The organism is Geminicoccus sp., from assembly GCF_036263595.1.
GTDB lineage: Bacteria > Pseudomonadota > Alphaproteobacteria > Geminicoccales > Geminicoccaceae > Geminicoccus.
Genome location: NZ_DATAGQ010000132.1, coordinates 1 through 57,671, shown reverse-complemented (window position 1 = coordinate 57,671; position 57,671 = coordinate 1). Strand labels below are relative to the sequence as shown.

Genomic DNA, 57,671 nt, shown 5'->3' with positions numbered 1-57,671 from the left:
TCGTTTCCTCGTGATCAGAAGGTGCTAACGGGCTCAGCGGGCAAGGCGAGGTCGGCGAACCGTGCGCAGAGCACGTCCAGCGTCTCGTCCATCGGCCGATGGTCCCAATCCAGGCCGGAGAAGATCTCGACCTCGATCATGCCGCGCCAGCCAGCTTCCAGCATGTCACGGTGCATGCGCTTCAGGTCGATGACGCCGTCGCCGATCATGCCGCGGTCCTGCAGCAGATCGCGGGTGACGGCCCGCCAGTCGCAGATCTGCCAGCCGAGCAACCTGTCCTGGCCGGCCCTTGCCAGTCCCGCCGCAAACTCCGGATCCCACCACAGGTGATAAGCGTCGATCATCACGCCGAGGTCCGGGCCGATCCGGTCGCAGATGTCGAGTGCCTGGGCGAGGGTCGAAATGCACGAGCGGTCGGCGGCGTACATCGGGTGCAGCGGCTCGACCGACAGGCGCACTTGGTGCGCCCGGGCATGCGGCACGAGCGCCGCCAGCTGCTCGGCCACCTGGTCCCGTGCCTGCGCCAGATCCCGAACACCTTCCGGCAGCCCACCGACCACCATGCACAGCGTCGGCGCGCCCATGGCCGCTGCTTCGTCGATTGCCCGGCGGTTGTCCTCCAGGATCGCGCGTCGCTGGTGATCGGAGGCGAAGGTCAGATAGGAGCCACGGCAGAGGCTGGTCACCTGCAGCCCGGCATCGGCAATGATCCGCCGGGCTTCCTTGACGGGCGTATCTTGGAATTCTCGCCGCCAGGGCGCGATACCTTGAACAGAGCGGCGTGCCAGCGCTTCGACCACGACAGGCAGAGGCTGCTTGAAGCCGAGGGTCGCCGTGTTCACCGAAAGGGGCGCCAACCGTCGGTGCATGGATGCCCCTTTCCTCTGGACCGTTTGGCCAAAGTAACGAACCGGTTCGTTCGCACAAGACCGATCCATCCGAAATTGCTAAGGTTGCCCCGTTCATTATCGAGGAACCAGGCCCATGACCCGTGCCACCGGGCCGGAGCCGAGCGCTGCCATCATGGCCAAGCCAGAACCGAAAACCGCGGTACGGACTCTGCGTGCCCGCGATCCCAAGGTGACCAGTGCGCGCATCCTGGCCGCCGCCAAAAGTGAGTTCGCCCGCAAGGGACTGGCAGGCGCCCGAGTCGACACGATTGCGCAACGCGCCAAGATCAACAAGCGGATGATCTACCACTACTTCAAGAGTAAGGAGGATCTCTATCTCGCCGTCCTTGAGGAGGCCTATGGCGATCTGCGGCGTGCCGAGCGCGAACTGGATTTCGAGGGGCGGGAGCCGGAGGACGCGATCGCTGCCCTGGTGGGGTTCACCTGGAACTACTATCGGGCCAACCCGGAACTGCTTCGCCTGATCGTCACGGAGAACATCCATCAGGCGAAGTATCTCAAGCGGAGCAAGCGGATCCGGGAGATGCACTCGCCGTTCGTGGCGCTGATCGGCGAGCTCCTGGACCGGGGCGTACGCAAAGGCGTGTTCCGCGAGGGGATCGACCCGAACCAGCTTTACATCTCGATCGCCGCGCTTGGATTCTATTACCTGAACAACCGCTGGACCCTGTCGGTCATCTACGGAACCGATCTCGGCTCCGAGACGGAGATGGAGAAGCGGCGCGTGGTCATGGTCGAGACCATCCTCAGCTACCTCCGGAAGACCTGATCCGCTGGACTAGATGACGGGTACGCCGCCCGGGTGCTTCGCCTTTTCCTCCGGCTCGACGTGGATCGTGACGACCGTGTCCTCGATGCCGTTGCGCAATGCTTCTTCCAGCCGGTCGCACAAGGCATGTGACTCCGATACCGTCATCGATCCAGGCACCACCAGATGGAAGTCGATGAAGGTCATCCTACCCGCATGCCGCGTTCGCAGGTCATGGGCTTCCAAAGCACCCTCGGCGTGCAGAGAGATCACCTCCCGGACACGGGCGACCGTGTCCTCGGGTGCCGTTTCATCCATCAGGCCACCGATGGATTCGCGCATGAGCTTCCAGCCGGACCAAAGGACGTTGACCGCGACCAGGGCGGCCAGGATCGGGTCGATCTGCAGCCAGCCCGTCAGCGGCACCAGCATCACGCCGACGATGACGGTGGCGGAAGAGATGACATCGGTCCGCAGGTGCCGGGCATCGGCGACCAGCGCCGGCGAGCGCCAGCGGCGTCCATAGCGGAACAGAACAAAGCACCAGGCGCCGTTGATCAGGCTGGCGACACCATTGATGACGAGGCCGGCGAATGGCGCTTCGAGCGGTCGAGGCGCGATGAACGCTCCATAGGCTTCCCGCAGGATCGAGACGGCGGCCAAGACGATCAGCGCACCCTCAAGGACGGCCGAAATGTACTCGGCCTTATGGTGCCCATAAGGATGATTGGCGTCGGGCGGGATCGAACTCAGCCGTATCGCGTAGAACGCCGCGACCGCCGTGGCGACGTTGATGATGCTCTCCAGAGCATCCGAGTAGAGCGCGATGCTGCCGGTGATATGATAAGCGAAGTACTTCAGACCAAGCACGATCGCGCCGACGACGATGCTGCCGAGCGCGAGCTTGAGGGTCCTGTCCATCCGATGGCAGCCTGACGGATCGCGAGGTGAGGGTCAGCCAGACCAGTCTGGCCGAAGAGGTCCGGGGGGCATAGCCAGACTGCATGGGCTGCGGCAACGGCAAGTTTCTTAGTTTTGGCTTTACTCGACCAAAGGCGAAAGGTGCGTCGGAGAGCGGATTCTGACGGCGCTACTGCACTGGCAACTCGATGCCGGTCCTGGTGGAGGTGCCGCCGGCAGCATTGGCCACCGAGAGGTCGATCAGGACGAGCTTGCCGGCGGCTGCCATGGGGACCTCAATGGTCTGGTCGATCAGGCCACTGTCGGACGTGGTACCGGACAGGTCGACGAGTTGTGCGTCCAAGGAAGCCTCGTTGCTTCGCAGGTTCAGCTCATAAGTGAATGGGGCAGGTCCTCCGGCCGCGACGGCAGTGAACTGCACGCTGCCGCCCGCCTGTGCAGGCAGCGGGCCGATCAAGGGTGTCCCGATCTGCGGATCTGTGGGGGCTTCCCGCGTCCCCTGCGAGCCGAAATAGAATCCGACGACCGTTCCCAGGATCGCGATCAGGGCAGTCAGGATCTCCTTGCTGTGGTCGAAGCGCTGGTCGAGCTTGGTGACATCGGCCAGGAACAGGGCGCAGATCATCAGGACCGCGATGCCGATCGTGCCGACGGTGAACAGGAAGGTGATCAGGCCGCGCGCTACCCCGACGTCCGCCAGCGCGGCAAGACGACCATCCTGGTCGAGGAACAAGTAGATGCCGAGAAGGAGGAGCAGGCCGATCGAGGTGATGACGACGCCACTCATCGAGATGTTGCTCTGCAGCCAGGACACGAAGCTGGCAGGCGCCGGGCTGGTGTCTAACGACATCGATGCGGCTGGACCCGGGACTACTGCCGGAGCAGGGCTGCCTTCACGGGCGTAACGTACGGTGCTGGCATCGAAGATCCGCAAGATCTCGTCGGCCGATCCAACCTGGATGCTCTGCTCCACGAGCCTCCTGCAGGCCGGCAGGTCCGGCGCCTGCCCCAACGTGCCCGCCGCTGCCGAGAGAATTCTCTTCAGTTCTTTTGCGCTATCGCCCTCGTTCGGATCGAGATGCTCGTTCAGCCAGCTGATAAAGTTCGCGGTGCTCACGCTTGTCCTCCACCAGCCGGAATGACCGGGTCCTTCCAGTCCAGCCACCGGAAGTCGCGTACCGCGCTGATCGTGAAGAGCCGCTCACACACCGCCTCGCGATCGGCTTGATCCCTCTGATTTCCTGCCAGAAGGGTCACGTCTCCTCCCTTGACGCCGGTCAGGAACCCGACATGCCCGCTCGATCCCGTGACGAGTGGGTGGGTCACGACCACTGCGCCGATGGCCGGGCGGCCGACTGCGAACCCCCAGTTCATCCAGTCGGCGGCGCGTGCCGATTGGAGATTGCCCGCGGCTACTCGTGGATCGCCACAATTTGCCATGCACCAGCTCACGAACGCCGCGCACCAAGGCGTGTCATCCCTGGCTGGACCGAAAATCGTCGCCCTGAAGTACTTCTCGATCTCCGGGTTGCTGGCGCCGGGCGCCTTGTCCTCCACGACGCCCTGGGCCAGCTGGCCACGCGCGGCTGCAAGCCAGGGAGGTTCCTCGCCGGGATCGCCGGGCAGCTTCTCCGGGGGCGGACCGAACTCCGCTGCCCGCAGTGCTGCCTCTTCGGTGCCCTTCTCGAAGCGGCGCATGACCGTCTGCAGGAGCTCGGCCGTCGTGCTGATCCGGCCACCCGGCATGAGCAGCGAGGCGTTCGCGTGGAGGATACGCTCGACAAATGCTTCGCCCTTTGCGGTACCACGGTAGAAGGCGCGAAGCGCCCGATCGACCGGCTGGGCTGCATGGGCGCGGAGGACAGCAGTCGCCGCTGCCAAACCGAAGAAATGTGCGAGATAGAGTTCTGCTCCCGTCGGCACCCGCCCAAGCAGCCCGGCAAGCTTGCGCTGCGCATCGGCCGTCGAGGCCGCCGCCAGAATTGCTTGGGCTCCGGGTTCGCGAATATCCTTCGCGCCGACCCCGGTCGATGCTCCGTGTCTGTCGACAAGATCGGCCCACGTGGCTGGCATGAATTGGAAGGGGCCAATGGCGGACGAGCTCTTCGACGCGACGTTACGGACGCCGCTCTCAACTACCGCAAGAGCATAGAGATACTGATTGTTGGTGCCGAACGCCCGGGCAGACAAGGTGAGCTGGTCGAAGAAGGCCTTCCGGTCGATCGACTCCGGTGGCAGCGCATCAGCGGCCTCAACGAGCAGTTCCTGTCGGATGAAGCCCTCGCGGGCGACGCTGCCGGTCGTGATCACCCGCATGTGCCACCAGCCGGGCACCGTTGCCTCGGCCAGCTTTTCCAGCAGATCGGTCATGACCACGCTGCCAGCTGTGTTCATCGAATCGTCACGCGGCTGGTCGCGCAGTTTCACGATCGCCCGGTTCACCTGGTACGGCATGTGGTGCCTCCTCAGATCGCGATCTTGTCGCTCAACGCCGGGGTGACTTCGTCGCCGGCCGGGAGGCCGAAGCGGCGGTTGAGGCTGGCGATGGCGGCACGGGTCTCGGCGTCGAACTGGCCGCTCTGACGGACGGTCCGATCGTCGAGGAGACGATCGAGCTCAACTTGCAGGGCACGAACGGACGGTCCGGTGCCGAATTGAAAGCGCTCCCAGGCATTCTTGTATCCCCGCTCGCCAGCGCATGGTCCCGCTGCGAGCAGGTCCGTGGCCTCCTTCAGCGTCAGCGGTGCATTCAGCTGCGGATCATCACCCTGCATTCCGAGATGCCGGCGGTAGAGCACGATGCCGCTGCGCGTATCCATCCCGAAGTCGCCGTCGGCCGGCACGCACAGGGCCGATTGGATGGTCTCTCCCTGGGGCCGGGAGAGCAGGCGTTCCAGATCGGAGCGGGCGCCATTGATCCGCTGCGGCCCTTGGGGCACAGGGGTTACCGGGATCGGCTGGTCGACCTGCAGCCTTTCGAGCACCAGGCTGGGCTTGGCGCCCGAGACTCCGACACGGCCGTCCTCGGTCGAACCGATCTCGACGCGCTCAACCGTCTCCGAGATCAACCCCTTCAGCGCAACCGGGGTGCAGAGCGTGACATAGCCGCCGAGCATGTCGGCAGCCTGGCCCGGCGACGAGATCTGCTCGATCGGTGGCTGCCGGTGCTGGCGGTAGGCTGAGGCGGCCTTCGCATGGAGATTGTACAACCGCGTGGGATCCACGGAGAACAGGGCCGCTTGCGAACCCGTGTCCATCAGGGCCTGAGTCACACCGAACAAGCTCGACACAATGGCGATGCCGCCTTGTGCAGCATCCAGCGCTGCCATCAATGTCGTGGTAGCGCTTCCGATGATTCCTGTTCCGTCGCGAATGCTCCTACGGTAGTCGGCAAAGTCGTCGAGGCGCCTGAAGTAGTTGGCGCAGACCGCGTCGATGTCCGACATGCCACGCGCCGTAATGCTGGGCCAGTTCAAGTCCGAGGGCAGGACTGGCCAGAGTTGCCCTGTCTGATCTGCAGGCTGCTTTCCGACTGGAAGGCCAGCCAGGGTCATGAAGTACAAGTTCTGGCGACTGATCCGCTCGATGGCTCCTGTCGGGTCCATATGCACGGGCACGCCGTAAAGAGCGACGTCCCTCGCATCGGCATAATCTTGCGAGATCCTGTCGACACCACAACCGGCCAAGGCCAGGAAGCAGATCAGGCCGAGAACTACACGCACCACATGCTTCTCCCTGCCGAACTCGACCGTGCGATGAGACGGTCGAGCTGAGGACAATGGAGAGTACTATCTCTATAGTAACGATGCGCTTTGGACGATCAACCGTCAAATTGATAAAGGTGAACCGATCTGCTACCCGGAGTGGATCTACTTGACGATTGGGATCTTCGCCCGATCGATGGTGATCCAGACCGCGGCGATCAGGACCACGCCCAGCACGATCTGCTGCGCGAACACGTCGACGCCCAGAAAGGTCATGCCTACGCGGACCACGGAAACGATGAGCGCTCCGATCAGGGTCCGCCAGACGCTCCCGACCCCTCCCGTGAGTGCTGTGCCGCCAACCACCACTGCCGCCACTGCAGGCAAAAGGAACTCGTTGGCGAGGGTGGCGGAGCCGGCCACAAGCCTGCCCCCGAGTACCAGACCCGAGAAGGCGGCGAACGTCGCCGACAGGATGCAGGCCAGTAGCTTCACCTTGCCGACAGGTACGCCGGACGCGATCGCGGCTGGTTCGCCGGCACCGACTGCCAGGCTCCAGCGCCCGAACAGCGTGTAGCGCTCGAGAAACAGGCAGATCGCCAGGACGATTCCACCCAACCAGATCTCGGCTGGGATGCCCAGCATGCGTCCGGTGATCCAGCCGAGATAGTCAGCCCTGAGATCTTCGCTGATCGGGATGGAGCGGGTTCCCGAGAAGGCGAGGGCGAGGGCGGTGGCGATGCCGCCAACCGCCAGGGAGCTGATGAAGGACGGCACTTTCAACTGCGTGAAGGCCAGCCCATTGATCAGGCCGAGGCACGCTCCGACCGCGATGGCAGCCGGGAATGCGGCAAAGCCCATGCTCGGCAGGAGGATCGCCATCACGACGCTGGTCATGCTGGCGACCGACTGCACCGACAGGTCGATGCCGCCGAGCAGGATCACGAAGGTGATCCCTGCCGCCATGATGAAGAGGGTCGACGTGTCGGCAGCGAGCACCAGCAGCGTCTCGGGCGTCAGGAAGCCCTTGCTGCCGATCCCGACGATCAGGATGACCAGGATCAATGTCAGGATCGGCGCGACGTCACGCAGCCTGGCGACGGTGGCGGGGTTCATCGTCGGTCCTCCGTCAGACCATGTGCCGGATCAGGTCGAGCTGGTCAGGCTTGCTGCCGGGCGTCGCGTCGAACCGCTCAGTGATCCGGCGGTCCTTCATGACGATGATCCGATGCGACAGGCCGATCGTCTCCTCCAGCGTATCGGAGGTCAGGAGGACCGCAACGCCTTCGCCAGTGATCTTACGCACGAGTTCGTAGACTTCCTCCTTTGCGCCCACGTCGAGGCCGCGGGTAGGGTGGTCGAGCACGATGATCTTGGCCCCCGCGTTGATCCACTTCGCCAGCACGACCTTCTGCTGGTTGCCGCCGGACAGGTTCATGGCGAGCGTCCGGATCGTGGGCGTCTTGATCGCTAGGCGCTTCACCCAGCTCTCCGCCGTCGCGCGCTCCTTGGCGTGGTCGATCAATCCCGCACGGGTGACAGCTTTCAGGTTGCCGAGCGTGATGTTGGCGACGACCGGCAGGAAACCGACGATGCCTTCCACCCGGCGCTCACGGGGAACATAGCCGATGCCGATCGAGACCGCTTCCCCGGGCGAGCCAAGCCGTGCCGCCTTGCCGAACACGGTAATCTCGCCCTTGCTCGTGGGCTCCAGCCCACCAAGCGTCCGTGCCAGTTCCTCGCGACCAGATCCGATCACGCCCGCGATGCCCAGCACCTCGCCCGCATGAAGCTGGAAACTGACATCCTCGTAGGCGCCGTCCACGCCCAGGCCCTTGACCTCCATGACCACCTCCGGCCGGTAGGCGACTTGGCGGTTCTCCTTGTAGTACTCGGCGTTGCGCGAACGGCCGACCATGAGCGCATGCAGCTTCTCGGTGTCGGCATCGGCCGCCGGCATCTCCGCCACGACCGCACCGTCCTTCATGACGTATACGCGGTCGGACAGGTCCAGGATCTCGTCGAGGCGGTGGCTCACGAACACGAAGGAGGCACGGTCGCGCAGGGCGCGCACCCGGGCGAACAGGACGTCGATCTCGGCCTGCTCCAGCACCGAGGTCGGCTCGTCGAGCATGATCACGAGGTGACCCTCGATCTCGTCCTCGAGGGTCAGCACCTTGGCGAGTTCCACCATCTGGCGCTGCGCAAAGGTGAGGCGCTCGGTCGGTGTATAAGGGTCGACGTCGATCTGGACCTTTGCGAGCTGCTTTCTAGCCGCGTCCGCCATGGCCTTGCGGTCGATCAGGCCGCCCTTGAGAAACGGCTTCTCCTTGCCGAGCCAGATGTTCTCCGCGACGGACAGGTTGGTCAGGAGCGATTGTTCCTGATGAACCATGCCGATGCCGGCAGCACCGGCATCGGTCGGGTTGCGCAGGACCACGTGCTTGCCGTCATGGCGGATCTCGCCCCCGTCCGGCTGGTAGACGCCGGACAGGATCTTCATGAGTGTCGACTTGCCGGCGCCGTTCTCGCCGATCAACCCCACTACCTCGCCGGGACGGACCTCCAGACTGACGGCCTTCAGCGCATGGACGCCGGGAAAGCGCTTGTCGACGCCGACCAGCTCCAGCGCCACGTTCGTCGGGTTGCTCATTTCACGATCCGTGCGCGGCTGCGGTCGATCGCCATGGTGACGGCAGCGATGATCAGGATGCCCTGGACACCTGTCTGGACATAGGGAGGCACACCCATCTGTACCATGCCGTTGTTCAGGCCGATCACGATCAGGACGCCGATGACCGTGTTCTGGACACCGCCAAGGCCACCCATCAGCGAAGTGCCGCCGACCACCACGGCCGTGATCGTGGTGAACAGCCGGCCCTGGCCCATCAGCGCGTGTCCTTGGCCCAGCTGGGCTGCTGCCAGGACGCCGCCCAGGCCGTAGAACATGCCCGCGAGCGTGAAGGCCAGGATGCGGACGCGCCCGACCGGTACCGAGGTCAGCCGCAGGATGTCCTCGCCGCCGCCGACCGCATAGATCCAGCGCCCGAGCCGTGTCCGGGTCTGAATGATGTAGGCGACGAGCGTCGCGAGAGCGGCGATCCAGATCCCGAGCGGAAGGCCCAGGAACCTGGCCAGTGCCAGCTCGCGGAACGCGGTGTCGAGGATCCGCACGCGCTCGCCGGCCAGCATCACCGTGGCGATCCCGATAGCGATGAAGCTCATCCCCAGCGTCACCATGAAGGAGGGAATCTGCAGCCGGACGTGGACAAAGCCGTTCACGAAGCCGAAGGCGGCACCCATCGCAAGGACGATCGGGATCGCTAGAAAGCTGAAATTGTTGGTGTTCGAGTCATTCGCGACGAGCAGCGCCGCGACCACCGCACCCATGGCCACGACGCCCTCGACCGACAGGTCGATTGACCCCATCAGGATAATGAACGTCGCGCCGAGCGCCAGGCAGAGGGGGATCGCCGACGCGTTCATGATGCGGACGAGATTGTCGATCGACAGGAACGACGGCGCTACCGCCCCGATCACTGCGAACACGACCACCAGCACGATGGCAGGTACGAACTGCCGGACCCGGGTGAGCAACGGGACAGGGGCAGGGGTGACGGCGGAAGCAGCCATCGCGCGTTTTGCCTGTAGCTAGATGAAAACGAAGAAGGCGGACGGAGGGAGCCAGTCCCTCCGCCCGAGGCCTCAGCTCTCGCGGATCTGACCGGAGACCCGACCCCACAGGTCGTTCCAGTCGATCGTCGGCGTGCTGTCGACATAGGTCTTGATGTACTCGTCGACGTTCTTGTAGGTCACCGGCACGCCCGTTCCGTAGAACTCGCGGTGCAGGTGCGGCTCCTTCGCGATATCGATCTTCTTGGTATGGGCGTGGTAGGCAATCGAGAGCCCCATGCCGCCGACCCAGATCGGATCCCAGTCGACCGTGCCGACCATCTCGCCGGACTTCACCGCGTCGACCGCCTGCTTGATGCCGTCGATGCCGGTCACGGGGATCGAGCCTGCCATGCCCTCAGCCCGGAGCGCCTCGATCGCTCCCAGCGCCATGCTGTCATTGGCTGCCCAGATCCCCTTGATCTCCGAGCCGAACCGGGTGAGCCAGGCCTGGGTGATCTCGAACGACTTGGTCTCGAGCCAGTCCGCCACCTGGAAGTCCAGGAGCTGCACGTTCGGGTTGGCCGCCAGTGCCTGGTCCAGGCCCTGCTTGCGCTCGATGGCCGGCGTGTTGTTGAAGATGCCGCCGAGTGCCACGATGCCGCCGGAGCCGCCCATCTTCTCGATCAGCGTGTCGGCCATCAGCTTGCCGTACGGGGCGCCGTCGAAGCTGATATGGGCGACGTAGCTGGGGTCGAAGTCCCAGGGATGAAGATCCGCCGGCTTGTTCCAGATGGTGACGACGGAAGCGCCGGCCTTGGCACAGGCCTCGACGATGATCCGGGTGTCCGGCGAATCGTTCGGGTCGATGCACAGCGCCAAGTTGCCGCCGGACTTGGCGAGGAGTGCGCGGACGTCCGCGATGCCCTTCTCGCTGTTGCCCTCGGTTACGAGCACTTCATAGGGAGCGCCCACCGACTGTGCGAACATCTCGCCGCCCTTGGCGAACGAGGCATGGTAGGGATTGGTCAGGGAGCGCAGCGAGTTGGCGAGCTGCGGCTGGTTTTGCGCGAAGGCGCGCTTGCCGCCGAGGCCGGTCAGGCTCGCAGCACCCAGGCCCGCAAGCGATGTGAGCAGGAGTTTGCGCCGCTCCATCTTGGCGCGTTCGAGAATCGTGCCCAGCGAGTCCATCCGATTTGCCTCCCTGATATCTTGTCGCGCAGCTGCGTGCGGTAAAGCTACATAACCGGTTGGTTACTTGCGGCGCAAGGCAGAACCGCCGTTTGCCGCCGCCGTTCATCGTCCCAGACAACAGGACGATGGTCATGATGGTGGTGAGGTTCTTGCGGGCGAGCAGTCTACAGCATGCTGCCCGGTGTGCAGCAGTGGTGTGCATGTTGGTGGTGGGCGGCGTCCATTTGGGTCAGGCGGAGGATCTTCCGAGTCTGCGCGAACAGGCGCTGGCTGCAGTCAACGCAGACCGCAAGACCCACGGCCTGGGCTCTCTGTCGCTCTCGGCCAACCTGAACGAAGCCGCCCAGCATCACGCCGATGATATGCTGGAGCGAAATTATTTCGAGCATGCCTCACCCGAGGGAGAGATGGTGGACGATCGCTACGCTGCCGCGGGCGGGCCAGCATGGCATCTCGTCGCAGAGAACCTGGCCCAGTGCTCGGGCTGCGCCGGCCCCGTCGACCAGTCGCGTATCCAGGAGTTGGAGACCGGCTGGATGAACAGCCCGGGCCACCGGGCGAACATCCTGAGACAGGGCCTGAACCAGTTCGGCTTCGGCCTCGCGACGAAGGACGACAAGCTCTACGCGGTGCAGACATTCGCTGGGCCGGGACGCCCGATCGGGCTCCAGCCGAACGAGCAGCCGGAAGCTGTCACGCCAGACGAAGCCGACCACTTGGCGCTCGAGCGGATTAACGCGGTCCGGAGCGGCCAAGGCGTTCCGCCACTGCAGGCCAGCGACGCCCTCACGCAGGTAGCCCTGAGTCTCCTTCCTGACGATCCCAGCGGGGACTTCACCTTCGTTCCCGACGACATGGCAAAGGCCCTGCCGGCCGACCAGCAGGAAGCCTGGGCAGCGTTCAGCGCGTCCACGGCAGGATGCGGGGGCTGCGGCGCGGTGCCCATGGACGTCGACATCCGCTACTTCACGAACCAGTGGCTGGAGAACCCGGAGAACGGCGGCGCGCTCCTCAGTCCTTCCATGACGCATCTTGGCTTCGCCATGGCTGCCAACGGCGACGGGCGGAAGCTTGCGATGGCGGTGCTGGGCCAGGAACGGTAGCGGATCGTGACCGTTGCGGCGTCACGCAGTGCGCAACGCTACCTGGCCATTGCCCTCGGTGGCATCGGTCACCCTGGCACCCAGCGCTGCGCCGATGCCGATGATCACCGGATCGGTATCGCCGACGGCTTCCACGGTGGCAGCGAGTGTGCCGAGCGTGCAGTGCCATAGGCGCTGGTTCGGCCGGCTGAGAGCGGCAGCCACGGCAACATGGGTCCCCGCACTCATGCCGTGTGCCAGCAGTTCGCTCACGACCTGCGCGGCAGTGCGGCCGGCCATGTAGAAGATCGTGGTGACGGAGGGATCGGCCAGCGTCTGCCAGTCCATGTCGTCGGGCAGCCCGCCCTTGCGGGAATGGCCGGTGACGAAGCGGACGGACCGGGCATGGTCCCGGTGGGTGAGCGAGACGCCGAGTGCCGAGGCAAGGGCGATGCCGGACGTGATGCCGGGAACAACCTCGAACGGAATGCCTGCCCGGTCGAGCTGTGCGATCTCCTCGCCTGCCCGGCCGAAGATCATCGGATCGCCTGATTTGAGCCGCACCACATGCTTGCCGGCATGTGCCAGCTTGAGCATCAGCGCGTTGATCTCCTCCTGCCTGCAGCTGGGCCGGCCGCCGCGCTTGCCGACCATGATGCGCTTGGCCTCCCGACGCGCCAGTTCCAGGACCTCGTCGGAGACGAGGTCGTCGAACAGGATCACGTCAGCTGATTGAAGGGCACGGACTGCCTTGAGCGTCAGGAGTTCAGCATCGCCCGGACCGGCGCCAACCAGCGTCACCCGTCCAATCCGCGGCTGGTCCGCGGCAGCGATCCTGTCGATGTCGCGCCCGAGGCTTGCCTCGTCCGCCTGCGTCGGTGTCGGCCCAAACGCACGGTCGACAAAGCCCTCCCAGAAGCTGCGGCGTTGCATGCCTGGTCGCAGACGCTCGTTCAGCCGGGCGCGGATCCGCTGCGCCAGCCCGGCCCATGCCTGCAGGGACGGCGGCAGCAGCGTCTCGATGCGCCGGCGGATCGCCTGGCCCAGGATCGGTGCGGCACCCCCGGTGGAGATGCCGACCACGACAGGCGAGCGGTTGACGATCGAGCCGAACATGAAGTCGCAGAACTCGGGCTTGTCGATCACGTTGACCGGCACGCCGGCGGCATGAGCGGTCCGGTGGATCGCCTGCGCCTCTTCCGCGGTCTCGACATCGGCCACGACCATGGCGGCATCGGCAAGGCAGGCATTGTCCCAGGGACCATCGCGATGCAGGAGCCTGCCTAGCGTGTCGGTGCTGGCGAGGATCCGCCGAAACTCGTCGCTCAGTTTCTTCGCATGGACTTCGACGACAGCACCGGCCGCCGCGAGCAGTTCTGCCTTCCATGCGGCGGCATCGCCGCCGCCCACGACCACGGCACGCTTGCCCTGAAGCTGCAGGAAGACCGGCAGGACGGAGAGAGGCGCCATGCGCGCCGGGGCATGATCACTCGGCCGCCTGGAGACGATATGCATCGATGATCCCCTTGATCTCGGCACGGCACGAGCCGCAGTTGGTCCCGGCCTGGAGCGCCATGCCTACCGCCGCGACGGTGTGGCAGCCGGCAAGCACAGCCTCGGCGATCTGGCTGGCGCCCACGCCAAAGCATGAGCAGACGGTGGCTCCGCGGTCAGCAACCCCTCGGTCAGGACGACCGATCGCACCGCCAGCTGCTCCACGACCACGACCACCCAAGGATGCTGCTAGCTGGTGCGCCGCCCAGCTTCGTACAATGGCTGCCGACTCAACCGCTGCTGACCTACGTCGGCATCCTGACAGGCGAGGATGTCGAAGTATCCAGTACATCCCGACATCTGCTCGGCAAGATCGAGCGCTGCCACCGCGCTCACAGGCCAATTCTGCCCGTCGCCTTCCATTGCAAGTAGCCGATGTCCGGTACTCGGCTTCAATTGTGGACGGCCGGTCGCGCAGGACCGTGAAGCCGTGTGGGGTGGCAACATTGTGTTCGGCCACCAAGCGACGTTCTTGGCTGCCGGTTGACCAGATATGGGATCGGCCACGTCATGCACCAGCGTCCGACGGGAACTTGGCTGCGAGCTGGTCGGACCGATGGATCGGCACGAGGATCGAGCCGTGTGCCTGCCGAGGTGGGATGGCCGGCACCGGTCCCTTTGCGCGAGCTCTTGTAGCTCTCGATCATGCCATGGTGTGAGGTGGCGGTCCTGGCCCCGCGCTCGACGATTTTGCAGGCGGCGTGAGCGACAACGGCCGGATCACCTTTCATGCCCACCATTGATGCAGTCGTTGGATACGGCCGCTATTCCGCCGAGCGCTCTCTCGCCTCCCAAGGCCGAACGGCATGCCATTCGGCCTTGGGGCGGTCGCATTTCGTGGTGGGCATTTAAGGCGCCAAGTGCCTCCTGGTTCGGAAGCCGAGGCGCCCATGCGCTACGCGACCAAGCCCGAACCCGAAGCGTTCACGAAGTCCAGCTGGACGACGAGGTCGTTGAAGTCGAAGTCCCCGCCGCCCTTAAGGTCCTCCCAGCCCCAGCTGTTCAGGCCGTAGTTCCAAAGATGGGTTACCGGCTGGCCGTCGACCTTCTCGTTCGCCTCGGCAAAAGCAAAGAAGTCGTTCGCGCCGCTCGAAAGCCACATCGCAACAAGGTCACCCGAATCCACGTCAAGGATGCTCGTCTCCAGGTACTCGCCATAGCCCGGCCCCTCGATCCAGCTATCGCCGGCCTCGCTCCGGTAAGCCGTCGTGAGCGCGGCGTCGGCATAGGCCTCATCGCCTGGGCGGATGCCATCCACGGTGCCAGTCAGGTCATCCACTTCGTAGAACAGGATTCGCAGATCCTTTTCCCCGTTCTGGCGCATGCGGACAATGGCATCCTGATCGTCGGCCCCGTCTGCAGTCTCCGCGACGGCGACTGCCTGCGAAACGTGGAGTGCCTGGTCCAGGTCTTGCGTGACGTAGTCGAGAAAGCCGAACTCCTCCGTCAGGTCGGCCCGGAATGTCCCAGTCGCGTCGTCGCCGATCTCGACCGATAGTTCCTCTCCTTTGCCGACGGTCAGCTGATAGGGGCGTGACTGGGCATAGTCGTCAAACAGCCTGACCAGCTCCGGATCGAAGTCGGCCTGCAACGCTTGCTGGGCAAACTGATCGGTCCAGCCATAGGCGGATCCACCCTCGCCGACCCAGGTAAGCGAGTTGCCCGACCTATCGATCTGGATCTCGACGTCGCCTTTCAGCATCGGCTGCAACAGGAGGCTCTGCGTGGCGGCGGAACTGCCCTTGTCGCTGACGAGGCCGGGGTCGTCAGAATGGAGCTGGCTCTGCGCGATGGTGGTGAGCGTCCGCGTCAGCAACTCGCCGTTGGGCGAGCCCAGGCCGGTGGTCAGGTCGTAGCCCTTTCCCGCCTCGTAGCCAAACCCGGTCGGGGTGATCGGCGCCGTTGAGCCGTCATCCTGCATTGCCTCGACTTCGCCGCCATGGATGAACGACGAAACGTTGTTGCCGAGGGCGATATCGTTGAACGAGCCAGGTGCGACCGCCGCTGCGATGTAGAGCAGGTCGTTCATGTAGCCAACGGCCGGCAGACCCTGATCAGCGAAGACGGCGTTGATCTGCGCCGTCAGTGCCGCCCAGAGTGGCGTTGCGGCGCTCGTTCCGCCGGACACGCCATCAAGTTCCATTGCCGACGTGGGAACGATGTAGAACAGGTTGCCACCGGCAAGTGCCGCCACGTCGGGCACGCCTCGGCCGGTTTCCGCAAGCGGATCGGCCGTCGTGGGCTCCAGGCCGAATGCCGTCTGGTACCAGGGCGTTGGCTGCGTCGTGTCCACGCCTCCGGACGTGGTCTGGTTCGACAGGTAGCTGCCGTTGAGCACGTTTGCGTTCAGCGTGTACTGGTTCCAGACCGTCTCGATTGAGATGGAGGACTCCGGTGCATTTCCCGGCAGGCTGTCCAATCCGCCCGCTACGAGCACCTGCAGCACCGCAGGATCGAGGGCCTCGGCCTTGGCTACGATGGCCGTCAGCGTTGCATCGGCGGCTGCCACATCGGGCATGCTGATCGACGTGCCGCCGACGGAAATCCCGTAGGGACTGGACGTGGCAGCATCAACGTTGGTCAGTCCGTTCGCGACCTCGTTGCTCGAGCCACCGTCGCCCACCGCCGAGAAGATGGACTGGTTGCGCAGGGCAGCGTCAACGAACAGTTCCCGATAGGCTGCGAGGAAGGGCGAGTCAGGCGAAGGCGCTGTTGGGTCGCTGAAGGAGGATGAGATGATCTTCGGGTCGAACTCCTGGTCCCAGATAGCCGTCTGGTAGGAGGTGAAGACGGTGCCGTCGTCACCTGAGCCGACATAGAGCCCGATCGTGCTGTTCGGTGCTGCGCCAGCAAGGACGCCCACATCCAGGGAGCGCTCACCACCATACAGCTCATTGTACTCCTGGTTCTCCCTGTTATCGACATAGTAGGTGCCGGGCGTGTCGATGCCGATGTCTGCGCGGTAGGCGTCCAGGCGCTCCTGGAAGCTTTCGGTCGCATCGTCGGGCAGGGCATCGCCAATTACGTTCTCGATCAGCCCGATCGTTCCGGTCTCCACAGCCTCGGCAACCGAGGGAAAATCGTACAACGCTGCGATCTGGACCGGCGTCGCCTCGTGCGAGAAGTCGTCATTGGCGCCGTTGCCGATGCTCTGCTCACCTTGAGGAAGGGTCACCTCACGGTCGGACAGAGGGGCTACGGCCGGTCCCACCGGCAGGTCCGGCCAGAGCGCGGCGAGCTTGCCCTCCAGAAGGGATGGCATGCCCAGTGCCCCTTCCCAGAAGGCCAGCCCAGCTTCTTCGCTGATGAGGAGTTGCGTGCCGAACATGGCCTCGAACTGGTCCGCCGTCACGTTCACCCATACCGTGCGGGATTCGGCAGAGGAGACGTAGCCATCATCCGGACCAAGTACGGTGATGCCTTCTGCCTCGAGCGATTGTACGACTTCGTTGAAGACGGCCGGATCCGTGCCATAGGTCGACCAGAGCTTGTCCTCTGCTTCGAGCTCGGCGATGGCGGTCTGCCGCTCACCCCAGCTCTTCGCCAGGAGTTCCGTCGGATCCTGCGCGCGATCCAGTACCAGGGCCACAGCCAGTGGGCCGTCCTCGGCATTCGCCGGTCGCACGGAGGCAGGATCGAGATCGTAGGCCTCGACCACCGTCTTTGCATCGGTGAGACGATGGGATGTCAGGTCCAGGAAGGTAGAGTTCTGGATCGTCGGCACGTCGGTGGTCCTCTAGATCGATGCTCGTCGCTTCATTTGCTTGAATCCGTTGAAGATCAGGCTTCCAGCAATTTGCAAATGATTTAGATATACTTCGCGAAATCAATAAAAAATTCGGAAATGGTAGCTTAGAAGTTGACTTGACGCATCGAAATATTCACCACTGCTGATGGTGTGTTGGCAGCGCATGTCCAGTGCCCGGCTAGCAGCGCGCTCGTTCCGCCCAGTCTTGACAGGACGTGCCGAGCGGTCACCACTTCCCTGGCCCCGGAACAGGAGGAACCATGCCGATCTCGCGTCGCAGCCTTGTCGCCTCGTCAGCCTTGCTGCCTGCCATCGGCCTGATCCGGCCAGCGTTGGGCCAGGAAAAGTTGAAGGTAGCGGGCATCCACACGGTACCGGTGGAGAACGCCTGGAACTCCAGGCTGCACCAGGCGATGGTATCGGCCGCCGAGGCAGGCAAGATCGAGTACGTGTTCAGCGAGTCGGTGGCCAACACCGACTATGTCCGTGCCATGCGGCAATATGCGGATGGCGGTGCCAGGCTGATCGTCGGCGAGGTCTATGGAGTCGAGCGCGAGTCGCGTCAGGTCGCGAAGGATTACCCGGAAACCGGGTTTCTCATGGGATCGTCGCTGAAGGAGCAGGAGCCGAACTTCGGCGTGTTCGGCACCTGGAACCATGAGGCGGCGTACCTGACCGGTATGCTCGCTGCCGCTGTGTCGAAGAAGAACGTGTATGGTGCTGTCGGCGGCTACCCGATCCCGGAGATCAACCGTCTGATCAACGCGTTCCGGGCCGGGGTGAAGGAAGTGAACCCGGACGCCAAGTTCCTCGTGCAGTTCATCGGCACGTTCTTCGATCCACCCAAGGCCAAGGAAGCAGGGCTCGCTCAGATCGACGCCGGCGCCGACATCCTGTTCGGCGAGCGGATCGGCACGGCGGACGCCGCAAAGGACCGAGGCATCCTTTCGATCGGATCGCTGCTCGACTATTCACCGCGTTATCCCGGCACAGTGTTCGCTAACGCCCTTTGGAACTTCGACCCGATCCTGGCTGCCGCCGTTGCAGACGTGCAGGCAGGCACGCCTACGGGCAAGGACTACAGCCAGTTCAGCTTCATGAGGTTCGGGGGCAACGATATCTCGTTCGATCCAAACCTCGTGCCTGCAGAAGCGGTGGCGCCCATGGAGGCCAAGCGTACCGCGATCAAGTCCGGCGCCTTCGAGGTCGTGATCGACGATTCCCAGCCGGCGTGACGCCAGCCCTCGAGCTGGCCGGCATCACCAAGCAGTTCGGCCAGCTCCTCGCCAACGACCGGATCAACTTGTCGCTCGGCCGAGGGGAGGTGCTGGCGCTGCTAGGCGAGAACGGTGCCGGCAAGACCACGCTGATGAACATCCTGTTCGGCCACTACGTCGCCGATGCCGGCAGCGTGAGGGTGTTCGGCCGTGAACTGCCCAAAGGTGACCCGGCGGCGGCGATCGCGGCGGGGATAGGGATGGTGCACCAGCACTTTACCCTGGCCGGCAATCTCTCGGTACTCGACAACATCACCATCGGCACCGAGCCCCTGTTCGCGCTCCGCTCGCGGCGCAGCCGGGCGCGCGCGCGCCTGCACGATCTCGCCCGGCGCTTCGGGCTCCAGGTCGATCTCGATGCCCGCGTGGCCGACCTCTCCGTGGGCGAGCAGCAGCGGGTCGAGATCCTGAAGTCGCTTTTCCGCGAGGCCAGGATTCTGATCCTTGACGAGCCGACGGCGGTGCTCACGCCGCAGGAATCGGAGCGGCTGTTCAGCACGCTGAGGAGCATGACGCAGGAAGGGCTCAGCATCGTCTTCATCAGCCACAAGCTGCACGAGGTCATCACCCACGCAGATCGCGTGGCCGTGCTCCGGCAGGGTCGGCTGGTGGCTGAGCGCCCAACGCAAGGTGCGTCGCGTGCCGAGTTGGCAGAGCTGATGGTCGGCCGCAGGGTGCTCCATCCGTCCCGCACGCCACTGCCGCCCGGTCGGACGCTCCTGCGCCTGCAGGGAGTATCGGCCGGAAGCACAGGCCAAGGCGGCCTCGCCGCGGTCGACCTCGATTTGCGCGAGCGTGAGGTGCTGGCGATCGTCGGTGTCGCCGGCAACGGCCAAGCAGCCCTGTCGCGCCTCCTGGCCGGCCTCTCCCTGCCGACGGCCGGCAGCATCGAGATCGACGGCCATCACCTGCGGCGGGTCGATCCGTCCGGTCTGCAACAGATGGGCCTCGCCCACATCCCGGAAGACCGGCACAAGGAGGGCGTGGTCAGCGACCTGCAGCTTTATGAGAATGCCATCCTGGAGCGGATCAGGGATCGCCGGTTTTCCGCCTTCGGGCTGTTGCGCCCACGGGCGGCGCGCGCCCATGCAGCGACGTTGATCGAGGCATTCGACATTCGGGGTGCCAAGCCCACTACACGAACGAGGCTCCTGTCCGGTGGGAACATGCAGAAGCTCATCCTCGGTCGAAACCTGATCGAGAAGCCGCGCATCATCGTGGCCAGCCAGCCCACCCGCGGGCTCGACGAAGGAGCCGTGGCGGAGATCCATCGTCGGCTGCTGGAAGCACGTTCGGATGACGCCGGGATCCTGCTGATCTCCGAGGATCTCGACGAGGTCTTCCGAATCGCTGACCGGGTGCAGGTCATCTTTCGTGGCCGCTTGTCGGCGCCACTGCCCATCGAGCAGACGAGCGAGGCGGGACTGGGCCTGATGATGGCAGGGGAGGAGCGCCATGAGGCTGGAACGGCGTGAGCGGGTGCCTGCACTCGCGCTCGTGGCCGCCCCGGTGGCAGCGATTCTTGCAGCACTCAGCCTCTGCAGTATTCTCATCGCACTGGCAGGCGCCTCGGTGTTGGCGGCCTATGGAACGCTCCTGAACGAATCGTTCGGCGGCAGGCTCGGCATCACCGAGACCCTGACCCGCGCCACGCCTCTGATCTTCACCGGCCTTGCTGCGGCTGTCGCTTTCCGCGCCCGGTTCTGGAACATCGGGGCAGAGGGGCAGTTCTACATGGGTGCCATCGCCGTGGCAGCGCTTGGCTCGATCAATTTCGGCCTCTCCCCCATGATGGAGATCCCCCTCCTCCTGGTCTGCGGGGCATTGGCCGGAGCCTGCTTCATCGCAGGACCAGCCATCCTGAAGGTGCAGTTCGGCGTCGACGAGGTCGTGACGACCCTTCTGCTGAACTTCGTGGCCATCCTGCTGGTCTCGCTGCTTGTGGAAGGGCCGATGCGAGACCCGCTCTCGTTCGGATGGCCGCAGTCCGAGCCGATCATCGATACAGCCGTCCTGCCGCATCTGGTGGAACGCAGCCGGCTGCACTGGGGCTTCGTGCTGGCGTTGCTGGCTGCCGCTGCGGTGGCGTTCCTGCATGCTCGCAGCGTGTTCGGCCTGTCCACCATCGCGGTTGGACTGAGCGCGCCAGCGGCTCGCCATGCCGGGATCAAGGTGGAGCGGGTGCTGATCATGGCCGCCCTGGGCAGCGGCATGCTGGCAGGGCTGGGGGGTGCCGTCGAGGTGATGGGGCTGAAGGGCTATGTCACCACGGACCTGTCGCCGGGCTATGGCGCTGCTGGCGTGATCGTCGCGATGCTGGCCAGCCTGAACCCCTTGGGCATTGTGCCCGCGGCGGTCTTCGTCGCCGCCATGTTCGTCGGGGCCGACGCCATGGCGCGGGCGCACGGCGTCCCGTCGTTCATCGCCGACGTGATCGTCGCGACGTCGCTCCTGTCGATGCTGGTGGCCCTGTTCCTCGCCGAGTATCGGGTGCGCCGTTGACCGAATTTCTGGACATCGTGCTGGCCGCCTCGTTCTGGGCTGCAGCATTGCGGATTGCGACGCCGTTGATCTTTGGGACCCTCGGCGCCCTTCTGGGAGAGCGCTCGGGTGTGCTCAACCTGGGCATCGAAGGCATCATGACCGCTGGTGCCATGACGGGATGGCTCGCGGTCTATCTGGGCGCACCTCTATGGATGGGCCTGTTGGCGGCCGCCTGTGTCGGTGCACTGGTGGGCCTGCTGCATGCCGGACTGACGGTACAACTCGGTCTCTCCCAGCATGTCGCTGGCCTGGGCATCACGCTCTTCGCGTCGAGCCTGTCATGGTACATCTACCGGCTGAGCGTGCCTTCTTCCGGCTCGCCGCCGAAGATCACGCCGTTTGCGCCAGTGCACTTTCCAGTGCTGAGCGACCTGTCCTGGATCGGCGAGGCCCTTTTCCGCCATACGGCGCCCACCTGGCTGGCTCTTGTTCTGGTTGCAGGCGTTGCGTGGGGCCTTTGGCGCACGCCGCTCGGCCTGGCGTTGCGAATGGCCGGCGAAAGTCCGCAGGCCTGCGAGGCGCAAGGTGTCAGCGTGTTCGGCCTCAGGACAGGTGCGCTGATGGCCGGCAGTGCGCTCATGGCGGTCGGCGGCGCGTTCTTGACCACGGCCGCGTTCGACAGCTTCTACTTCACCATGATCCAGGGGCGCGGTTGGATCTGCATCGCGCTCGTGGTGTTCGCCTCCTGGCAGCCGGGCAAGGCCCTGCTCGGCGCCATCCTCTACGGCATGTTCGACGCGTTCCAGCTGCGTCTTCAACCGCTGGTACCAGAAATCCCGTACCAACTGTTCCTCATGATGCCCTATCTTCTCTCTATCGCTGCGTTAGTTCTCGTGTCGAGACGTGCCAGCGTGCCCCAGGCGCTGATGGTCCCGTACCGGAAGGGAGAGCGATGAAAAAAGAAGAGGGGCCGTGCTTACGCACGGCCCCAAGAGTGGGAGGAAACGCCTCAAGTCGGATATCACTGGGTCGAAACCCTGCGACGCACACAGATATATCGCCATTGCCGAACCCACGCAATAGTAGAAAATGATGTTTCGTCGATCAATTCGCAATTCAGCTGCCGGCTCACCAGGCGGTTGAGGTCCTGAGGTTCTCGAGCGGATAGCTCACGACCTCCCGGATCAGCGCCGCAAGGCCCGTGGCCGCATGGTCGAGGACCGCGCTGCCCGCTTTTGCCGAAGCGGTCGTGGCGTCGCCGGCCGCGCCCGAGTGATGGAGATCCTGCGCCATCCAGCCGAATCCCGCAGCGCCAGCCGCTGCCAGGGCTGGAAACCGCTGCGCCATCTGGCTGCGCATCACTGGAACGAAGTCGTCCGCCAGCTCCATGCGCACGAGGCTTGGCTCGATCGCCTGCATCATGGAGGTCTCGATGGCGCCGGCATGGATGCCGAACTGGCGTTCCTCGGTGGAGAACAGGCCGGCCGGGTAGCCGAACTGCCACCAGTTGCAGGCGACCGCGAACATGCCGGCGCCGACGCGCAGGTCGCGCGCCACCATCTGCATGGGCTGGATCTGCCCTCCGTGCCCGTTGACCATCACGAGCTTGCGGACGCCGGCGCGTGCCACGCTCTCGCCCACCTCACGCCACATGCGCAGCACGGTTTCGCCCGAGAAGGTGAGGGTGCCAGGAAACCAGACATGCTCGCTCGACTTGCCGATGGGGATCGTCGGGAGGCGCAGGACAGGCAGGTTGTCGGCCAGTCGCGCCAGTGCTCGGTCCGTGATCTCGTCGACGAGTCGGGCATCCACCATCACCGGCAAGTGCGGCCCATGCTGCTCGATGGCGCCCAGCGGCATGACCGCTACGGTCGAGGCAGGATCGAGTGTGCGGAACTCGGGGCTGCGGAGTTCCTCCCAACGTCTCGCCACCGCCTGTCTCTCCCGCTAGCGTTCCGGCACGGATAAGGAGCATCGCGGGAGAGCCGGGGCATGCGCAAGCCGATCAAGGGTGAGGGCGGCGTGTTTCCACCCTATGGCCGCTATCACCACGGCATCGTCGTGACCGGTGCCGAACGCCTCCTGTTCCTGTCCGGGCAGCTCGCGGTGTCGCCGGATGGAACGGTTCCTGTCGGCGTCCTGGCGCAGACCGAACTCATCTTCGGCAATATCGATCTGCTGCTCGCCGAAGCGGGCATGCGCCGATCGAATATCGTCCGCCTGACCACCTATCTCTTGGACCCCGCTCATCGCGTCGCCTACATGGGCGTGCGGGACCATTGGGTGGAAGCGCCCGCGCCTGCCTCCACCCTCCTGTTCATCAATGCGTTGGCGCATCCCGATGCGCTGATCGAGATCGAGGCCATCGCCGCTTCATGAGGATCTTCTGGCTGTATGCCCATCCCTGCCCGGAGAGCTTCCATGGCTCCATCCGGGCGCGGGCGGTCGCGGCGGCCGAGCGGGCAGGTCATGTCGTGGACATGTGCGATCTGGTGGCCGAGGGCTTCGATCCGGTGATGCGTGCCGAGGAGCGGCGTCGCTATCATGATCTGTCCCGGAACCAGCAGGGTCTCGAGGGCTGGATCGAACGCATCAACCTCGCCGAATGGCTGGTCTGCCAGTTTCCCGTCTGGTGCTTCGGTCCGCCTGCCCTCCTCAAGGGGTTTTTCGACCGCATCTTTTTGCCTGGCGTCGCGTTCGATCTTTCCAAGCCGGCCGACGTCACCAGCAAATTCAACCGGCTGAACCGGGTGACGGGCATCGCCAGCTATGGCCAGGATCGCCTGAAGGCGTTCTGGATGGGCGACCCGCCGCGCAAGCTGATCACGCGTTATCTGGCCTGGTATGCGGGACGGGGAGCGCGGGTGCGCTACCTGCCGGTCTACCGGATGAATACGATCGACCAGGACCAACGCGAACGTTTCATCCGGCAGGTCGAGCGGCACTTCGAGCGCTGACTGGGTAGGTGGCGTTTATTGTCGATGACGGCTCGGCTGAGCCGATTGGCGAAGCGGTCAGAGGAGGCAGGCAGTCCGGTGCGCATTCTCGTGGTGCATGCTCATCCCGATCCGGGAAGCTTCAACACGGCGCTCTTCCGCGTCACCTGCCGGGTACTGGCGGCACGAGGTGCCCAGATCGATGCGCTGGACTTGTATGCCGAGGGCTTCCAGCCGGTCATGGAGCACCACGAGCGACGGCGCTATCACGACAAGGGGGATAACGAGCTAGGTGTCGAAGATCTTCTCGAGCGCCTGATGAACGCCGACGGCCTCGTCTTCGTCTATCCCACCTGGTGGTACGGGTTGCCCGCCATGCTCAAGGGCTGGCTCGATCGCGTCTGGCTTCCGCACCGGAGCTTCATCATCCCGGAGCCTGGCTCCCGTGGGCCGATCCGGCCGGGCATGACACGCATCCGGCTCCTGGGCGGGATCTCCACCTATGGCGCGCCGTGGTTGTGGACCAAGTGGGTAGGAGATCCTGGTCGCCGCACCGTGCTCCGCGGTATCGGACCCTTGTGCGCTCCCCGCAGGGAGACGTTCTGGGAGGGTCACTACCTGATGGACCAGTCCACCCCGGCCACCCGTGCCGCCTTCCTGGCCCGGGTCGAGCAGCGGCTCAACCGCCTGAAATCGCTGCGCTGAGCACACTTAATATACAGTCGCTGCCTCGAACATGAGCGGGCTTGCCCGTGAGCCTGATCTACAGCACCTTGGCCATCGAACGGCATTCCGCTTGCTACACGCTCGGCAATTACCGTGGCGACGATGTTCAGGGGAAGATCGACATGATTGCTCGGCGGTCGGTAGCTGGTCTGGTCCTGGGTTACGGGCTCCTGGCAGCCTTGCCCGCACTCGCCCAGGACGAGGTCACGTTCGGCACCAACTGGAAGGCCCAGGCCGAACATGGCGGCTACTACCAGGCGGTCGCTACCGGCCTCTACGAGCAAGCCGGACTCAAGGTGACGATCCGGCCGGGCGGTCCGCAGGTCAACCACGCCCAGCTCCTGGCAGCCGGCAAGATCGACTTCAACATGGGCGGCTCGATGTTCGAGGCGTTCAACTTCGTCCAGAACGACGTCCCGATGGTGACGGTCGCGGCGATCTTCCAAAAGGATCCCCAGGTCCTGATCGCCCACCCCGGAGCCGGGAACGACAGCCTGGAAGCGATCAAAGGCAAGCCGGTGATGATTTCGGCGGATGCCCGCACGACCTACTGGCAGTTCCTCAAGGTGAAGTTCGGCTACACGGACGACCAGATCCGTCCCTATACCTACAGCCTGGCTCCGTTCCTTGCCGACAAGAGTGCCGTGCAGCAGGGCTACCTGACCTCGGAGCCCTTTGCCGTCGAAAAGGAGGGTGGCTTCAAGCCAGTCGTCCACCTGCTGGCCGATGCCGGCTACGGGACCTATTCGACGACCATCCAGACCTCCTGGAAGCTCGTGAACGAGAATCCCGAGCTGGTGCAGCGCTTTGTCGATGCAAGCCTCCGTGGCTGGTACTCCTACATGTATGGCGATCCGTCGCCGGCGAATGAACTCATCAAGCGCGATAACCCCGACATGACGGACGAGCAGATCGCGTTCTCTCGGGCCAAGATGCTGGAGTACGGAATCGTCGATTCCGGCGACTCGCTTGAACTCGGCATTGGCGCCATGACCGACGAGCGCATCAAGTCGTTCTTCGGCCTGACCGTGCAGGCCGGCTTGTTCCCCGCCGACCTCGACCTTGCAAAGTCGTACACGCTGGCTTTCGTGAACAAGAAGTACGGCATGGAGATCAAGTCGAAGTGACGGTGGCGTCCGATCTCCTGGAGCGGCCAAGCCAGGTGTCGTCACCGCTGGTGCGGTTCGAGGGGGTCGGCAAGACCTTCAGGAACGGAACCAAAGCACTGGTGGGCCTGGACGTCGGCATCGGTGCCGGCGAGTTCGTATCTCTCCTCGGGCCGTCCGGCTGCGGGAAGAGTACGGCCCTTCGGCTGCTCGCCGGCCTCGGCAGGCCATCGTCGGGGCGAATCGCTTGGTCCGAACCACCTGACCGACATGACATCGGCTTCGTGTTCCAGGAGCCGACGCTCATGCCTTGGGCTTCGGTGGCCCGGAACGTCCATCTACCCTTGAAGCTGCAAGGCCTGCGCTACCGGGCTTCCATGCCAAGGGTCGAAGAAGCGCTGGAGATGGTGGGGCTGGAGGGCTTCGCGGCGAGCTATCCGCGCGAGCTCTCTGGCGGCATGAAGATGCGCGTCAGCATCGCGCGCGCCCTGGTGACCCAACCGCGCATCCTGCTGATGGACGAGCCCTTCGCGGCCCTGGACGAGATCACCCGGAGCCGCCTCAACGGCGATCTGCTGCATCTTTGGACGGAGCGGCGTTTCACCACCGTGTTCGTGACGCACAGCGTCTACGAATCGGTCTTCCTCAGTTCGCGGATCCTGGTGATGGCGGCAAGGCCCGGCCGCATCGTCGCCGACCTTCCGGTCGATGCACCTTTTCCACGCGATGAGGCATTCCGGATGTCGGAGAGCTACAACCGCCATTGTCGCGCGGTGTCCGCCGCCCTTCGCCGCGCGATGGAGCAGTGATGCGTGCGGACGTCGACGATGCGCCGGAGGACCCTGGCAGTGGCCGCCTGCTGAAGATCATCCTGCCACTCGCAGTGGCTGCCGTCCTGCTCGGCTCGTGCGAGGCTGCGGTGCGGATTTATGAGATCCCGCATTACCTCATGCCGTCGCCGTCCCGGGTGTTCGACTCCCTGTGGACGGACTTCCCGTCCCTGGTCCCCTCCTGGCTGGTCACCATCCAGATCACGGGGCTGGCGCTGCTGTTCTCAGTGCTGGGCGGCGGGGCGCTCGCGATCCTGTTCGCGCAGAGTCCCTGGATCGAGCGTGCCTTTCTTCCCTACGCAGTGGTGCTGCAGGTGACGCCCGTTGTGGCGATCGCGCCCTTGATCATCATCTACGTTCCCAGCACCTACGCGGCACTCCTGCTGTGCGCCTGGATCGTCGCGTTCTTCCCGATCCTGTCCAATACCACGATCGGCCTTCATTCCGCCGATCACAACCTGGTGGATCTGTTCCAGCTCTATGGCGCCTCGCGCTGGCAGACCCTGACGCAGCTCCGCCTGCCATCCGCGCTGCCCTACTTCCTGGCTGGCCTGAAGGTGTCGGGCGGCCTGTCGCTGATCGCGGCAGTCGTGGCGGAGTACGTCGCCGGCACTGCCGGGACCGGGACTGGACTAGCCTACCGTGTCCTGGAGAACAGCTATCGGATGAACATCCCTGGCATGTTCGCCTGCCTGCTGCTCCTGGCCTTCACGGGCGTCGCGATCTTTGGCCTGACGTCGTTCGTTTCCTGGCTCCTTCTCCACCGCTGGCATGACAGCGCACTGGCTCGCGAACGATGAAGCTCGTCAACCTCACATTGCCCGGCCGCTCCGGCCGCTATGATCTGCTGGTGGAAGGAGGCAGGATCGCCTCGCTCGGGCCTCATTCGCCCGATGGATCTGGCCGCGACCTGGCGGGGCGGATGGTCTGGCCCTGTCCCATCGACCTCCATACCCATCTCGACAAGGGCCACATCACGCCGCGCCGCCCGAACCCGGATGGCAGTTTCCCGGGTGCACTGGAGGCCGTCCATGCCGATCACGAGCGGTGGACCGCCGCCGATGTCACGGCACGGATGACGTTCTCCCTGCAATGCGCCTATGCCCATGGGACACGGGCCATCCGGACCCACCTGGATTCGCTGGGCGATCTTCCCCGCAGCACCTGGCCGGCCTTCACCAGGGTCGCGGAAGAGTGGGCGGGCCGCATTGACCTGCAGGCGGTCTGTCTGGTGCCGACCGAGCTTTATGACGGGACTGCCGGCATGGATCTGGTCCGGCTCGTCGCGGAGCATGGCGGGCTCCTGGGCGGCTTTCCCTTGATGACACCGGATGTTGAGCGACAACTCGCCTGTCTGTTCGATCTGGCGGGGCGGCATGGGCTGGATGTCGACCTGCACGTCGATGAAAGCATGGACCCGTCCGCACGAGTACTCGACCTGATCGCGGACGCCGTTCGCTCGACCGGCTTCGACCGCCCGGTCGTCTGTGGCCATTGCTGCTCCCTCGCGGTGCAGGACGAGGCCACAGCGCTGCGCACGCTCGACAAGGTGGCCGATGCCGGCTTGGCCATCGTCTCGCTTCCGATGTGCAACATGTACCTCCAGGACAGGACGCCCGGCCGCACGCCTCGCCTGCGCGGGGTCACGCTGGTGCACGAAGCCCGTGCTCGCGGCATCCCGGTGGCGTTCGGCTCGGACAACACCCGGGACCCGTTCTATGCCTACGGCGACCTCGACCCCGTGGAAGTGTTCCGGGAAGCTGTCCGCATCGCGCAGCTGGATCATCCGTTCGACGGCTGGCTCGATACGGTCACCACGACGCCGGCGCGACTGATGGGCACGACCAGCCAGATCGTGACGGGTGGTCCAGCCGACTTCATCATCCTGGAAGGGCGCAGCTTCAGCGAAGTCCTGAGCCGGCCCCAGGTCCGGCGGCAGGTGGTGCGTCAAGGGCAGTTCATCGAAGCCCAGCCTCCGCTTTACGAACTGCTCGATCCGATCGTCGGAGTGCCCGTGTGACTGCTATCAACCGCCTCCTGGACGCGATCGCCGGGCTCGACGTCGAGACGCAGCCGCAGAAGGTGCGGCGGCGCTCGCGGGACTTCTACTGGTACTCGCCGGTCCTCAAGCGACAGCTCGATCATTGCCAAGCGGACGCGGTGGTGAGCCCGCGCGACGAGGCCGAGGTCGTTCGGGTTCTTCGCCAAGCCTATCGGCACGACGTCCCGGTGACCGTACGAGGTGCCGGGACCGGCAACTATGGGCAGGCGATGCCGCTGCATGGCGGGATCGTTCTCGACCTGTCGAAGCTGAACCGCGTCCTTGCGATCGAGAGCGGCACCGTGTCCGTCCAGGCAGGCGCGCGCATGATGGACATCGACCTTGCCGCTCATGCGACGGGCCAAGAACTGCGCTTCCACCCGAGCACGCACAAGTCGGCGACGATCGGCGGCTATATAGCCGGCGGCAGCTCCGGAATCGGCTCGATCACTCACGGCCTGCTGCGTGACCGTGGTAACATCCTTTCCTGCCGCATCGTCACCATGGAAGAGGAGCCGCGTATCCTCACCTTGCGCGGCGACGAGATCCAGAAGGTCAATCATGCCTATGGCACCAATGCGGTCATCACCGAACTCGTCCTGCCGCTGGCCAGCGCGATTCCCTGGCTCGAACTGGTGGTCGCCGCCGACGACTTCATGCGTGCCGTCCGCTTGGCGGACGCCGTGGCGTCGGAGCCCGGGATCCTGAAGAAGCTGGTAACGGCCATCGCCGCACCGATAGGTGCTCGGTACCTGTTCCAGCATGATGTCCAGGCCGACGAATCGGTTGTGCTGCTCATGGTGGCGCCATTTGCCATCGACGCCCTACGCGACGTGGTTGCCGAGCATGGCGGCAGGATCGTCATCGAGCGGCCCTATGTGCTGGACGAGCGGGGTGTCCCGCTGTTCGAATACTCCTGGAACCATACGACCCTGCATGCACTGAAGTACGAGCGCGATCTCACCTACCTGCAGGTGCTGTTCCCACCACCGGATCATGTGCGCCTGGTCGAGCAGATGACGGACCGCTACGGCGACGAAGTGCCGATGCATCTGGAGTTCGTCCGGTTCGGCGGGCAGACCACCTGCTTCGGCCTGCCCCTGGTGCGCTACTCGACCGAGCAGCGGCTGAACGAGATCATCGAGGACTTCAACCGGTCGGGCTGCCCCATCTTCAACCCGCACGTCTTCACGCTCGAGGAAGGCGGGATGAAGCGGGTCGATCCTGTGCAGCTGGCCTTCAAGCGGGAGACCGACCCGAAGGGTCTCCTGAATCCGGGCAAGATGATCGGCTGGCACCAGCCGGACTATGACGGAAACGTGAAAGCTCAGGCGCTCTACGAACGGTAGGAGGCCGAACGACTGTCCAGTTTCGGATCGTCAGTCCGGATATCTGCAGGTTGAACGGGCATCGGAGACGTCTGACCTGTGGCATCTTCTAGGTGCAGAAGGTTTCATGCTGCTCCGGCTCGTTCAGTGTGGTGCTCCGGATAGCATCGTAACGGGCATCCCATGGCGCTTCCTCCCTTCGATCTTTGCCGGAACTGCCACTTCCTCCGGGTAGAGGACGTTCGGGCCTCTGGGGGAGCAGGTGCAGGCGCTGCTCGATGCGGTCTGCGACGCTGCTGCCAGGGCACCCGTACCGGTGGCTGTACTGCTGAGGGGCTCGATGGCGAGGCGGGAACCGTCGGTACACTTCGATCAGGGTCAGCCGGTCGGCCTGCTACGGCACTGGCTTGGTCGTGTGGACGCCCCTACGCTTTCTGGCGAGCCACACCGAGCGGCGGCGGCCCAGGCTGCACTGGGCGCCGACGAGCACGCCATCTTCTCCGGCCGCTTCAAGGAGTGGATGCCGCGCCTGTTCCAGATCGTCCAGCTGGAAACGATCCGGCGATCGGTGGGCGGTTAGGCCTGCAGCCGAGCGTCCACCGCGGTCATGGTGGCGTTGGCGGCCAAGCGAAACTCGCGTGTGCGGGCATGGTGCCCGGCATGCAGCGCCAGCCCGACGACCACCCGAGTGAGCGTGCCGTACCGCAGACCTGCTGGGCCCATGTTGAGCATGAAGGCAAACAGGTAGCCTGCAGGCAGCGCGATCAGCCATAGGGCGATCAACCCGTTCCACATCGCGAACCTCGTGTCATGAAACGGGCGGAGAACCGCCGCCAGCATGTTGCGCTGGGAATCGACCACCAGGGATGCTGCCGTCACGGCAAAGAACATGGGCGCGAGCCGGCTGATCTCGGCGGCGTGCAGATCGCCCTGCTGGACGAAGGGCAGGACCAGACAGTAGGCGGCAGCCACGACTGCCGCAAACGCTGCGCTGATGCCTTCGCCGCAGTGCCGAGCTCGTTCCCGGTGAAATTCATCAGCACCTCAGGTGCACGCGGCACTCAATGTAGACACCCATCAACATAACTCGTTCAAAGGCTAACTGCCCTCAGTTCTTGGGCGCTTCTACGCTCCTGCCAAGCAGAGGTCAGCGACAACCGGGTTCATGATCATCGCGCTCCGGTCAATGGCAGGACCTTCGTCTGGAGCCTGGCCGGAAATGCTCGCCACGGAAGCCTCCGCGGCGAAGGCACGGAGCTGCGCGGGCGCAGCCACGCCTGCTGGATCATCGCGCGTCATCCGGCAGAGCCGCCATCGCGCGAGCCGTCCATTCCGCTTCGTGCCGGCGCAGGAGGTGGGTGGCGAGCACGACGAGGAGCAGGGCACTGGCCAGCACGACGAGGCCGACCGGGCCTGCGACCCGGTGGATCTCCTGGCCAAACAGATAGGCGCCAACCCCAAACAAGGTGGACCAGCAGAGGCCGCCCAGGCCGTTGGCGACCAGGAAGTGCGGCCAGGGCATCCGGTTGGTGCCGGCGAGCACGGCGGCAAACGCGCGCAGGAAGGCGACGAAGCGACCAAGGAACACGATCTTGCCGCCGTGGCGCAAGAACAGATACTGGCCGAGCTTGAGACGGCCCTTGTCGAAGCCGACGTGGCGTCCGTAGCGCTCCAGCATCGGCAGGCCGATCCGGCGGCCGATCAGGAAGCCGAGATTGTCCCCGGCGATCGCGCCAGCGGCGGCGATCCCGATGACTGCGGCGATGGGCAGCCCGTGGGTTGTGCCGGCGTACACGGCGGCGCTGATGAGTGCGGTCTCGCCGGGCAACGGCAAACCCATGCTCTCCAGGGCCACCACCACGAACAGCGCCCATAGGCCATAGGCTTGGATCGCGTGGTGCAGCCAGGGAGCGGACAGGATCTCGAACATGGTGGCCTGCTGATCGGGATCAGGACGTGCGGACCAGCCAGAGCGAGGTTTCGGGTACGCCCGGGCGCAGGGGCAGGGTGCTAAGTGGGCCGGCCGCGATCCGGGCCGCGTGACGCGTCGCCAGCCAGTGGCTCGACCAGAGAAGCCGCCAGCCGCCCGCGTGCAGGAGGACCGCGATCAGGCTCTGCTCCGCATAGCCACGCCAGGTCCAGGCATCCGGGTAAGGATCAGGCAGGAAGATGTCATGGACGTGCAAGAGCACGCCGCTAGGCAGGCGGGGCAGCAGATCGTTGACGATCCGGTCGACGTCGCCACCGGGCACCAGTAGGTGGCTGGAATCGACGAACAGGATGTCGCCCGGCCCAAGCAGGGCCGCCAGGGCCTGTGCATCGAGTTCCTCGAGGCGGCGCGCATGGTGGGAGAGCGGGAGCGCCTGGATATCAGCCCTCGGCTCGGGATCAATGCAGTGCAGCTCGGTCGGGCTGCCGGCATCCGCGATCGCCTGGGCAAGGAAGCGGGTCGAATGCCCGCTGCCGATCTCGACGATCCGGCCGGGGTGCTGCGCGCGGACCAGGGAATAGGCCTGGGCCGCGTCCAGGCGCGGGAACCATTCCTGATCGAACCGGGGGCGAGGCGGCGGACCACTGCGGGCATGGAGCTGTGCGGCATGGCGCTCGGTTCTCGCGAGGCTGCTTAGCATCTCGGGCTCGGCAGCGAGGAAAATCGGTTCCAGCGCCGGGTACGCACAAGGGCGGACAGAGGCAGCATGGCGGTAGGGGATGAAGAACCCCGGGCGCTCTGATGCGACAGTCATGCTCACAGCTCGATGACCAGCCCTTCGCGGGCCACCACCGAGCCCGGCATCGTCTTGTCCAACTGGGCGGCGATCTGGTCCAGGAACTCGTCGTCGTGGTCCGGTTCATGGTGGAACGTCACCAGCCGCTTCGCACCCGCGGCCTTGCACAGGCGCACTCCTTCCTGCCAAGTTGAGTGGCCCCAGCCCCGATAGTTTACATATTCCTCTTCGGTGAACGTCGCGTCGTAGATGACGAGGTCGGCACCGTCGATGAGGCGCAGCACGTCCTCGTCGAGGCGCCCTTCCGCATGTTCGATGTCGGTCACATAGCAGGCGGCGCGATCCCCAAATTCGACGCGGTAGCCGGTGGCGCCGCCGGGGTGCGGCAGGAAGTGCGTGCGCATGCGGATCCCGGCAACCGGCTGCAGCGTGTCACCTGCCTCGAAGTCCTCGAAGGAGATATCCGCGTGCATGATGTCGAAGGGGACTGGGAAGAACGGGCGCTGCATCATGGTATCAACTACCTGCTGCAGCCTGCGTCCCTGTCGCAGCAGGTGGCCGTTCCAAAGCTTGAGGCGATTGCCGGCATGATAGGCAGGCTTGAAGAAGGCGAAGCCGTTGACGTGATCGACATGGGTATGGCTGAGGAAGACGTGCGCACCGCATTGCTGGCAGTCCAGGACCATCTTCCGTCCTAGTGCTCGAAGGCCGGTCCCGGCGTCGAAGATCAATTGCTGCCCGCCACAGCGCATCTCCACGCACGGCGTGTTGCCTCCGTAGCGAAGCGTGGCAGGTCCAGGAACCGGGACGGTGCCGCGCACACCCCAGAATCGTATGGAAAAGCTCGACGGCTGACCCATGTTCCCGCCGTTTCACACCGACACGAGCATTAGACCGCACTCCAGGCGACGCTCAAGTGCTCGCATCGACCATGATGTGTGCGGCCGTAGATCTTGTCACGCGATATAGATGATAACGTCCAGGCTCGATGCCGTCGGGGATCGGCAATGGCTTGTACACCTCGCGCGGCAATGCCTGATCACTTGCGACCAGACAGCCCTCGGGCAGGAAGCCCTCCAGCCCCTGGGCAACGACATCTGCCAGCCGCGCGTTGCGTTGGTCATCACCAGTGCCCATGTCCGCATGCACGAGCACGAGGTCGGCAGGGAGGAGCTCCGCCGCGCGTGGCAGGATCTCCTCGAAGGTGCCGACAACGAGATCGGGGCATGGCGGCATGCAGGCCGGATGGGGCTTGGGGTCGCGCTCGATGACCACGATCCGGCGTCCCGGCAGCCTTGCGCGCAGGTGATCGAAGCTCCGTCCGTTGCCTAGCCCCATCTCCAGCACCGAACCGCCGCGCCCTTCTAGAAGGTCGACCGCAGCGTCAAGGACCGCACGCTGCGCCACGAGCCGGCGAATGAAGCTGTCTAGCCGGGTCAGCGGAAGAACTCCCGTACATGGCATGCATGGAGAACAGCCTCATCGAATCGGACCTGTCCAGAGGATCGCGCGTCAGGTCGGCCTTTACCGATGATATCACTCATTTCCGGTGTCAGAATGCATCAGAATTGATTCGTATTTTCTACCTCGACTGGACCGAATTGGTTCATTACGGTATCAATCTCACCAGCGACCAGATTGTATCGCTACATGTCTGCAGCACTGCCCGTCCCAGCCATTTCACCCGCACCTGACTGGCGGGATCAGTTCGCCAGCCGGGCGAGCGGCATGGTAGCGTCGGAGATCAGGGAACTGCTGAAGGTCCTAAGCCGTCCCGGCATCGTCTCGTTCGCCGGCGGCATTCCCGATCCTGCATTGTTTCCCAAGGAAGCCTTCGCCCGAGCCTATGCAGCTATCTTCGCCGATGCACAGCGGTCAGCTGCCGCCTTGCAGTACTCGGTCAGCGAAGGTCATCCAGACCTGCGTTCCTGGATCGCCGAGCACATGGCTGGCCTGGGCGTTCCCTGCGGTCCGGAGAACATCCTCGTCACGTCGGGCTCCCAGCAGGCGCTCGACTTCATCGGCAAGCTGATGCTCTCGCCAGGAGACACCATCCTGGCCACGACACCGACATATCTGGGGGCGCTGCAGGCTTTTTCCGCTTACGAGCCATCTTATCAAAGGATCGAGCCCGAGCATGGCAATGAGACTCCGGAACACTTGATGAACTGCGCGGCGTCCAGCGGTGGACGTCCCAAGCTGCTCTACATTGTTCCGGATTTCGCCAACCCGACTGGAATCACCCTCGATGCCGAGGCGCGTAGTCGGCTGATCGACCTTGCGGATGCCACTGGTGCGTTGGTCGTCGAGGATGCCGCATACAGCCAGCTCCGTTATGAAGGCGAGCCGATCGCGCCGCTGACGGCGATGGCGATCGAGCGTGCAGGCGGCATTGAGCAGGCGCGAAGCGTCTATTGCGGGACATTCTCCAAGACGCTGGCTCCGGGCCTGCGGGTGGGGTGGGTGGCCGGGCCACGCGCGATTATTGAAAAACTCGTCCTGATCAAGCAGGCGGGTGATCTGCATAGCGGCACGCTGGATCAGGCCGTGATGTGCGATGTCGCGGCCGCATCCTTCGCCGATCAACTGCCGATCCTCCGCACGACCTATCGTAAACGACGCGATGCCATGATCGGTGCACTTGAGGCGTTCGCACCGGACGGGGTCCACTGGGCCAAGCCGGCGGGCGGACTGTTCGTCTGGGTAACGCTGCCGGACAAGGTCGACACCCGCCTTCTGCTGCCGCGTGCGCTCGATGAAGCTCAGGTCGCCTATGTCCCGGGCCCTGCCTTCTTCTTCGACGGACGGGGTCAAAACACGATGCGCCTGTCCTTCTCCTTGGCGGACGAGGCCATGATCACCCGCGGCATCGAGCGTCTGATGCAACTGGTGAGCCTGGTCCTGCGCGAGCCAGGCTGAGATTAGGTCAGCAGGCTGCCAGCTAATCTCGATGGAGAGGCCAAGCCGATCCGGCTAGCCATGATCTTGCGCCAAGTCGCTGATGGGGGAGCAGGAGCATGATGCTGGAGCACGTGCAGCGGATGAGCAGATACAATCGTTGGGCGAACGTGCGCCTCTACGGCGCATGTGCCGCCCTGGCGGATGGTGAGTTTGAGCAACGGCGTCCGGCATTCTTCCGCTCGATCTCAGGAACGCTCAACCACCTGCTGGTGACTGACCGGATGTGGATCGATCGGCTCGACGGACGTCCCTTCGTCGGCGGCAAGCTGGATGATCAGCCATTTCCCGGGCTCGCCGGTCTTCGCGCGGCCCGGCTCGCCCTGGACGAGGAGATCGTCGCCCTGGCATCGAGTTTCGACGCCGGCCGTCTGGCGGGAACGACCACCTACCGGATGCAGACCCGCCCTGAGGACAGGACGGTCCCGACCGCACTCTGCTGGCTTCACATGTTCAACCACCAGACGCATCATCGCGGTCAGGTCCACGACCAGCTCAGTCAGACGCAGGTCCCGCCACCTGCGCTGGACCTGATCTACATGGTGTACGAGGAGATGAATTGAGCGCTTGCCGCCTGGCACTGATCACAGCCCTGTTCTTGTCGATCGGAGGCGCGGACCCGCTCTGGGCGGAGGAGCGAACCGCGGTCGACGGCTGGCCGACATTCGCGGTGGGGAAGGTCAACGTGCGCGGAGGCGGCTTCTGCACGGCCACCTTGGTCGCGCCCGACCGGATGCTCACGGCGGCGCATTGCCTGCGCGATGCTTCGGGCAGATGGTATCACCCGACAAGACTGATGGTGGAGTTGTCGCCGCATCGAGACGGCCGGAAAGGTCACGCACCGGTTCGCGCCATTGTCCCGGCGCCGGGCCTGACCTTCGCTGCCGATGGTCGAGCAGACGATCCCGCCCGTAACTGGGCCGTACTGGAACTGAACACCGGCGGCCGACGTGACGCTCGTGTGCAGCCAGTCCCGCTGGCGTCACCCACGGACCGCGATTCGCTCGGCGACGACAGCGTCTTCACGCTGGTGGCCTTTACGCCCCAGCGCCCGTTCGTCGCGACCATGGCCGAGGGCTGCCGCTTACTCCAGATTCGTGGAGAACCAAGGCTCTTGCTGCACGATTGCGCGGCGACTGCCGCCGTCGCCGGTGCGCCCGTGTTCACCGATACCGGGGCAGGTCCCATCCTTGTAGGGATCCAGATCGGCACCGGCTCGCTGGATGGCGAGCCGGTGGGCGTGGCAGCGATGCTGGAGCGCATCCTCGATCCAGGTGTACTCCTGGATGGTCGGACGGATAATCCCTGAAGAGGCAGGCCTCAGGCCGCTTTCAGGGGCTTGTACTTAATCCGGTGCGGCTGGTCGGCGTCGTGGCCGAGCCGCCTCTTCCGGTCTGCTTCGTACTCGCCGTAGTTGCCCTCGAACCAGACCACCTGGCTGTCGCCTTCGAACGACATGATGTGCGTGCAGATGCGGTCGAGGAACCACCGATCATGGCTGATGACGACCGCGCAGCCGGCGAACGCCAAAAGCGCCTCCTCCAGGGCCCGTAGCGTATCGACGTCGAGATCGTTCGTCGGCTCGTCGAGCATCAACACGTTGGACCCGCTGTTGAGCAGCTTCGCCATGTGGACCCGGTTGCGCTCGCCGCCCGATAGCTGGCCGACCTTCTTCTGCTGGTCACCACCCTTGAAGTTGAAGGCGGCCACGTAGGTGCGGCTGTTCATCGTCCGCTTGCCGAACTCGATGACGTCCAGCCCGTCGCTGATCTCCTGCCAGACGGTCTTGTTGGGATCCAGCGCATCACGGCTCTGGTCGACATAGCCAAGCTTGACCGTCTCGCCGATACGGATCGAGCCTTCGTCCGGTGTCTCCGTTCCCATGATCATCCGGAACAGGGTCGTCTTGCCGGCACCGTTCGGCCCGATCACGCCGACGATCCCGCCGGGCGGCAGCTTGAACGACAGCCCGTCGATCAGCAGCTTGTCGCCAAAACCCTTCCGTACGCCGTCCGCCTCGACCACGACGCCACCCAGGCGGGGTCCCGGCGGGATCATGATCTGCGCCGTACCCGGCACGGCCTCGTTGGCCTCCCGGAGCAACTCCTCATAGGCGGTGATGCGGGCCTTCTGCTTGGCTTGGCGGGCCTTGGGGCTCTGGCCGATCCATTCCGCCTCGCGTGCCAGGGTCTTCTGCCGTGCAACGTCCTCGCGCTCTTCCTGCTCCAGGCGCTTGCGCTTCTGCTCGAGCCAGCCGGAGTAGTTGCCCTGGAACGGGATCGCCCGGCCACGGTCCAGTTCGAGGATCCACCCGGCGACGTTGTCCAGGAAGTAGCGATCGTGGGTGATCGCTACCACGGTACCCTTGTACTCTTGCAGGAACCGCTCCAGCCACGCCACTGATTCGGCGTCCAGATGGTTGGTCGGCTCGTCCAGGAGCAGAAGATCGGGCTGGCTCAGGAGGAGGCGGCACAGCGCCACCCGGCGCCGCTCGCCACCGGACAGGGTGCTCACGTCCGCATCACCCGGCGGGCAACGCAGCGCGTCCATCGCGATGTCGACAGTACGCTGCAGGTTCCATCCGTCGACGGCGTCGATCTTCTCCTGAATCTCCGCCTGCTCAGCCAGGACCTCGTTCATCTCGTCGTCGCTGAGCTCTTCCGCAAAGCGCGCGGACACCGCATCGAAGCGATCGAGGAGCGACTTGGTCTCGCCAACGCCCATCAGGACGTTATGCAGGACGTCCTTGTCGGCATCGAGCTGCGGCTCCTGGGCCAGATAGCCGACCTTGGCTCCCTCGGCGACGATAGCCTCGCCGTTCACGTCGTTGTCGATGCCGGCCATGATCTTGAGGAGGGTCGATTTGCCGGCGCCGTTCACGCCGAGAACGCCGATCTTCGCACCCGGCAAGAACGCCAACGTGACGTTCTCGAGGATCTTCTTTCCGCCCGGAAAGATCTTCGAGACGCTCTTCATCACGTAGACATACTGATAGGATGCCATGCATCACTCCGGCTGAACACGAAACTGAAGGGGGTTGAGGATTGCGGGCGCCGTCTACCACGGAGCGTCCGATGACGAAAGGCGGCGCACCGACCGAACTGTCTTGGTGCGCCGTGGCTGTCCACCGTACTAAGATATGTTGATGAACCAAGAACGCGCAAGATTTCTGGCTGGCTCCCGCCTGGGTCGGATCGACCGATGACCGGCGCCAAGCGGATCCTCATCGTCGACGATGAGCCCAATATCCTGAGATCGCTGGACTTCCTCATGACCCGTGCCGGGTTCTCGGTTGAACTGGCGCATAACGGTCGGGAGGCACTGGTGGCGCTGGAGCACGAGCCGCCGGATCTGTTGCTCCTCGACGTCATGATGCCCGAACTGGATGGCTACGTTGTATGCGAGCAGATCCGCAAGGACCCTCGCTGGGATGCCACGAAAATCGTCATGCTGACCGCGCGCGGCCGGGAAGCCGAGCGTGCCCGTGGCTTGGCGCTTGGTGCCGACGACTACGTGACCAAGCCGTTCTCCACCAGGATCCTGGTGGAGCACGTGAAGTCTCTTCTGGGAGTTACCTGAGCCCTTGGCAAAGGCGCCGCGGACAAGGGACCCGCTCGCCGAGGCGTTGCGCACGCAGCGGATTCGACGCTTCGTGATCGCGGTGACGATTATCGCCTTCCTGTGCTTTACCCCGCCCATGTTCGAATTGGTCGACAGGCTGGCACCGGGCAAGCTGCCGATCTGGTTGATGCTGGTCTGGATCCTGTCGATCACCTGCGTGGCCGTCGCGATGGAGCGGCAGTCAGGGGAGAGAAAGGGTGAGGCTGGCCGGCGCAGCTTTGATCGATGATCATTCAGATCATGCTCGTGCCGTTCCTGGCGCTGCTCTACTTGGCTCTCCTGTTCGGGATCGCCGCTTGGGGAGACCGCACCGGTGCGATGCGGATGCGGTTGGATGGAGGTTGGACCTATACGCTGAGCCTTGGGGTCTTCGTCACGGCCTGGACCTATTTCGGGGCCGTCGGGCAGGCGAGCGTCGCTGGAGTGGCGTTCCTGCCGATCTTCCTCGGGCCGACGCTAGCGATGTTCTGCAGCACCTTCGTCCTGCACAAGATGCTGCGCATCGCGAAAGCCTACGGCATCACGTCGATCGCCGACTTCCTGGCGGCGCGGTACGGTAAGAGCTCCCGCCTGGGGGGACTGGCTACGATCGTCGCCCTGGTAGGCCTCATGCCCTCGGTAGCCACGCAGCTGAAAGCCGTGGCGATGTCGCTCGACCTCCTGGTGAGCAGCAAGGCAGGCGCGGGAATCTCGGGCATTGCGCAGGATACGGCACTCTATGTCGCGATCAGCTTGGCATTCCTGAGCATCCTGTTCGGCACCCGCCAGCTCGACGCGACCGAGCGGCACCAGGGCCTGATGCTGGCCATCGCCTTCGAGAGCCTGGTGAAGCTGCTGATCCTTCTCGCCGTCGGTTGTTTCGTCGTCTGGGGCATCTACCAGAGCCCTTCGAGCCTGTTCAGGCAGGCAACCGATGCCGGTCTCGCGGACCTGCTGACGTTCGACGGGACGGGCTCTACGGGAGCAGACTGGCTGTTGATGATGCTGTCGGCCGGGCTCGCTTTCCTGTTTCTGCCCCGGCAGTTTCAGGTCAGCGTGATCGAAAACAAGGATCCGATCCACCTTGCCCGCGCCTCATGGGCATTCCCGGCCTACCTCCTCCTAGCCGGCCTGTTCGTGCTCCCGCTGGCCCTGGCCAGCCGGCTGCAGGGCATCTCCGACGGCGACTTGGCAATCCTTCATCTGCCCCTGCTGGCGGGTGCGCACGGGCTGGCGATCGCCGTCTTTCTGGGCGGCCTGTCGGCTGCTGCGGCCATGGTCGTCGTCGAGACGCTGGCCCTTGCCACCATGGTGAGCAACGACTTGGTCGTACCGATCCTGTTGCGCACGGGGCGGCTTCACGTCCGTTCGCCGCAGGATCCGACGAGGCTGGTCCTGGCCACGCGGCGGATCACGATCGTGCTGATCACGACGCTCGGTTACGTATTCTTCCGCCTTGTTGGCAAGGATCATGGCCTGGCCGACCTCGGCATGATCAGTCTGGTCGCAGCGGCGCAATTCGGGCCCCCGATCCTGTTGGGCATGTACTGGCGCGACGCCAACCGCCGCGGCGCGTTGGTCGGGCTGCTGCTGGGCTTCGGCACCTGGATCTATACCCTGTTGCTGCCGACCTTCGCCGTCTCGGGAATGCTGGACCCTGGATTCCTTGCGGTCGGGCCCTGGGGCATCGAACTGTTGCGCCCCTACGCGCTCTTCGCTGTCGACGGGCTTCATCCTGTCGCCCATGCGACCTTGTGGTCGCTTCTGCTCAACGTGCTGGGGCTGGTCCTGGGATCGCTGCTCACGCACTCCACCGGCCTCGACCGTACGCAGGCGGAGCTGTTCGTCGATGTATGGTCACGTGCGGATGCCACCCGGATGTGGCGAGGCGAGGTCAGGGTCAGGGATCTGGTTGGCCTGCTGCAGCGATTCATCGGCCATGAGCGGACCAGCGTGCTGTTCGCAGCCGATCAGCAGCGCCTGCACCCCGGCAGCCTGCTGCTGGATAGCCGGGCGGATGCGAGGCTTGTGCAGACGGCCGAGCGCCAGCTGGCACGGGCGGTGGGATCGGCGTCGGCCAGGGCGCTGATCGGTTCGATGGTGAAGGGGGAGCTGATCGGCTCCCAGAGCGTCATGGAGATCCTGGACGAGACGTCCCAGCTGATCCGCTACTCGCGCGAACTGGAACGCAAGTCAGCCGAGCTGGAGCGCGCGACAGCCGATCTGCGCAACGCCAACGACCGCTTGCGTGAGCTCGACCAGATGAAGGACGACTTCATGGCGACGGTAAGCCACGAACTGCGCACGCCGCTGACCTCCATCCGCGCCTTCTCCGAGATCGTGCGCGACAATCCAGACCTGACCGAGGAGGAGCGGGAGAACTTCATGGGCATCGTGACCCGTGAATCCGAGCGGCTCACACGGCTGATCAATGACATCCTGGACCTGTCCAAGATCGAGGCAGGGCGCATGCGCTGGCGCATCATGCCGGTGTCGTTGTCGACGATTGTGAAGGACGCCGCGAGCGCCGTGCAGCCGCTGCTACGCGAACGTGACGCCAAGCTGACCATGTCGCTCGGCGACCAGGATGTCCTGGTCCATGCGGATCCAGACCGCCTCCAGCAGGTCATACTGAATCTGATCAGCAACGCCTGCAAGTTCGTCAACGCCGACAGCGGCCACGTCCACCTGTCGATGGAGCAGGATGGCGACAGCGTCCGGCTGCGGGTCGAGGATGACGGACCGGGCGTGCCGCTGGAAGAGCGGGAAGCTATCTTCGGCAAATTCGTCCAGCTGAGCGACGGCATGACCGATAAGCCGGAGGGCACCGGGCTCGGGCTGTCGATCAGCCGTCAGATCATCGAGGCGTTCGGCGGCAGCATGCACGTGGAAGATTCGTCCCTGGGTGGTGCTGCCTTCGTTGCGACGCTGCGCCCGGCAAGGCCTGCGGCCCAGACGGCCATCGTCTAGGCTCCGTCAGTTCCTGAGCCAGTCGAGGGCGGCTGCAAGGCACGGGAGGGATGCCCATGAAGGAGTTGGCTATCTTCTCGTAGCGGGTGGCGACGGTGCGCCACGCCTTGAGCCTGGCCCAGCGGCGCTGCACGCAATGGCGGTTGTAATGGATCCAGGCGGGGCGACCGGCGCCTCGTGCCGTTGCGGCGGGATCACCGGCCGGCTGCCCAGGTTCCAGATGTGCTCCCGAAAGGCATGGCTGGTATAGCCACAATCAGCGACAACCCAGCGTGGTATACCCGGCAGACGGGCGAGCAGACCTCTGGCTTGGGGCAGTTCGTGGGCTTGTCCTGGCGCCAGGCTGAAGGCGACGGCACGGCCGGAGGCGCCAGCGATCACGCAGGCCTTGGTGCCATCGGGCTGAAGCCCGATCCCCCGCCGGGATGTCGGCAAAGCCGACAGGGCCACCACGAGATCGACCAAGCGCCTCACCCGCAGGACGTCGGGCTCCGCCGCTGCTTTCTGAGCAGCGCCGGCCACTTGTCAGCGAGCTTGGATGTTGCTGTCGTCCAGGAAGGCCATGCCAAGCTGCACGCCTCGTTTCCTGCGCCATGGCCGGCAGGCTGCCGAGGGCGGATGAAGGTCTGCGCCGCCATCCACCATGATCCGTCAGCAGACGGATCATCCATCACCATGGGTGTTCAGGTCAGCAGACCTGAACGGGGGCCGAACTCCGCCGGCAGGCTGCGCCACTTGGCACCGTTCTGGCAGCGCCAGATGATCGCCAGGACGGTCCGACGCAGGTCGTGGTGCTGGGTCTTGTGGTGCGGGCGGCAGGTCTCGGTCAGCGGCGCCAGCACCGCCCACTGCGGATCATTCAGCGCGCACGCCATCAGTCACCCCATCCGCAGCCCAGGATGCAGATAGTGGCAAAAGCGTCAGGAGCTAACGGACGCTAACTTGCGACGACCACCTCCTGGGCGAGGCGATCATCGCTAGGCCTGGTTCCAGTCATATTGAAGGTTCACCCTACGGAGAGCGGCCGCTCTCATCCGGTCAGATGACGTAGTCCCCCACATCGATGCCCGAGGCTGCCCGGTCGCGCATCTGCTCGAGCGTGGTGCGGTCGAGCACGTCGGCCATGGCGTCACGTACATCCTGCATCAGGATCCGAACGGAGCAGTGGTCGGCGTTCTGGCAGTCGTCGCATGGCTGGGCAGTCTTGCGGCGTGCGCAGGGCAAGGGGGCGATAGGTCCGTCCAGGGTGCGTACCACGTACCCCATCCGGATCTCCGAGGGAGGGCGCGCGAGGGTGAAGCCTCCGCCCGGACCCTTCTTGCTGCGAACGAACCCGGCTTTGCGCAACTCAAGCAGGATGGTGTCCAGGAATGCCTTGGGAATGCCGTTGGCCTCAGCGATTTCCGCCGCCTGCACCGAACGTCCTTCCGGCACGGTCGCCAGATGGACCATGGCCTTCAGGCCATATTTGCCCTTGTTCGTAAGCACGCTGAATCCATCGCAGGCCAGGATGTCGGCGCCTGCAGTTCTCTCGGTCCGACCATGATGACCGATGCCAGGATTCGCACCAGCACACCAATGCTATTTTATCGGTCGATTGAGACGGGAATACATGTTGGCGATGTCAGCTCATGAATCCAGTGTTCCTGACGAGCCAAGTCATTTTTGCAGCTTGAATGAAGGCGCTGCTGGTCGCCGCTGCACGTGCTGATGCTGGCGCAGAAACGACAAACCCGATCGATGGAGAGTGGAGTGAGGATGAGCCGTCGTGAGGCGTCGGCACTCCTGGCGGTGTTCGGCGGCTGGACAGAAGTCCAGCCGGAGCATTTCGGCGACGAGGCATGTTCGGCCGGATCTACAAGCCCGGCTGATCCGGCGACGGGCGCTCAGGCACCTGTTTCGCCACGGGAGTGGGCGGGTATCTCGGCCTCCGCAGCGGCAGCGCGCCCCTCGATGATCTTCTGCTCGGCCTCTACCCGATCCTCGGGCTCGGGCAGGGGTGCCTCCTGTTCCCATACCGCCGTCGGGTCCTGGTGCAGGCTGACCAACACCGGGAAATGATCGGAGCCGAAATTGTCCAGCACCTGGAGGTTCCGAAGCCGGAAGCTCGGATGATGGAAGACATGGTCGAGCGGCCAGCGTGCGAACCAGTGGCCGGCATGGAAGGTCGGATAGATCCCGCGGCCCACCCGCGGGTCGAGAAGGCCGCTGATCCGCTGAAATAGCTTGGTCGTGTGCGACCAAGCCACGTCGTTCAGGTCGCCGCACACGATGGCTGGTCTCTTGCTGCGTGCGACCTCCTTGGCCACCAACAGCAGTTCCGCGTCCCGCTCCTCGACGTCGTTGTCGATCTGGGGCGGCTCAGGATGGACGCAGAACAGGTCGATGGTCTTGCCGGAGCGCATCCTCACCCGCGCGAAGATCGAGGGAATCTCCGGTGTCACCCGGTCCTGCAGCTTGATGGCGGATAGCTCAAGCCTCGAGAATAGCAGCATGCCGTAGGTGTTGTCGAGTGGATGCAGCACCGTGAACGGGTAGCGCTCCTTCAACGGCAAGAGACGCTCCATCCACCACCTGTCCGTTTCCACGGTCAGGACGATGTCGGGATCCTTCGCCTCGATCTGGGCCAGCAGGCCCTCGTACTTCCGATTGCTCTGCAGCACGTTGGCGATCAGCACGCAGATGGAGTTCGGGAGATCGGCCTGTTCGGCCTGAAGAACCTGCTTCGGCGAGATCAGCGTGTAGCGCCAGATCCGTGAGACCTGCCAGGCGAGGCAGCCGAGCGTAACGATCAACAACACGACACTGTCTGTCGCGACCTCCAGCGACAGCAGTTCGATCAGCGCCACGCCGGCCAGCACGAACGAGATCTGCAGGCGGGGATAGTCCCAGATCCGCACCCACCACTTCGGCGTGCGCCATAGCGGCAAGAGAGTAAGGAGGATGGGAATGATTGAAACGGCCCACACCAGCCATTCTTGCCAGGGCATCGACGCCTCGTTGCCGTTCTTCGCCCCCCGAAGGGAGCGCCAAGCACTATCTCGCCTGGGCAGTGCTGGCCATCGGGATCAGCTGGAATTACACCACGCAGCTAGCCAAAAATGGCATGGACGGGCCTAGCAGCCGCCGCAAACGAGTCGCAGCGGGTGCTCCGCGATCGTCAACTGCAGTGGAGAGGGTGCCAGCGCGTCGCCGTCCAGTTGGAGGGGGTGCGCCTCCATCACCTCCGTACGCGCCGTCCGCATATACGAACGCCGGGCCACCTGTGCAGTTGGCCGATCAGCAGGGCCAGAGCGTAGCCGAGGGCGGCCAGCCGGCCGTCTCGCTCGAACAGCACGAGATGGAGGTGTGGCTCATCCAGCCGGGCCGTCGCGGCGCTGACATAGGAGCCCCCATAGAGGCGGCAGCGGGCAGCAATGAAGAATGCGGCATGATGCTCGGCGCCGTTCGTGCGAAGGACGCGGTGCCCCGGCTGCCAGCGCCACCACAGCTTGGCCGCTGCCCATATATAGGCAAGCTTTCCAAAGCGGCGCTTGAGGGAAGGCGACACGGCCGCAACAATCGCTGCATCCAACCCGACACCCGTCATCAGCAAAAGGGCGCGGCCATTGGCCATGCCCGGCCAGACCAGCGCCGTCCGGCCTGCCACGATCGCCTGCGCGACCCGCTCGACCGAATGGTCCAGGCCAAGTTCCCGGAACAGCACGTTGACGGTGCCCAGCGGCATGATGGCCAGGGGGATGGTGCTGCCAAGCAGGCCGTTGGCGATCTCGTTCACGGTGCCATCGCCACCGGCAGCCACGATCACGTCCGGCGGTGCCCCGGTCCCAGAAGCGCTGGCCGCAAACCGCTGCGCATCGCCGGCGGCTTCTGTCTCGGCGGTGGCAACCTCCATGCCAGCCTGCCGGAGCAGCTGGACAAGCGCCTGCACACGCTCCCTCCGCCGTCGGCCAGCCGTCGGGTTATGGATGATCAGGATGCGGCGGACACCCTTGATGGTGCCTGATGCCGTCAGCGGCATGCGGGCTCTTCCATGGTCCGGCGGGGCAGGCGCATCCAGACTGCCAGCAGCGACACCAAAAGCCATGCCAGGGCGGCGGTCGTGAGCGTATGGCTCAAGAAGTGGGCGCCCTTCGCCATCTGGTAGGCACCCATCGCTCCGCCCGTGCCCAAGCCGGCGGCTACGCCGGCAAGTCTATACCAGATGCGGCGACTGACGAATGCGAGGGCCAGCAGAGCAAAGCCACCCGAGGCATGCCCGGCCGGAAAGCAACGACCCGGCTGGCGCTCCGCTTCCGGATGCACATGAAACGGTGGCACATGAACATAGCGCCCGCCAAAGGCGTCGGTCTGGCTGGGGCAGTAGACGTCGGTGACCGCCTTCAGCTTGCTGGCCACCGTCGGGACCAAGGCCAGGGCGAGGCAGACAAGGGCGAGTTCGCGCTGCAGCCGGCGCAGACCCGGCATCCAGAAGCCAGCCACCGCAACGACAAGGGCTGCAGTACCTGCGACAGCAAGCAGGATTTTTGGGCCGCTGTAGAACAGGGCGCGCGGAATGGCTGAGGTCGCGTCGATCATCCAGCCGGACGCCGGACCAAGCCAGAACCAGCGTTGTACCGACATGTCCAGCCCGGTCTGACTCAGCAGCAGGGCCATCGCCAGTGCCAGCGCCGGCAGTACCTGCCCCAGCCACTGTTCTGCCAGGGGACGAGCCGGCAGTTGAATGTCAGCCAGGGTCACTGCCACGCTCCGTGGTACTGGTGACCATAGAACATGCGGTGCGCGGTCTGGGTGGCGGAGATGGCATGGCGGCTGAGGTCGGCATCGACCGCTGCGTCCGGCACGAGCGGGTGAGGACCTGGCTCCATCCGGTAGGACGTCAGATCGCGCTTTGGACCAAGCACCACCACCTTGCCGTTCCGCCCGTAGGCGACCGAATAGTTGTGCGCCATCGCTACTCTGCCTTGCCCATCCGGGACGCGTCTCAGGTCCAGGCCGAAGAACGGGCTGTCATAGCTCCAGCCTAGCAGACCCAGAAGGGTGGGTGCCATGTCCATGCTGGAGCCGAGGGTGGCGTTGCGGCCTGGCTTGATATGGCCGGGCGAGTAGAAGAGCAGGGGCACCCGGAACCGCTCCACTGGCACCTGGGCGGCACCGGCGACCCTCGGTCCATGGTCGCCGACGAACACGAACACCGTCTCCTTGAACCAGGGCCTGGACTTGGATCGTTCAAGGAAATCGGTGAATGCCCAGGCGGCGTAGTGGGCCGAGTTCTCCTTGTCGCCCATCGCAGGATCGACCTGCACATGGGTCTGAGGGAACGTGTACGGCCGGTGGTTGGACACAGTCAGCATGGACAAGAACATGGGCGCACCCGCGGTCGTAGCCGCATCCAGCCGCTTGATCGCTTCGGTGAACAGGAACTCGTCCGCCACGCCCCAGATCGTCGAAAAGTCCTGCTTCTCGATGTCGCCCTGGTCCCAGACTTGGTCAAAGCCGGTCGTCGACCAGAAATGGCCCATGTTGTCGAACGTTGAAGCACCTCCGTATAGGAAGGCCGTCTGGTAGCCGTTCTTCTTCAAGAGGAAGGCCAGCGAGTTCATGCCTTCCGATCCGGCTCGGCGCACGGTCGAGATGCCTGGTATGGGCGTGAAGCTGGTCAGCAGAGCCTCCAGCCCGCGCACCGTGCGGTCGCCCGTGGCATAGACGTTGGTGAACAGGAGGCCGTCATCGGCTAGTCTGGTCAGCTCCGGCGAGACGGCATAGGGCCGGCTGTTGTCCAGGCTGTCCAGATAGGTGCTGCCGAAGCTCTCCTCGATGACCAGCACGATGTTCAGCTTCTTCGGCTGCCCACCGTTGTCGACATGGCGCCAAAGGCTGCGGCCACCGCCGAGATCCGACCCGCCGCTCGCCACGAAGCTCGTATTATCCTGCGCCACATCGGCACGGACGGTCGCGACGGCTGTGCGGTCGTCGATGGTGGCATGCAACCCGTCATAGTCGGTGTCGTTGGTCAGGAAGGCCGCGAAGAGGCTGCGCAGGCCGTTGTCGGCAATCTCAGCCACTTCACGGTCATCCCCGATCGCCACCGGCCCATGCCGCAGCACCGGGATGGCCGCCAGCAATGCAACCGCCGCGGCGGTGATCAGCACCAGCCGCTCCTGCCACGGCAGCGGCGCCAGGACTGCCCGGACCAAGGCAGGTTTGGCCAGAAGGTACAGCCCTGCTCCGGCAAGCATCACCATCGGCAAGTAGAGGGACAGGTTGAAGCTTTCGCCGATATTGCCGATCACTTCCCTGGGGAAGATCAGGTAGTTCACGGCGATCCCGTTAAAGCGGCTGTCGAACTCGTTCCAGAAGAAGAACTCTGCGACTGACATGAAGAGCAGGGTGGTCAGCGAGACATAGGTGAACAGGTGGGCCACCCCGGCGGCCCATCGCCGGCGGAACAACCCCTGCAACAGGACGAAGAGCATGAAGAACGGGAGGAGGAACCAGCAGGCGGTCGCAAGATCGATCGGCAGGCCCGAGAACAGCGCGGCAAGCAACTGGCCGACATGGCCGGGCTCACCGGCAACGGAAACCCATAGCGCCAGTCCGATGCGGGTGATCGCCGAGAGGAGGAGGAAGATACCCAGCAATGTCAGCAGCAGGCGACCCGCAGCCGAATCTACATGTCGGGAAAGGACGGTTCGACCCCGACCTGTAACGAGGGCGCCGATCATGGGCTGTCGCGATCCGCGAGGTGAACGATGTGCGCTTGATGCGCCCACCTGCTGACGGGAACCTGACGGTGTGCAATGAGGGCTTGCCTCCATCCAGAGTATGCGATGCCCCTGCATGCGGATCCTTCTCATCGAAGACCACCCCACACTGCGTGATGTCACGGCAGGTCATCTCGCCTCGCGCGGCTTCGTCGTGGACGCGTTCGCCAACGCTCGAGATGCGCTGGCTGCGGTGGCGGTGGCCTCCTATGACGCGGTCATCCTCGACCTGGGCCTGCCGGACATGGACGGGATGGACCTGCTGGCCGAAATCCGTGCGCGCACGCGCCGGCGGCTGCCTGCCCTGATCGCAAGCGCACGCGACGCCCTCCCCGATCGGATCCGGGGGCTGGACGCCGGCGCGGACGACTATCTGGTCAAGCCCTTCGACCTGCTGGAGCTCGAAGCGCGCCTGCGGGCCGTGCTGCGTAGGCCAGGTGAGCGTGCGGAGGACCTTCTTCGCAGTGGCGGGCTGGAGATCGACACGGTGGCACGGACTGCCGCCGTTGACGGCAGGCCGCTCGATTTGCATCGGCGGGAGTTCTCCCTGCTCGAGCAACTCTTGCGCGCAGGCGGGCGGCTGGTCGTGCGTGACGCGCTGGAAGAACGGATCTACGGCCTCGACGAGCCGGTGACGCCGAACGCGCTGGAAGCACTCGTCTCTCGCCTGCGCAGGAAGCTGGAGAACAGCGGGTCGACAGCCCGGATCGAGACCAGGCGCGGGATCGGCTACCGCCTCGTTGCCGAGGAGCGGGCATGACGACTTACGGGCTGCGACGTCGGCTCGTGCTGGTCCTGCTCTTCGCGTTCTTCCTGGGCCTCGGCGGCGCCTCGATCTTCTATTGGATCGAGCTGCAGGAACTCCGCGACGAGCTCCTCAGCAATGCGCTGCGGCATCAGGCCGATATCGCGGCTCAACTCCTTCAAAACGACACCACGTCAGTGGCGGATCTGCCGCCGGAATGGGATGCAGCTTACGCGCGCCCCGACTCGCAGATCTTCTTCAGTCTATATCGCAGCGATGGCAGGATTCTCGACCATTCAACCAACCTCGTCGCGCCGCTGCCGCCACCGTTCGGACTGCCGCTCGGCCAGATCCAGCGCGGCCGCCTGGGTGAGAAGGATGTCGGCTTTCTTACGGTCGAGGTTGAAGGAGGGCGTCTGTTGCAGGTGGCCCGCACCGATCTGACCTCTCCCGGACTGTTGGAGGCACTGAGCGAGGAGGCGGTGGAGTTCATTCTCTACACGATGATTCCTTTCGCGCTGCTCTCCGTCGTGGCGATCTGGCTGGTCGTCGGCTGGAGCCTGCGGCCGATCGTCAGGGCTTCCGACGTTGCTAGCCGCATCAGCCCTGATGCGCCGGCTGCCCGCATCCCGGTTCACGGCCTGCCGAGCGAGGTGCGGCCGCTGGTCGATGCGACCAACGGGGCCTTGGCACGTCTGGCAAGTGCTTACGACACCGTGCGACGGCTGACCGCCGATGCCGCCCATGAGCTCCGCACGCCGCTTGCGGCCTTGACGATACGTCTCCAGCGGAGCCGCCTCGGCGAGCCCATGGACTGGGCGTCGATCGATCGCGATCTCGGCCATCTGCGCCGCCTCGTGCAGCAGATGCTCGTGCTGGCGCGCCGGGACAGTCCCGATGCGATCCGGAACGGTAACCCGCCGGCGATGGTCAACCTCTCTCGCTTGGCGCGCCAGGTCGCGTCACAGCTACTGCCGCTTGCCGAAGCGCGTTCGCGGGCGATCGAGGTCGAGGCGCCCGAGCCCGTGACGGTGCTGGGCCACGAGGACGAGTTGCACGACATGGTACGGAACCTCGTGGAGAATGCTCTCGATCACGGCCAAGGCAAGGTCGTGCTCGAAGCGCACGCGGATGAACATACGGCAGTGCTCGCCGTCACCGACGAGGGACAGGGGATACCGCCTGAGCTGGGCGAAGGCGCCTTCGAGCGCTTCCGTAAGGCGGATCCGTCGTCGCCCGGCGCAGGGCTCGGTCTTGCGATCGTCAAGCGCGTCGCCGAGCGGCATGGCGGCCGCATCGCGTTCACCAGCAAACTAGGATCCCGGATCGAGGTGCGGCTGCCGATCCGGTCAGGCTGAGCCATCGACTGGGGCATCGAAGTCGATATCCGGCCCGACCGGCACGATTCCGGTCGGATTGATCGTACGGTGACTCTCGTAATAGTGCCTTTTCGCATGCATCAGGTTGGTCGTGCGCCGGACGGCTTCCGTCTGGTAGAGGCGGCGTGTGTAGGCCCAAAGGCAGGGATAATCGACGAGCCGGCGACGGTTGCACTTGAAGTGGCCGACATAGACGGCGTCGAACCGGTACAGGGTCGGGAACAGGCGGATATCCGCTTCGGTGAGACGTTCGCCGCAGAGAAAGCGCCTGGATGACAGCCGTTCTTCCAGCCAGTCGAGGGTGTCGAACAATGGCCCCACGGCTTCCTCGTAGGCCTCCTGACGTGTCGCGAAGCCTGCGCGATACACACCGTTGTTGAGCGTCTTGTAGATCCGCTCGTTCAAGGCCTCGATTTCGGTGGCCAGATCGTCTGGGTAGTAGTCGCCGGGCTTCGCATCCACGCCGTCGAAGGCGCTGTTGAACATCCGGATGATCTCTGACGACTCGTTGCTCACGATGGTCTGCGCCTGCTTGTCCCAGAGGACCGGCACGGTCACGCGTCCGGTGAAGCCGGGTTCGGCATGCGTGTAGATCTCGTGGAGGTAACGGGCACCGATGAGCGGGTCGGGCACGACGCCCGGCCCATCCTCGAAGGTCCATCCCTGCTCGGCCATCCGCCAATGCACGACCGAGAGGCCAATCATGCTCTCCAGGCCCTTGAGCGACCGCATGATGAGAGTCCGGTGCGCCCACGGACAGGCATAGGATACGTAGAGGTGGTAGCGCCCGGGCTCGGCCGGAAAGCCGCGTTTGCCGCTGGGTCCAGCCGAACCGTCGGCCGTCACCCAGTTGCGGAACGACGCATTCTCCCGCTGGAACCGGCCACTGGTCTTCTCGGTGTCGTACCACTGATCCTTCCAGATGCCGTCCACCAGCTGTCCCATGGGCGTAGCCCTTCCTCGTTCACCGCCTGAGCGCGGCCATGTAGTTTGCTCGAATTCGCTGCCGTACCTCGTCCGGCTCGTGATCCACGGCCTGCACCAATGCCCGCAGGTCCTGACGTACGCCGTAGAGCTGGTCGACGAGGGAGAGGACGACCGGCAGCGCGTCTTCGTCGATCTCAAGCTGGTCACGAAGCTGGTGGACGAGCCGTATCCGGGCAAGGTCGACCTCGTCGAACGTCGGACCGTTCAGGTCGGGTGACGGCGAGACCCAGCCGCGCTCGACCCAGATCCGCAGTTGCACGATGCTCACTTCGCGAACTTCGGCAACGACATCCTGTTCGGTGAGCCTCATGTGCCTCTCCTGAGTTCGGCCCGTGGATCGTACCGGTGCTGCGCCCGCCATTTCTCCATGAATGCGGCGAGGTCGTCATCGACCTGCTTGGGCATGACCACCTTGAGAATGACGCGTTGATCGCCCGGGGGCGAGCCGGCCGGCTTCACGCCCTTGCCCTTCAGCCGCAGCGTGTCCCCTGTGCTAGCCCCCCTTGGGATGCTCATGTTGACGCGGCCGCTGATCGTCGGGACCTCCACCTTCGCTCCCAGCAGGGCTTCGTCCATCGAGATCGGCAACTCCATCACGATGTCGTCGCCCTCCTGCTTGAAGTACGGATGGCTGCCGACATGGACCTCGACCAGGGCGTCGCCGGCCGGCTCGCCACCGATGCCGGGTCCGCCTTTGCCCGACAGGCGGAGAATGCCTCCATCTCTCATGCCAGCCGGAATGGTCACGTCCAGCACCTGCCCGTCCGGCAGGGTGATGCGCCGCTTGGCACCGTTGACGGCATCCAGAAAGTCCACGTCCAGCCGGTAGTGCGCGTCACGTCCTCGCGCCCGAAAGCCAGCCCGACCGGAGCGGCCGAACAGGTCGGCGAACACGTCAGAAAGGCCCTCAATGTCATCAAAGCTAGCCGATGAACTATAGCGGCCGCCTTCGCCCGCGTCCGCATAGTGGCGGTAGGAGCGTTGTTGAGGACGCTCGGCACCGGTGGCATCGATCTCGCCTCGGTCAAAGCGGCTGCGCTTCTCCGCATCGCTCAGGAGGTCATACGCTGCCGACACTTCCTTGAAGCGCTCCTCGGCCTGCTTGTTGCCTGGGTTCAAGTCAGGATGAAGTTCCTTGGCCAGTTTGCGATAAGCCACCCGGATGTCGCCTGCCGAGGCGTCTTTCGCGACACCCAGTATCTGATAAGGATCCATGTCGTGTGCTCGTTCCAGCTCGCTGTCCGTCCGGCTTCCACCTCTCCTGATCGAGTGGGCTTTGAGCCGCACCACTTCAAGGAGGATTTGCCGCGCAACAGCAGGTAACACCTCGACGATCCGGGAACCGCTGAAGCCGGAACAGGTTCAGACCGCGCGCCGCCAGCGGCACCATCACCCCCCAATTCTTTGTGGCAGCACCGTCTCCGACCGCTGCTAGGCAGGGGCAGCGACGTGGTGTCGACAGGCGAGCGGCTGACGCGCGGAGGGGGAACGACATTGAGCAGTGGCGCCAGGATCAGAGAGGGTCTTCCTTTTCCCAAGGGTGCCACCTGGGACGGCAAGGGAGTGAATTTCTCCCTGTTCTCGGCGCATGCGACCAAGGTGGAGCTATGCCTGTTCGATGGAGCGGGCAAGAAGGAGATCGAGCGGGTCGAACTGCCGGAGTACACGGACCAGATCTTCCATGGCTACCTGCCGGACGTGCGTCCTGGCGACTTCTACGGCTATCGGGTGCACGGGCCCTATGAGCCGGAAGCAGGCCACCGGTTCAACCCGAACAAGCTGCTGCTGGACCCGTATGCGCGTGCCCATGCAGGGAAGCTGACCTGGGATCCTGCCTGCTTCGGCTACCAGATGGAGACCGGGGACGACCTGACCTTCGACGAGCGCGACAGCGCGCCCTTCGTTCCCAAATGCGTGGTGGTCGATCCCAACTTCGACTGGAAGGGCGAGCCCGAGCGCCAGTACGTGCCCTGGGACCGGACGGTCATCTATGAGACCCATGTCCGCGGCTTCACGCAGCTTCATCCGGACGTCCCGGCCAAGCAGCGTGGCACCTACACGGGCTTTACCCGGAAGGTCCTCGAATACATCCGGTCGCTGGGCGTCACCTCGGTCGAACTGCTGCCAATCCATACCTTCCTGGACGACAGCCACCTGACCGACAAGGGGCTGCGGAACTACTGGGGCTACAGCAGCATCGGCTTCTTTGCGCCCGATCCGCGCTATTCGTTCGAGGTCGAGCAGAGCCTGCGCGAGTTCAAGGAGATGGTGGCTCGCTTCCACGAGGCGGGCCTCGAGGTGATCCTCGACGTCGTCTACAACCATACGGCGGAAGGCAACGAGAAGGGGCCGACGCTTTCATTCAAGGGCATCGATAACGCCAGCTACTATCGACTGCTGCCGGACCAGCCGCGCTACTATATCAACGACACCGGGACCGGAAACACCGTCAATCTGAGCAACGCCCGCGTGCTGCAGATGGTGATGGATAGCCTGCGCTACTGGGTGCAGGAGATGCATGTCGACGGCTTCCGCTTCGACCTGGGCACGATTCTCGCCCGGGAGCCCGGCGGGTTCGACCAGCAAAGCGGCTTCCTGCGCGCCTGCAGCCAGGATCCGGTCCTGACGACCGTGAAGCTCATTGCCGAGCCCTGGGACTGCGGACCCGGTGGCTACCAGGTGGGCGGCTTCCCGCCCGGCTGGGCCGAGTGGAACGATCAGTTTCGGGATACGGTCCGCGACTTCTGGCGCGGTGAGGCGAACGCGACCGAGCTGGCGCCGCGGCTGAGCGGATCCGGCGATATATTCAACCATGAGGGACGCCGGCCATGGTCGTCGGTGAACTTCATCACCGCCCACGACGGCTTCACGCTCGCGGATCTCGTGTCCTACAACGAGAAGCACAACGAGGCGAACGGCGAGGACAACCAGGACGGCCACGACCACAACCGCTCATGGAACTGCGGTGCCGAGGGGCCTACCGACGATCCGGAGATCAACGAGCTGCGCAACCGCCAGATGCGCAACATGCTGGCGACGCTCCTCCTGTCGCAGGGCACGCCGATGCTGCTCGCCGGCGACGAGTTCGCCCGGACGCAGCAGGGCAACAACAATGCCTACTGTCAGGACAACGAGATCAGCTGGCTGAACTGGGAGATCGACGAGCGCGGCAAGACGTTGATCGAGTTCACCAGGAAGTTGACGTCCCTGCGTCGCAGCTATCCCATCCTGCGCCGGAACCGTTTCCTGACCGGTCATTACGACGAGGACCTGGACGTCAAGGACGTCACCTGGATCAACGCCAACGGCTCGGAGATGCAGGACGAGGACTGGGGGGACGGTAACACCAAGTGCTTCGGCATGATGGTGGACGGCAGGGCGCGTGCGACCGGGCTGAAGAAGCGGGGCGAGGACGTGTCACTGCTCATCGTGCTGAACGGTCACCACGACCTGGTAGAGTTCACCCTGCCTGTCTGCGCGGGTGGCGACAGATGGAAGCTCCTGATCGACACGAACCTGACGGAACTCCCCGACGCGCCACCCTTCTCCACTGGCGATGTCTACGCTGTGACGGGTCGATCATTGCTCCTGCTGGCGCTGCAGCTGGATGCGGCATGACATGAGATGGGCGCACGGTCCGCCGTCGCGCCTGCCTCGTGCCCGGCACGTCGAAGAATTTGACAGCAACAGGTGGCGGCGGCGGAACCGGATGCCGTGCGGCCGCCTGCTGCTTTGGGGGCTGCGGTCGCGGCCGGGCCTCGCCATCCACTACCGAAACCCCCGGCAGTGGAGGCATCCTGACCAGATCAGGTCGATCTCCTGGTAGGTTACGAAAGCTCTGCGCCGATGACTCCTGGCTCCACTTATCGACTGCAGTTCCACAAGGACTTCGGCTTCGACGCCGCCGCCCGCATCGCGCCCTATCTGGCCAGGCTCGGCGTCAGCCATGTCTATGCTTCGCCCTACCTGATGGCTCGGCGCGGCAGCACGCACGGCTACGACATCGTCGACCAGAACCGGCTCAATCCCGAACTCGGTGACGACGCAGCGTTCGAACGGATGTGCGCGGCGTTCCGCGACAACGGGCTGCGTCAGATCCTGGACTTCGTGCCGAACCATATGGGGGTCGGCGGCTCGCGGAATCCGTTCTGGCTGGACGTGCTCGCCTGGGGCGCGGACTCCGAATATGCGGGCTGGTTCGATATCGATTGGAACCCGAACCAGGATTATCTCCAGGACAAGCTGCTGGTGCCGTTCCTGGGCGATCAGTATGGCGCCGAGCTGGAATCGGGGAAGCTGGTCCTCAAGTTCGACGAGGAGGCCGGCAGCTTCGCGGTCTGGGCCTATGACACCCATCAGCTCCCGATCTGCCCACTCCACTATGGTCGGATCCTCTCGACCGATCATCCCGAGCTGGAGCGGCTCGGAGATGCATTCACCTACGCCACGGCCTGGCGGCCGCAGGTGGCCCGCCGCGCCGGCGTGCTGCAGCAGGAACTGGCTGCGCTGGCCCGCGAAAGTACCGAAGCGCGCGTAGCCATCCACAGCGCGGTCTCGCGGCTGAACGGACGCGCAGGCGAGGCCGAGAGCTGGGACGCGCTGGATCGGTTGATCCAGGACCAGCACTGGCGCGTCGCCCATTTTCGCGTGGCTGGGGACGACATCAACTATCGGCGCTTCTTCAACATCAACGAGCTGGCGGGCATGCGCATCGAGCTGCCCGACCTGTTCGATCACGCCCACCAGCTCGTTTTCCGGCTGCTGCGGGAGGACGTGCTGGACGGGCTGCGGATCGACCATATCGATGGCCTGTTCGACCCCAAGCAGTATGTCGAGCGCCTTCGCAGCCAGGCGTTCGAGGGCGAGCGGCGGCCGTTCTACCTGGTCGTCGAGAAGATCCTGTCACAGCACGAATCGTTGCGTGCCGATTGGCTGATCGACGGCACCACGGGCTACGAGGTGCTGAATCTCCTGACAGGTGTCCTGGTCGATCCGGCAGCCGAGGAGAGTTTCGACCGGACCTACGCCGCCTTCGCCGGTGTCCGACAGGCATTCGGCGAGGTCGTCCGCAGCTGCAAGATCCGGATCATGCAGACGGAGATGGCGAGCGAGCTGAAGGTGCTGGCGCGGGATGCCGCCAGGGTCGCACGAGAAAACCGACGCACGGCTGACTTCACCCAGAACATCCTGGAGCGAGCGCTTCGCGAGATCATTGCCTGCTTCCCGGTCTATCGCACCTATCTCGACGGGAATGGCCGGTTTACGGAAGCCGACCAGCGCGACCTGTCGTGGGCGATCGCGCAGGCGCGCCGCCAGCGTTCAGACCTCGACGAGAGCGTG

General features: G+C 64.6%; 53 protein-coding genes and 1 pseudogene. 25 read left to right on the top strand and 29 right to left on the bottom strand.

Annotated elements, in window-relative coordinates; all coding sequences use genetic code 11:
• Positions 1-14: 14 nt before the first annotated feature.
• The gene (locus VHL31_RS12785; protein WP_329661603.1) at positions 15-869 is read right to left on the bottom strand and encodes a sugar phosphate isomerase/epimerase family protein; all 855 of its coding nucleotides are present in this window, start codon (positions 867-869) and stop codon (positions 15-17) included.
• 115 nt (positions 870-984) lie between these two features.
• Here VHL31_RS12785 and VHL31_RS12780 point away from each other — a divergent pair, with 115 nt between their 5' ends.
• Positions 985-1,680 (top strand): TetR/AcrR family transcriptional regulator, encoded by a 696-nt coding sequence (locus tag VHL31_RS12780; protein ID WP_329661602.1) that lies wholly within the window; start codon positions 985-987, stop codon positions 1,678-1,680.
• 9 nt (positions 1,681-1,689) lie between these two features.
• Here the strand turns inward: VHL31_RS12780 and VHL31_RS12775 are convergent, their stop codons facing one another.
• From VHL31_RS12775 to VHL31_RS12740, 8 genes are all read right to left on the bottom strand, one after another.
• On the bottom strand, positions 1,690-2,580 hold the full coding sequence (locus tag VHL31_RS12775; RefSeq protein WP_329661601.1) for a cation diffusion facilitator family transporter: 891 nt from the start codon (positions 2,578-2,580) through the stop codon (positions 1,690-1,692).
• A 169-nt stretch (positions 2,581-2,749) separates the two neighbouring features.
• Positions 2,750-3,697 (bottom strand): hypothetical protein, encoded by a 948-nt coding sequence (locus VHL31_RS12770; RefSeq protein WP_329661600.1) that lies wholly within the window; start codon positions 3,695-3,697, stop codon positions 2,750-2,752.
• The gene (locus VHL31_RS12765) at positions 3,694-5,034 is read right to left on the bottom strand and encodes a CHAP domain-containing protein (RefSeq protein ID WP_329661599.1); all 1,341 of its coding nucleotides are present in this window, start codon (positions 5,032-5,034) and stop codon (positions 3,694-3,696) included. The genes VHL31_RS12770 and VHL31_RS12765 overlap by 4 nt, the downstream gene beginning before the upstream one ends.
• 11 nt (positions 5,035-5,045) lie before the next feature.
• A complete protein-coding gene (locus VHL31_RS12760; protein ID WP_329661598.1) occupies positions 5,046-6,302 on the bottom strand; it encodes a peptidoglycan-binding domain-containing protein in 1,257 nt (418 codons plus the stop codon).
• Positions 6,303-6,449: 147 nt separating this feature from the next.
• Positions 6,450-7,400: an ABC transporter permease gene (locus tag VHL31_RS12755; protein ID WP_329661597.1), complete on the bottom strand. Its 951-nt coding sequence runs from the start codon at positions 7,398-7,400 to the stop codon at positions 6,450-6,452.
• A gap of 13 nt (positions 7,401-7,413) precedes the next feature.
• On the bottom strand, positions 7,414-8,937 hold the full coding sequence (locus VHL31_RS12750; protein WP_329661596.1) for a sugar ABC transporter ATP-binding protein: 1,524 nt from the start codon (positions 8,935-8,937) through the stop codon (positions 7,414-7,416).
• Complete coding sequence (locus VHL31_RS12745; RefSeq protein WP_329661595.1) at positions 8,934-9,917, bottom strand: ABC transporter permease; 984 nt, start codon at positions 9,915-9,917, stop codon at positions 8,934-8,936. Before VHL31_RS12745 ends, VHL31_RS12750 begins: the two co-directional genes overlap by 4 nt.
• Before the next feature lie 72 nt (positions 9,918-9,989).
• Complete coding sequence (locus VHL31_RS12740) at positions 9,990-11,087, bottom strand: sugar ABC transporter substrate-binding protein (protein WP_329661594.1); 1,098 nt, start codon at positions 11,085-11,087, stop codon at positions 9,990-9,992.
• 203 nt (positions 11,088-11,290) lie between these two features.
• Between VHL31_RS12740 and VHL31_RS12735 the strand changes: the two genes are divergently transcribed.
• Positions 11,291-12,193, top strand: coding sequence for a CAP domain-containing protein (locus tag VHL31_RS12735; protein ID WP_329661593.1), 903 nt, complete (start codon positions 11,291-11,293; stop codon positions 12,191-12,193).
• Positions 12,194-12,214: 21 nt separating this feature from the next.
• Here the strand turns inward: VHL31_RS12735 and cysG are convergent, their stop codons facing one another.
• The 3 genes from cysG to VHL31_RS12725 form a co-directional block, all read right to left on the bottom strand.
• Positions 12,215-13,687: a siroheme synthase CysG gene (gene cysG, locus VHL31_RS12730; protein ID WP_329661592.1), complete on the bottom strand. Its 1,473-nt coding sequence runs from the start codon at positions 13,685-13,687 to the stop codon at positions 12,215-12,217.
• Positions 13,659-14,018 carry a (2Fe-2S)-binding protein gene (locus VHL31_RS26955; protein ID WP_414653719.1) on the bottom strand — a complete coding sequence of 120 codons (360 nt, stop codon included), beginning with the start codon at positions 14,016-14,018 and terminating at the stop codon, positions 13,659-13,661. The genes cysG and VHL31_RS26955 overlap by 29 nt, the downstream gene beginning before the upstream one ends.
• Before the next feature lie 603 nt (positions 14,019-14,621).
• Complete coding sequence (locus tag VHL31_RS12725; RefSeq protein WP_329661591.1) at positions 14,622-17,450, bottom strand: DUF4114 domain-containing protein; 2,829 nt, start codon at positions 17,448-17,450, stop codon at positions 14,622-14,624.
• Positions 17,451-17,734: 284 nt separating this feature from the next.
• Between VHL31_RS12725 and VHL31_RS12720 the strand changes: the two genes are divergently transcribed.
• Genes VHL31_RS12720 through VHL31_RS12705 form a run of 4 tightly spaced genes read left to right on the top strand, consistent with a single transcriptional unit; the run spans position 17,735 to position 22,191 of the window.
• Complete coding sequence (locus VHL31_RS12720) at positions 17,735-18,709, top strand: BMP family protein (RefSeq protein ID WP_329661590.1); 975 nt, start codon at positions 17,735-17,737, stop codon at positions 18,707-18,709.
• A complete protein-coding gene (locus VHL31_RS12715) occupies positions 18,706-20,226 on the top strand; it encodes an ABC transporter ATP-binding protein (protein WP_329661589.1) in 1,521 nt (506 codons plus the stop codon). Before VHL31_RS12720 ends, VHL31_RS12715 begins: the two co-directional genes overlap by 4 nt.
• Entirely contained in the window at positions 20,207-21,253 is a 1,047-nt protein-coding gene (locus VHL31_RS12710; RefSeq protein WP_329661588.1) for an ABC transporter permease, read from the top strand. The genes VHL31_RS12715 and VHL31_RS12710 overlap by 20 nt, the downstream gene beginning before the upstream one ends.
• Complete coding sequence (locus VHL31_RS12705; protein ID WP_329661587.1) at positions 21,250-22,191, top strand: ABC transporter permease; 942 nt, start codon at positions 21,250-21,252, stop codon at positions 22,189-22,191. Before VHL31_RS12710 ends, VHL31_RS12705 begins: the two co-directional genes overlap by 4 nt.
• 172 nt (positions 22,192-22,363) lie before the next feature.
• Here VHL31_RS12705 and VHL31_RS12700 read toward each other — a convergent pair whose 3' ends face one another.
• Positions 22,364-23,167: a creatininase family protein gene (locus VHL31_RS12700; RefSeq protein ID WP_329661586.1), complete on the bottom strand. Its 804-nt coding sequence runs from the start codon at positions 23,165-23,167 to the stop codon at positions 22,364-22,366.
• Between the two features lie 60 nt (positions 23,168-23,227).
• Here VHL31_RS12700 and VHL31_RS12695 point away from each other — a divergent pair, with 60 nt between their 5' ends.
• The 9 genes from VHL31_RS12695 to VHL31_RS12655 all read left to right on the top strand — a co-directional run bounded on the left by VHL31_RS12695 (position 23,228) and on the right by VHL31_RS12655 (position 30,782).
• Positions 23,228-23,614, top strand: coding sequence for a RidA family protein (locus tag VHL31_RS12695; protein WP_329661585.1), 387 nt, complete (start codon positions 23,228-23,230; stop codon positions 23,612-23,614).
• Complete coding sequence (locus tag VHL31_RS12690; protein WP_329661584.1) at positions 23,611-24,192, top strand: NAD(P)H-dependent oxidoreductase; 582 nt, start codon at positions 23,611-23,613, stop codon at positions 24,190-24,192. The genes VHL31_RS12695 and VHL31_RS12690 overlap by 4 nt, the downstream gene beginning before the upstream one ends.
• A gap of 78 nt (positions 24,193-24,270) precedes the next feature.
• Complete coding sequence (locus VHL31_RS12685; RefSeq protein ID WP_329661583.1) at positions 24,271-24,876, top strand: NAD(P)H-dependent oxidoreductase; 606 nt, start codon at positions 24,271-24,273, stop codon at positions 24,874-24,876.
• 143 nt (positions 24,877-25,019) lie between these two features.
• Positions 25,020-26,024 carry an ABC transporter substrate-binding protein gene (locus VHL31_RS12680; RefSeq protein ID WP_349262428.1) on the top strand — a complete coding sequence of 335 codons (1,005 nt, stop codon included), beginning with the start codon at positions 25,020-25,022 and terminating at the stop codon, positions 26,022-26,024.
• Positions 26,021-26,812 (top strand): ABC transporter ATP-binding protein, encoded by a 792-nt coding sequence (locus VHL31_RS12675; protein ID WP_329661581.1) that lies wholly within the window; start codon positions 26,021-26,023, stop codon positions 26,810-26,812. Before VHL31_RS12680 ends, VHL31_RS12675 begins: the two co-directional genes overlap by 4 nt.
• The gene (locus VHL31_RS12670) at positions 26,812-27,633 is read left to right on the top strand and encodes an ABC transporter permease (RefSeq protein WP_329661580.1); all 822 of its coding nucleotides are present in this window, start codon (positions 26,812-26,814) and stop codon (positions 27,631-27,633) included. The genes VHL31_RS12675 and VHL31_RS12670 overlap by 1 nt, the downstream gene beginning before the upstream one ends.
• On the top strand, positions 27,630-28,853 hold the full coding sequence (locus tag VHL31_RS12665; protein ID WP_329661579.1) for a cytosine deaminase: 1,224 nt from the start codon (positions 27,630-27,632) through the stop codon (positions 28,851-28,853). The genes VHL31_RS12670 and VHL31_RS12665 overlap by 4 nt, the downstream gene beginning before the upstream one ends.
• A complete protein-coding gene (locus VHL31_RS12660) occupies positions 28,850-30,223 on the top strand; it encodes an FAD-binding oxidoreductase (RefSeq protein ID WP_329661578.1) in 1,374 nt (457 codons plus the stop codon). Before VHL31_RS12665 ends, VHL31_RS12660 begins: the two co-directional genes overlap by 4 nt.
• A gap of 241 nt (positions 30,224-30,464) precedes the next feature.
• A complete protein-coding gene (locus tag VHL31_RS12655) occupies positions 30,465-30,782 on the top strand; it encodes a hypothetical protein (protein ID WP_329661577.1) in 318 nt (105 codons plus the stop codon).
• Here VHL31_RS12655 and VHL31_RS12650 read toward each other — a convergent pair.
• The 5 genes from VHL31_RS12650 to VHL31_RS12630 form a co-directional block, all read right to left on the bottom strand.
• Positions 30,779-31,174 (bottom strand): hypothetical protein, encoded by a 396-nt coding sequence (locus VHL31_RS12650; protein WP_329661576.1) that lies wholly within the window; start codon positions 31,172-31,174, stop codon positions 30,779-30,781. The genes VHL31_RS12655 and VHL31_RS12650 overlap by 4 nt on opposite strands.
• A gap of 313 nt (positions 31,175-31,487) precedes the next feature.
• Complete coding sequence (locus tag VHL31_RS12645) at positions 31,488-32,132, bottom strand: DedA family protein (RefSeq protein ID WP_329661575.1); 645 nt, start codon at positions 32,130-32,132, stop codon at positions 31,488-31,490.
• A gap of 19 nt (positions 32,133-32,151) precedes the next feature.
• Positions 32,152-32,946 carry a class I SAM-dependent methyltransferase gene (locus VHL31_RS12640; RefSeq protein WP_329661574.1) on the bottom strand — a complete coding sequence of 265 codons (795 nt, stop codon included), beginning with the start codon at positions 32,944-32,946 and terminating at the stop codon, positions 32,152-32,154.
• 2 nt (positions 32,947-32,948) lie between these two features.
• Positions 32,949-33,614, bottom strand: coding sequence for an MBL fold metallo-hydrolase (locus VHL31_RS12635; protein ID WP_329661573.1), 666 nt, complete (start codon positions 33,612-33,614; stop codon positions 32,949-32,951).
• Positions 33,615-33,840: 226 nt separating this feature from the next.
• On the bottom strand, positions 33,841-34,392 hold the full coding sequence (locus VHL31_RS12630; protein WP_329661572.1) for a class I SAM-dependent methyltransferase: 552 nt from the start codon (positions 34,390-34,392) through the stop codon (positions 33,841-33,843).
• 264 nt (positions 34,393-34,656) lie between these two features.
• On the opposite strand from VHL31_RS12630, the gene VHL31_RS12625 reads away from it, so the two are divergent.
• From VHL31_RS12625 to VHL31_RS12615, 3 genes are all read left to right on the top strand, one after another.
• The gene (locus tag VHL31_RS12625) at positions 34,657-35,847 is read left to right on the top strand and encodes a PLP-dependent aminotransferase family protein (RefSeq protein WP_329661571.1); all 1,191 of its coding nucleotides are present in this window, start codon (positions 34,657-34,659) and stop codon (positions 35,845-35,847) included.
• Between the two features lie 98 nt (positions 35,848-35,945).
• Positions 35,946-36,449, top strand: a complete 504-nt coding sequence (locus VHL31_RS12620; protein WP_329661570.1) for a DinB family protein — start codon at positions 35,946-35,948, stop codon at positions 36,447-36,449.
• Positions 36,446-37,195 carry a trypsin-like serine peptidase gene (locus tag VHL31_RS12615; RefSeq protein WP_329661569.1) on the top strand — a complete coding sequence of 250 codons (750 nt, stop codon included), beginning with the start codon at positions 36,446-36,448 and terminating at the stop codon, positions 37,193-37,195. Before VHL31_RS12620 ends, VHL31_RS12615 begins: the two co-directional genes overlap by 4 nt.
• Positions 37,196-37,206: 11 nt before the next feature.
• On the opposite strand, the gene ettA is transcribed toward VHL31_RS12615, so the two are convergent.
• Positions 37,207-38,889, bottom strand: coding sequence for an energy-dependent translational throttle protein EttA (gene ettA / locus VHL31_RS12610; protein WP_329661568.1), 1,683 nt, complete (start codon positions 38,887-38,889; stop codon positions 37,207-37,209).
• Between the two features lie 198 nt (positions 38,890-39,087).
• On the opposite strand from ettA, the gene VHL31_RS12605 reads away from it, so the two are divergent.
• From VHL31_RS12605 to VHL31_RS12595, 3 genes are read left to right on the top strand one after another with little or no spacing between them, the layout of a single operon-like run.
• Positions 39,088-39,465 carry a response regulator transcription factor gene (locus VHL31_RS12605; RefSeq protein WP_329661567.1) on the top strand — a complete coding sequence of 126 codons (378 nt, stop codon included), beginning with the start codon at positions 39,088-39,090 and terminating at the stop codon, positions 39,463-39,465.
• Between the two features lie 4 nt (positions 39,466-39,469).
• Positions 39,470-39,736 (top strand): hypothetical protein, encoded by a 267-nt coding sequence (locus VHL31_RS12600; RefSeq protein WP_329661566.1) that lies wholly within the window; start codon positions 39,470-39,472, stop codon positions 39,734-39,736.
• Positions 39,733-42,456 (top strand): sensor histidine kinase, encoded by a 2,724-nt coding sequence (locus tag VHL31_RS12595; RefSeq protein ID WP_329661565.1) that lies wholly within the window; start codon positions 39,733-39,735, stop codon positions 42,454-42,456. The genes VHL31_RS12600 and VHL31_RS12595 overlap by 4 nt, the downstream gene beginning before the upstream one ends.
• Before the next feature lie 6 nt (positions 42,457-42,462).
• Here VHL31_RS12595 and VHL31_RS12590 read toward each other — a convergent pair.
• From VHL31_RS12590 to VHL31_RS12560, 7 genes and pseudogenes are all read right to left on the bottom strand, one after another.
• Positions 42,463-43,100 (bottom strand): annotated as a pseudogene (locus VHL31_RS12590) (transposase); the annotation flags it as partial.
• A gap of 39 nt (positions 43,101-43,139) precedes the next feature.
• Entirely contained in the window at positions 43,140-43,331 is a 192-nt protein-coding gene (locus VHL31_RS26950; RefSeq protein ID WP_414653715.1) for a transposase, read from the bottom strand.
• A gap of 163 nt (positions 43,332-43,494) precedes the next feature.
• Entirely contained in the window at positions 43,495-43,944 is a 450-nt protein-coding gene (locus VHL31_RS12580; protein WP_329661564.1) for an Rrf2 family transcriptional regulator, read from the bottom strand.
• A 398-nt stretch (positions 43,945-44,342) separates the two neighbouring features.
• On the bottom strand, positions 44,343-45,446 hold the full coding sequence (locus tag VHL31_RS12575) for an endonuclease/exonuclease/phosphatase family protein (RefSeq protein WP_329661563.1): 1,104 nt from the start codon (positions 45,444-45,446) through the stop codon (positions 44,343-44,345).
• Between the two features lie 230 nt (positions 45,447-45,676).
• A complete protein-coding gene (locus tag VHL31_RS12570; protein WP_329661562.1) occupies positions 45,677-46,477 on the bottom strand; it encodes a diacylglycerol/lipid kinase family protein in 801 nt (266 codons plus the stop codon).
• Positions 46,468-47,196, bottom strand: coding sequence for a phosphatase PAP2 family protein (locus VHL31_RS12565; RefSeq protein WP_329661561.1), 729 nt, complete (start codon positions 47,194-47,196; stop codon positions 46,468-46,470). The genes VHL31_RS12570 and VHL31_RS12565 overlap by 10 nt, the downstream gene beginning before the upstream one ends.
• Entirely contained in the window at positions 47,193-49,097 is a 1,905-nt protein-coding gene (locus VHL31_RS12560) for an LTA synthase family protein (protein ID WP_329661560.1), read from the bottom strand. The genes VHL31_RS12565 and VHL31_RS12560 overlap by 4 nt, the downstream gene beginning before the upstream one ends.
• 199 nt (positions 49,098-49,296) lie before the next feature.
• On the opposite strand from VHL31_RS12560, the gene VHL31_RS12555 reads away from it, so the two are divergent.
• Both VHL31_RS12555 and VHL31_RS12550 read left to right on the top strand, forming a co-directional pair.
• A complete protein-coding gene (locus VHL31_RS12555; RefSeq protein WP_329661559.1) occupies positions 49,297-49,980 on the top strand; it encodes a response regulator transcription factor in 684 nt (227 codons plus the stop codon).
• Entirely contained in the window at positions 49,977-51,323 is a 1,347-nt protein-coding gene (locus VHL31_RS12550) for a HAMP domain-containing sensor histidine kinase (protein ID WP_329661558.1), read from the top strand. Before VHL31_RS12555 ends, VHL31_RS12550 begins: the two co-directional genes overlap by 4 nt.
• Here VHL31_RS12550 and VHL31_RS12545 read toward each other — a convergent pair.
• The 3 genes from VHL31_RS12545 to VHL31_RS12535 are packed head-to-tail and all read right to left on the bottom strand — an operon-like array spanning position 51,315 to position 53,546.
• Entirely contained in the window at positions 51,315-52,289 is a 975-nt protein-coding gene (locus tag VHL31_RS12545) for a glutathione S-transferase family protein (RefSeq protein WP_329661557.1), read from the bottom strand. The two genes, VHL31_RS12550 and VHL31_RS12545, sit on opposite strands and share 9 nt — an antisense overlap.
• Positions 52,290-52,308: 19 nt before the next feature.
• Positions 52,309-52,641: a hypothetical protein gene (locus tag VHL31_RS12540; RefSeq protein WP_329661556.1), complete on the bottom strand. Its 333-nt coding sequence runs from the start codon at positions 52,639-52,641 to the stop codon at positions 52,309-52,311.
• Positions 52,638-53,546, bottom strand: coding sequence for a DnaJ C-terminal domain-containing protein (locus tag VHL31_RS12535; protein ID WP_329661555.1), 909 nt, complete (start codon positions 53,544-53,546; stop codon positions 52,638-52,640). Before VHL31_RS12535 ends, VHL31_RS12540 begins: the two co-directional genes overlap by 4 nt.
• Positions 53,547-53,825: 279 nt before the next feature.
• Between VHL31_RS12535 and glgX the strand changes: the two genes are divergently transcribed.
• Both glgX and treY read left to right on the top strand, forming a co-directional pair.
• The gene (glgX, locus tag VHL31_RS12530) at positions 53,826-55,949 is read left to right on the top strand and encodes a glycogen debranching protein GlgX (RefSeq protein WP_329661554.1); all 2,124 of its coding nucleotides are present in this window, start codon (positions 53,826-53,828) and stop codon (positions 55,947-55,949) included.
• Positions 55,950-56,177: 228 nt separating this feature from the next.
• Positions 56,178-57,671 (top strand): malto-oligosyltrehalose synthase (gene treY, locus VHL31_RS12525; protein ID WP_329661553.1); only part of this gene is annotated, 1,494 nt, incomplete at its 3' end.

Excerpts from the sequence above, each read along its gene's own strand:
- VHL31_RS12785 (WP_329661603.1), bottom strand. The coding sequence starts at position 869 with ATGCACCGACGGTTGGCGCCCCTTTCGGTGAACACGGCGACCCTCGGC.
- VHL31_RS12780 (WP_329661602.1), top strand. The coding sequence starts at position 985 with ATGACCCGTGCCACCGGGCCGGAGCCGAGCGCTGCCATCATGGCCAAG.
- VHL31_RS12775 (WP_329661601.1), bottom strand. The coding sequence starts at position 2,580 with ATGGACAGGACCCTCAAGCTCGCGCTCGGCAGCATCGTCGTCGGCGCG.
- VHL31_RS12765 (WP_329661599.1), bottom strand. The coding sequence starts at position 5,034 with ATGCCGTACCAGGTGAACCGGGCGATCGTGAAACTGCGCGACCAGCCG.
- VHL31_RS12755 (WP_329661597.1), bottom strand. The coding sequence starts at position 7,400 with ATGAACCCCGCCACCGTCGCCAGGCTGCGTGACGTCGCGCCGATCCTG.
- VHL31_RS12750 (WP_329661596.1), bottom strand. The coding sequence starts at position 8,937 with ATGAGCAACCCGACGAACGTGGCGCTGGAGCTGGTCGGCGTCGACAAG.
- VHL31_RS12745 (WP_329661595.1), bottom strand. The coding sequence starts at position 9,917 with ATGGCTGCTTCCGCCGTCACCCCTGCCCCTGTCCCGTTGCTCACCCGG.
- VHL31_RS12740 (WP_329661594.1), bottom strand. The coding sequence starts at position 11,087 with ATGGACTCGCTGGGCACGATTCTCGAACGCGCCAAGATGGAGCGGCGC.
- VHL31_RS12735 (WP_329661593.1), top strand. The coding sequence starts at position 11,291 with ATGTTGGTGGTGGGCGGCGTCCATTTGGGTCAGGCGGAGGATCTTCCG.
- cysG (WP_329661592.1), bottom strand. The coding sequence starts at position 13,687 with ATGCATATCGTCTCCAGGCGGCCGAGTGATCATGCCCCGGCGCGCATG.
- VHL31_RS26955 (WP_414653719.1), bottom strand. The coding sequence starts at position 14,018 with ATGTACTGGATACTTCGACATCCTCGCCTGTCAGGATGCCGACGTAGG.
- VHL31_RS12720 (WP_329661590.1), top strand. The coding sequence starts at position 17,735 with ATGCCGATCTCGCGTCGCAGCCTTGTCGCCTCGTCAGCCTTGCTGCCT.
- VHL31_RS12710 (WP_329661588.1), top strand. The coding sequence starts at position 20,207 with ATGAGGCTGGAACGGCGTGAGCGGGTGCCTGCACTCGCGCTCGTGGCC.
- VHL31_RS12695 (WP_329661585.1), top strand. The coding sequence starts at position 23,228 with ATGCGCAAGCCGATCAAGGGTGAGGGCGGCGTGTTTCCACCCTATGGC.
- VHL31_RS12690 (WP_329661584.1), top strand. The coding sequence starts at position 23,611 with ATGAGGATCTTCTGGCTGTATGCCCATCCCTGCCCGGAGAGCTTCCAT.
- VHL31_RS12680 (WP_349262428.1), top strand. The coding sequence starts at position 25,020 with ATGATTGCTCGGCGGTCGGTAGCTGGTCTGGTCCTGGGTTACGGGCTC.
- VHL31_RS12670 (WP_329661580.1), top strand. The coding sequence starts at position 26,812 with ATGCGTGCGGACGTCGACGATGCGCCGGAGGACCCTGGCAGTGGCCGC.
- VHL31_RS12665 (WP_329661579.1), top strand. The coding sequence starts at position 27,630 with ATGAAGCTCGTCAACCTCACATTGCCCGGCCGCTCCGGCCGCTATGAT.
- VHL31_RS12645 (WP_329661575.1), bottom strand. The coding sequence starts at position 32,132 with ATGTTCGAGATCCTGTCCGCTCCCTGGCTGCACCACGCGATCCAAGCC.
- VHL31_RS12640 (WP_329661574.1), bottom strand. The coding sequence starts at position 32,946 with ATGACTGTCGCATCAGAGCGCCCGGGGTTCTTCATCCCCTACCGCCAT.
- VHL31_RS12635 (WP_329661573.1), bottom strand. The coding sequence starts at position 33,614 with ATGGTCCTGGACTGCCAGCAATGCGGTGCGCACGTCTTCCTCAGCCAT.
- VHL31_RS12630 (WP_329661572.1), bottom strand. The coding sequence starts at position 34,392 with ATGCCATGTACGGGAGTTCTTCCGCTGACCCGGCTAGACAGCTTCATT.
- VHL31_RS12625 (WP_329661571.1), top strand. The coding sequence starts at position 34,657 with ATGGTAGCGTCGGAGATCAGGGAACTGCTGAAGGTCCTAAGCCGTCCC.
- VHL31_RS12620 (WP_329661570.1), top strand. The coding sequence starts at position 35,946 with ATGATGCTGGAGCACGTGCAGCGGATGAGCAGATACAATCGTTGGGCG.
- ettA (WP_329661568.1), bottom strand. The coding sequence starts at position 38,889 with ATGGCATCCTATCAGTATGTCTACGTGATGAAGAGCGTCTCGAAGATC.
- VHL31_RS12605 (WP_329661567.1), top strand. The coding sequence starts at position 39,088 with ATGACCGGCGCCAAGCGGATCCTCATCGTCGACGATGAGCCCAATATC.
- VHL31_RS12595 (WP_329661565.1), top strand. The coding sequence starts at position 39,733 with ATGATCATTCAGATCATGCTCGTGCCGTTCCTGGCGCTGCTCTACTTG.
- VHL31_RS26950 (WP_414653715.1), bottom strand. The coding sequence starts at position 43,331 with ATGGCGTGCGCGCTGAATGATCCGCAGTGGGCGGTGCTGGCGCCGCTG.
- VHL31_RS12575 (WP_329661563.1), bottom strand. The coding sequence starts at position 45,446 with ATGCCCTGGCAAGAATGGCTGGTGTGGGCCGTTTCAATCATTCCCATC.
- VHL31_RS12570 (WP_329661562.1), bottom strand. The coding sequence starts at position 46,477 with ATGCCGCTGACGGCATCAGGCACCATCAAGGGTGTCCGCCGCATCCTG.
- VHL31_RS12555 (WP_329661559.1), top strand. The coding sequence starts at position 49,297 with ATGCGGATCCTTCTCATCGAAGACCACCCCACACTGCGTGATGTCACG.
- VHL31_RS12550 (WP_329661558.1), top strand. The coding sequence starts at position 49,977 with ATGACGACTTACGGGCTGCGACGTCGGCTCGTGCTGGTCCTGCTCTTC.
- VHL31_RS12545 (WP_329661557.1), bottom strand. The coding sequence starts at position 52,289 with ATGGGACAGCTGGTGGACGGCATCTGGAAGGATCAGTGGTACGACACC.
- VHL31_RS12540 (WP_329661556.1), bottom strand. The coding sequence starts at position 52,641 with ATGAGGCTCACCGAACAGGATGTCGTTGCCGAAGTTCGCGAAGTGAGC.
- VHL31_RS12535 (WP_329661555.1), bottom strand. The coding sequence starts at position 53,546 with ATGGATCCTTATCAGATACTGGGTGTCGCGAAAGACGCCTCGGCAGGC.